This window comes from Acinetobacter sp. RF14B (assembly GCF_006864105.1).
In the GTDB taxonomy this organism is placed as follows: Bacteria; Pseudomonadota; Gammaproteobacteria; order Pseudomonadales; family Moraxellaceae; genus Acinetobacter; species Acinetobacter lwoffii_C.
In genome coordinates this window covers 1-57671 of the sequence record NZ_SMTB01000001.1, presented here as the reverse complement: position 1 = coordinate 57671, position 57671 = coordinate 1, and the positions used below count along the sequence as shown (strand labels likewise).

The 57671-nt window shown below is 42.6% G+C and carries 47 protein-coding genes, 3 tRNA genes and 1 pseudogene (1 of these 51 running past the window's edge); 30 read left to right on the top strand and 21 right to left on the bottom strand.

The features are described from left to right. Together E2K52_RS00255 and map are read right to left on the bottom strand one after the other, a co-directional pair. Nucleotides 1–803, bottom strand: partial view of a pyridoxal phosphate-dependent aminotransferase gene (locus E2K52_RS00255; RefSeq protein WP_151203003.1) — the 5' portion only. 433 nt of this gene lie to the left of the window's left edge; the window shows 803 of its 1236 coding nt (coding positions 1–803); its start codon is at nt 801–803; its stop codon lies beyond the left edge, outside the window. A gap of 253 nt (nt 804–1056) precedes the next feature. Continuing rightward, entirely contained in the window at nt 1057–1884 is an 828-nt protein-coding gene (gene map / locus E2K52_RS00250) for a type I methionyl aminopeptidase (RefSeq protein ID WP_151203002.1), read from the bottom strand. Between the two features lie 206 nt (nt 1885–2090). On the opposite strand from map, the gene rpsB reads away from it, so the two are divergent. Both rpsB and tsf read left to right on the top strand, forming a co-directional pair. Beyond that, on the top strand, nt 2091–2837 hold the full coding sequence (gene rpsB, locus E2K52_RS00245; protein WP_151203001.1) for a 30S ribosomal protein S2: 747 nt from the start codon (nt 2091–2093) through the stop codon (nt 2835–2837). Between the two features lie 140 nt (nt 2838–2977). Continuing rightward, nucleotides 2978–3853, top strand: coding sequence for a translation elongation factor Ts (tsf, locus tag E2K52_RS00240; RefSeq protein WP_151203000.1), 876 nt, complete (start codon nt 2978–2980; stop codon nt 3851–3853). A gap of 234 nt (nt 3854–4087) precedes the next feature. Here tsf and E2K52_RS00235 read toward each other — a convergent pair whose 3' ends face one another. From E2K52_RS00235 to E2K52_RS00205, 7 genes are all read right to left on the bottom strand, one after another. Beyond that, entirely contained in the window at nt 4088–4543 is a 456-nt protein-coding gene (locus E2K52_RS00235) for a DUF962 domain-containing protein (RefSeq protein WP_151202999.1), read from the bottom strand. Between the two features lie 196 nt (nt 4544–4739). After that, complete coding sequence (locus E2K52_RS00230; RefSeq protein WP_151202998.1) at nt 4740–5354, bottom strand: septal ring lytic transglycosylase RlpA family protein; 615 nt, start codon at nt 5352–5354, stop codon at nt 4740–4742. Nucleotides 5355–5643: 289 nt separating this feature from the next. Then, complete coding sequence (gene mltB, locus E2K52_RS00225) at nt 5644–6648, bottom strand: lytic murein transglycosylase B (RefSeq protein ID WP_151202997.1); 1005 nt, start codon at nt 6646–6648, stop codon at nt 5644–5646. 287 nt (nt 6649–6935) lie between these two features. After that, nucleotides 6936–7589, bottom strand: a complete 654-nt coding sequence (locus tag E2K52_RS00220; protein WP_151202996.1) for a hypothetical protein — start codon at nt 7587–7589, stop codon at nt 6936–6938. A 19-nt stretch (nt 7590–7608) separates the two neighbouring features. Beyond that, a complete protein-coding gene (gene queF, locus E2K52_RS00215) occupies nt 7609–8424 on the bottom strand; it encodes an NADPH-dependent 7-cyano-7-deazaguanine reductase QueF (RefSeq protein ID WP_151202995.1) in 816 nt (271 codons plus the stop codon). Continuing rightward, the gene (locus E2K52_RS00210; RefSeq protein WP_151202994.1) at nt 8424–9197 is read right to left on the bottom strand and encodes an ABC transporter permease; all 774 of its coding nucleotides are present in this window, start codon (nt 9195–9197) and stop codon (nt 8424–8426) included. The genes queF and E2K52_RS00210 overlap by 1 nt, the downstream gene beginning before the upstream one ends. Beyond that, entirely contained in the window at nt 9194–10129 is a 936-nt protein-coding gene (locus tag E2K52_RS00205) for an ABC transporter ATP-binding protein (RefSeq protein WP_151202991.1), read from the bottom strand. The genes E2K52_RS00210 and E2K52_RS00205 overlap by 4 nt, the downstream gene beginning before the upstream one ends. A 179-nt stretch (nt 10130–10308) precedes the next feature. Between E2K52_RS00205 and E2K52_RS00200 the strand changes: the two genes are divergently transcribed. After that, nucleotides 10309–10384, top strand: a tRNA-Arg gene (locus E2K52_RS00200). Between the two features lie 380 nt (nt 10385–10764). Here the strand turns inward: E2K52_RS00200 and E2K52_RS00195 are convergent. The 3 genes from E2K52_RS00195 to E2K52_RS00185 form a co-directional block, all read right to left on the bottom strand. Further along, nucleotides 10765–12123 carry an NAD(P)-binding domain-containing protein gene (locus tag E2K52_RS00195; protein ID WP_151202990.1) on the bottom strand — a complete coding sequence of 453 codons (1359 nt, stop codon included), beginning with the start codon at nt 12121–12123 and terminating at the stop codon, nt 10765–10767. 777 nt (nt 12124–12900) lie between these two features. Then, nucleotides 12901–15300 (bottom strand): glycerophosphodiester phosphodiesterase family protein, encoded by a 2400-nt coding sequence (locus tag E2K52_RS00190; protein ID WP_151202988.1) that lies wholly within the window; start codon nt 15298–15300, stop codon nt 12901–12903. A 259-nt stretch (nt 15301–15559) separates the two neighbouring features. Further along, complete coding sequence (locus tag E2K52_RS00185) at nt 15560–15901, bottom strand: thioredoxin family protein (RefSeq protein WP_151202986.1); 342 nt, start codon at nt 15899–15901, stop codon at nt 15560–15562. 132 nt (nt 15902–16033) lie between these two features. Here E2K52_RS00185 and E2K52_RS00180 point away from each other — a divergent pair, with 132 nt between their 5' ends. The 3 genes from E2K52_RS00180 to E2K52_RS00170 all read left to right on the top strand — a co-directional run bounded on the left by E2K52_RS00180 (nt 16034) and on the right by E2K52_RS00170 (nt 18558). Continuing rightward, entirely contained in the window at nt 16034–17026 is a 993-nt protein-coding gene (locus E2K52_RS00180; RefSeq protein ID WP_151202984.1) for an NAD(P)H-quinone oxidoreductase, read from the top strand. A gap of 298 nt (nt 17027–17324) precedes the next feature. Next, nucleotides 17325–17507, top strand: coding sequence for a hypothetical protein (locus tag E2K52_RS00175; RefSeq protein WP_151202982.1), 183 nt, complete (start codon nt 17325–17327; stop codon nt 17505–17507). A 139-nt stretch (nt 17508–17646) separates the two neighbouring features. Beyond that, nucleotides 17647–18558, top strand: coding sequence for a helix-turn-helix transcriptional regulator (locus tag E2K52_RS00170; RefSeq protein WP_151202980.1), 912 nt, complete (start codon nt 17647–17649; stop codon nt 18556–18558). Nucleotides 18559–18659: 101 nt separating this feature from the next. Here the strand turns inward: E2K52_RS00170 and E2K52_RS00165 are convergent. After that, nucleotides 18660–18745: transfer RNA gene (locus E2K52_RS00165), tRNA-Leu, on the bottom strand. A gap of 10 nt (nt 18746–18755) precedes the next feature. Beyond that, a tRNA-Cys gene (locus E2K52_RS00160) sits at nt 18756–18829 on the bottom strand. Between the two features lie 153 nt (nt 18830–18982). Between E2K52_RS00160 and folD the strand changes: the two genes are divergently transcribed. Beyond that, nucleotides 18983–19831, top strand: a complete 849-nt coding sequence (folD, locus tag E2K52_RS00155) for a bifunctional methylenetetrahydrofolate dehydrogenase/methenyltetrahydrofolate cyclohydrolase FolD (protein ID WP_151202978.1) — start codon at nt 18983–18985, stop codon at nt 19829–19831. Nucleotides 19832–19984: 153 nt separating this feature from the next. Further along, nucleotides 19985–20653, top strand: coding sequence for a class I SAM-dependent methyltransferase (locus E2K52_RS00150; RefSeq protein WP_151202976.1), 669 nt, complete (start codon nt 19985–19987; stop codon nt 20651–20653). Nucleotides 20654–20712: 59 nt separating this feature from the next. On the opposite strand, the gene E2K52_RS00145 is transcribed toward E2K52_RS00150, so the two are convergent. Further along, a complete protein-coding gene (locus tag E2K52_RS00145; protein ID WP_151202974.1) occupies nt 20713–21135 on the bottom strand; it encodes a hypothetical protein in 423 nt (140 codons plus the stop codon). An 858-nt stretch (nt 21136–21993) separates the two neighbouring features. Further along, nucleotides 21994–23268 carry a citrate synthase gene (gltA, locus tag E2K52_RS00140; RefSeq protein ID WP_151202972.1) on the bottom strand — a complete coding sequence of 425 codons (1275 nt, stop codon included), beginning with the start codon at nt 23266–23268 and terminating at the stop codon, nt 21994–21996. Between the two features lie 1007 nt (nt 23269–24275). Here gltA and sdhC point away from each other — a divergent pair. The 13 genes from sdhC (at nt 24276) to pgaD (ending at nt 42616) form a co-directional block, all read left to right on the top strand. Then, nucleotides 24276–24674, top strand: coding sequence for a succinate dehydrogenase, cytochrome b556 subunit (gene sdhC, locus E2K52_RS00135; RefSeq protein ID WP_151202970.1), 399 nt, complete (start codon nt 24276–24278; stop codon nt 24672–24674). After that, complete coding sequence (gene sdhD, locus E2K52_RS00130; protein ID WP_151203043.1) at nt 24674–25039, top strand: succinate dehydrogenase, hydrophobic membrane anchor protein; 366 nt, start codon at nt 24674–24676, stop codon at nt 25037–25039. Before sdhC ends, sdhD begins: the two co-directional genes overlap by 1 nt. 12 nt (nt 25040–25051) lie before the next feature. Beyond that, nucleotides 25052–26950, top strand: a complete 1899-nt coding sequence (sdhA, locus tag E2K52_RS00125; protein ID WP_151202968.1) for a succinate dehydrogenase flavoprotein subunit — start codon at nt 25052–25054, stop codon at nt 26948–26950. A 14-nt stretch (nt 26951–26964) separates the two neighbouring features. Further along, the gene (locus E2K52_RS00120; RefSeq protein ID WP_151202966.1) at nt 26965–27675 is read left to right on the top strand and encodes a succinate dehydrogenase iron-sulfur subunit; all 711 of its coding nucleotides are present in this window, start codon (nt 26965–26967) and stop codon (nt 27673–27675) included. An 831-nt stretch (nt 27676–28506) separates the two neighbouring features. Continuing rightward, the gene (locus E2K52_RS00115) at nt 28507–31329 is read left to right on the top strand and encodes a 2-oxoglutarate dehydrogenase E1 component (protein ID WP_151202964.1); all 2823 of its coding nucleotides are present in this window, start codon (nt 28507–28509) and stop codon (nt 31327–31329) included. A 17-nt stretch (nt 31330–31346) separates the two neighbouring features. Next, nucleotides 31347–32561, top strand: coding sequence for a 2-oxoglutarate dehydrogenase complex dihydrolipoyllysine-residue succinyltransferase (gene odhB / locus E2K52_RS00110; RefSeq protein WP_151202963.1), 1215 nt, complete (start codon nt 31347–31349; stop codon nt 32559–32561). Between the two features lie 59 nt (nt 32562–32620). Then, the gene (lpdA, locus tag E2K52_RS00105) at nt 32621–34054 is read left to right on the top strand and encodes a dihydrolipoyl dehydrogenase (protein ID WP_151202961.1); all 1434 of its coding nucleotides are present in this window, start codon (nt 32621–32623) and stop codon (nt 34052–34054) included. A gap of 177 nt (nt 34055–34231) precedes the next feature. Continuing rightward, nucleotides 34232–35398, top strand: coding sequence for an ADP-forming succinate--CoA ligase subunit beta (gene sucC / locus E2K52_RS00100; RefSeq protein ID WP_151202960.1), 1167 nt, complete (start codon nt 34232–34234; stop codon nt 35396–35398). Nucleotides 35399–35410: 12 nt separating this feature from the next. Further along, nucleotides 35411–36301: a succinate--CoA ligase subunit alpha gene (sucD, locus tag E2K52_RS00095; RefSeq protein WP_151202958.1), complete on the top strand. Its 891-nt coding sequence runs from the start codon at nt 35411–35413 to the stop codon at nt 36299–36301. 205 nt (nt 36302–36506) lie between these two features. Next, nucleotides 36507–38960, top strand: coding sequence for a poly-beta-1,6 N-acetyl-D-glucosamine export porin PgaA (gene pgaA, locus E2K52_RS00090; protein WP_151202955.1), 2454 nt, complete (start codon nt 36507–36509; stop codon nt 38958–38960). Further along, complete coding sequence (gene pgaB / locus E2K52_RS00085) at nt 38960–40795, top strand: poly-beta-1,6-N-acetyl-D-glucosamine N-deacetylase PgaB (RefSeq protein WP_151202953.1); 1836 nt, start codon at nt 38960–38962, stop codon at nt 40793–40795. Before pgaA ends, pgaB (E2K52_RS00085) begins: the two co-directional genes overlap by 1 nt. Continuing rightward, nucleotides 40795–42078, top strand: coding sequence for a poly-beta-1,6-N-acetyl-D-glucosamine synthase (gene pgaC, locus E2K52_RS00080; protein WP_151202951.1), 1284 nt, complete (start codon nt 40795–40797; stop codon nt 42076–42078). The genes pgaB (E2K52_RS00085) and pgaC overlap by 1 nt, the downstream gene beginning before the upstream one ends. Continuing rightward, nucleotides 42056–42616: a poly-beta-1,6-N-acetyl-D-glucosamine biosynthesis protein PgaD gene (gene pgaD, locus E2K52_RS00075; RefSeq protein ID WP_151202948.1), complete on the top strand. Its 561-nt coding sequence runs from the start codon at nt 42056–42058 to the stop codon at nt 42614–42616. The genes pgaC and pgaD overlap by 23 nt, the downstream gene beginning before the upstream one ends. Here pgaD and pgaB (E2K52_RS00070) read toward each other — a convergent pair. From pgaB (E2K52_RS00070) to E2K52_RS00060, 3 genes are all read right to left on the bottom strand, one after another. Beyond that, nucleotides 42513–43883, bottom strand: coding sequence for a poly-beta-1,6-N-acetyl-D-glucosamine N-deacetylase PgaB (pgaB, locus tag E2K52_RS00070; RefSeq protein ID WP_227548195.1), 1371 nt, complete (start codon nt 43881–43883; stop codon nt 42513–42515). The genes pgaD and pgaB (E2K52_RS00070) overlap by 104 nt on opposite strands. A 205-nt stretch (nt 43884–44088) precedes the next feature. Then, nucleotides 44089–44724 (bottom strand): YqiJ family protein, encoded by a 636-nt coding sequence (locus E2K52_RS00065; protein WP_151202946.1) that lies wholly within the window; start codon nt 44722–44724, stop codon nt 44089–44091. Nucleotides 44725–45062: 338 nt separating this feature from the next. Continuing rightward, a complete protein-coding gene (locus E2K52_RS00060) occupies nt 45063–45605 on the bottom strand; it encodes a hypothetical protein (protein WP_151202944.1) in 543 nt (180 codons plus the stop codon). A 324-nt stretch (nt 45606–45929) separates the two neighbouring features. Here E2K52_RS00060 and cysD point away from each other — a divergent pair, with 324 nt between their 5' ends. The 3 genes from cysD to E2K52_RS00045 all read left to right on the top strand — a co-directional run bounded on the left by cysD (nt 45930) and on the right by E2K52_RS00045 (nt 49003). Further along, nucleotides 45930–46844: a sulfate adenylyltransferase subunit CysD gene (cysD, locus tag E2K52_RS00055; RefSeq protein ID WP_151202942.1), complete on the top strand. Its 915-nt coding sequence runs from the start codon at nt 45930–45932 to the stop codon at nt 46842–46844. A 122-nt stretch (nt 46845–46966) separates the two neighbouring features. Then, a complete protein-coding gene (gene cysN / locus E2K52_RS00050; protein ID WP_151202940.1) occupies nt 46967–48580 on the top strand; it encodes a sulfate adenylyltransferase subunit CysN in 1614 nt (537 codons plus the stop codon). Between the two features lie 150 nt (nt 48581–48730). Continuing rightward, nucleotides 48731–49003, top strand: coding sequence for a hypothetical protein (locus tag E2K52_RS00045; RefSeq protein WP_151202938.1), 273 nt, complete (start codon nt 48731–48733; stop codon nt 49001–49003). A gap of 569 nt (nt 49004–49572) precedes the next feature. Here E2K52_RS00045 and E2K52_RS00040 read toward each other — a convergent pair. Together E2K52_RS00040 and E2K52_RS00035 are read right to left on the bottom strand one after the other, a co-directional pair. Continuing rightward, a complete protein-coding gene (locus E2K52_RS00040) occupies nt 49573–50931 on the bottom strand; it encodes an ATP-binding protein (protein WP_151202936.1) in 1359 nt (452 codons plus the stop codon). Continuing rightward, nucleotides 50931–51599 carry a response regulator transcription factor gene (locus E2K52_RS00035; RefSeq protein ID WP_151202934.1) on the bottom strand — a complete coding sequence of 223 codons (669 nt, stop codon included), beginning with the start codon at nt 51597–51599 and terminating at the stop codon, nt 50931–50933. The genes E2K52_RS00040 and E2K52_RS00035 overlap by 1 nt, the downstream gene beginning before the upstream one ends. A gap of 141 nt (nt 51600–51740) precedes the next feature. Between E2K52_RS00035 and dsbD the strand changes: the two genes are divergently transcribed. From dsbD to E2K52_RS00005, 6 genes and pseudogenes are all read left to right on the top strand, one after another. Next, the gene (dsbD, locus tag E2K52_RS00030) at nt 51741–53669 is read left to right on the top strand and encodes a protein-disulfide reductase DsbD (protein ID WP_151203041.1); all 1929 of its coding nucleotides are present in this window, start codon (nt 51741–51743) and stop codon (nt 53667–53669) included. After that, complete coding sequence (locus tag E2K52_RS00025) at nt 53666–54511, top strand: TlpA disulfide reductase family protein (protein WP_151202932.1); 846 nt, start codon at nt 53666–53668, stop codon at nt 54509–54511. The genes dsbD and E2K52_RS00025 overlap by 4 nt, the downstream gene beginning before the upstream one ends. Nucleotides 54512–54532: 21 nt before the next feature. Next, nucleotides 54533–55279 (top strand): thiol:disulfide interchange protein DsbG, encoded by a 747-nt coding sequence (gene dsbG, locus E2K52_RS00020; RefSeq protein ID WP_151203040.1) that lies wholly within the window; start codon nt 54533–54535, stop codon nt 55277–55279. Nucleotides 55280–55612: 333 nt separating this feature from the next. After that, nucleotides 55613–56020, top strand: coding sequence for a cation efflux protein, CzcI-like (locus E2K52_RS00015; protein ID WP_201798506.1), 408 nt, complete (start codon nt 55613–55615; stop codon nt 56018–56020). A 47-nt stretch (nt 56021–56067) separates the two neighbouring features. After that, nucleotides 56068–57390 (top strand): TolC family protein, encoded by a 1323-nt coding sequence (locus E2K52_RS00010; protein ID WP_151202929.1) that lies wholly within the window; start codon nt 56068–56070, stop codon nt 57388–57390. Between the two features lies 1 nt (nt 57391). After that, nucleotides 57392–57671: pseudogene (locus E2K52_RS00005) on the top strand (efflux transporter periplasmic adaptor subunit); the annotation flags it as partial.

Genomic DNA, 57671 nt, shown 5'->3' with positions numbered 1-57671 from the left:
GATTGAGACTGGATTTTTTTCATCGCGCCGATAAGTTTTGCAGGACCCGCTGCGTAGCCGATACGCCAGCCAGTCATTGCATAGGCTTTAGACACACCGTTTAATACGATGGTGCGCTCATAAAGATCTGGTGCAACTGTTGCGATGTTATAGAACTCGTCAGTCCAGCGGATTGGCTCGTACATGTCATCCGAGGCAATAAAGACGTCTGGATGTTTGCGTAATACCTCAGCCAAAGCTTCAAGCTCAGCTTTGGTATAAATCATGCCTGTCGGGTTAGATGGACTGTTTAATACCACCAGACGGGTTTTTTCAGTGATGGCCGCTTCTAATTGTGCAGGGGTAATTTTGAAACGTTGTTCTTCACCACATTTCACAATTACTGGTACACCTTCAGCGATAATGACCATATCTGGATAGCTAACCCAGAATGGCGCAGGGATAATCACTTCATCACCTTTATTTAACAGGGCAAGCGCCAGGTTAAAGAAAGATTGTTTACCGCCACAAGATACCAGAATCTGGTTCGCTGCATAGTCAAGGTTATTGTCACGTTTTAATTTAGCAATGATTGCTTTTTTAAGACCTGGCGTGCCGTCAACAGCGGTGTATTTGGTGAAACCGTTGTTAATCGCTGCAATTGCTGCATCTTTGATGTGTTGCGGTGTATCAAAATCTGGCTCACCTGCGCCCAGACCAATGACATTATGACCGGCAGCTTTTAATTCAGCAGCCTTATTCGTCACAGCAAGGGTTGGGGACGGTTTGATGGCATTTACACGATCAGAGAGACGTACGTCCACGGCAGTATTCCTTCTTATGGGGATTAAAAAATAAAAAGCACATTATCTTAGCTCAAAATACTCAACATAGGGCAAAAGAATTTGAAAAACTTGATGAAAAAAATAGAGGCGTTGTCAAAGTTTATCCTGAGTTAAAAATGCGCAGGCAAAGCCCGATGTGCTTTATTTATAAGTTTAATATTTGATTAATAGATGAAATATAAAATAAAAATGGCCACTTTAAAGTGGCCATTGCTCTGTTTAAGACTTGCAGTTATGCGGTAAAACGTGACAAATCTTCTTCGGGACGAGCGGTGAGGACTTCAACGCCATCTTTTGTTACTAAAAGAGTGTGTTCATATTGTGCTGATAATTTATGGTCTTTGGTGACCACGGTCCACTTATCTCCCAGTAGTTTGGTTTGCCAAACGCCGGCATTTACCATCGGTTCAATCGTAAAAGTCATGCCTTCTTCAAGGATCATGCCGGTATTCGGTTGACCATAATGCAGTACCTGCGGTTCATCGTGGAAAGTCGTGCCGATACCATGACCACAATATTCACGCACTACACTAAAGCGTTCAGATTCAACATATTGTTGAATCACATGGCCAATATCACCGATGGTTGCACCCGGCTTAACTACAGCGATACCCCGGTACATGGCTTCCTGTGCCACTTTGCAGAGACGGTTGGCCAAAATTGAGGTTTCGCCACCGACGATATACATCATGTTGGTATCACCATGGAAACCATCCTTGATGACAGTTACATCAATATTCAGGATGTCACCTTTTTTCAAGGTTTTGTTTTCCGAAGGAATCCCATGACAAACCACATGGTTCACCGAAGTACAGATGGTGTGCTGGAAAGCAGGACGACCAGGAGCCGCACCATAGCCCAGACAGGCCGGAATTGCGTCTTGCACATTGACAATATAGTCATGACAAATCGTATCCAGTTCCAGGGTGGTGACGCCGGGTTTGATATGCGGTTTGATCATATCCAAAACTTCTGCTGCCAGTCGTCCAGCCACGCGCATCTTCTCGATATCTTCTGCGGATTTGATTAAACGAGGGGGAGCTTGATAAGTCGTGTTCATGATCTCTAAAAACTTTTGGAAATTTGTGTGTAGCTATGGTATAAATAGCCGCCCATTTTATCAAATGCTTTTTCGTGAATATATTTGCGAGGCTAGATGAATGGTGTATTAAAATCCGCACATATATCGACACATTACTCTGGGTGCCCTACGGGGTGGAGAATGCGGATATATGGAGGCCTAACCCAAACTTTAAGGTAAAGAAAATGGCAGATTACAACGTAAGCATGCGCGACCTTCTTCAAGCAGGCGCACACTTTGGTCACCAAACACGTTTTTGGAACCCAAAAATGCGCGAATACATCTTCGGCGCGCGCAACAAAATTCACATCATTAACCTTGAGCACACTGTTCCTGCGTTAAATGATGCTTTGAACTTTGCTAACAACTTGGCTAGCAAAAAGAACAAAGTTTTGTTCGTTGGTACTAAACGTGCAGCTTCTGCAATCATCCGTGAACAAGCGCAACGTGCTGGTCAGCCATATGTAGACCACCGTTGGTTAGGTGGTATGTTGACGAACTGGAAAACACTTCGCCAATCTATCAACCGTTTAAAAGACCTTCAAACTCAATCTCAAGACGGTACTTTCGCTAAGCTGACTAAACGTGAAGCTTTAGAGCGTAGCCGTGAGATGGAAAAACTTGAGCGTGCTTTAGGCGGCGTGAAAAACATGGGTGGTTTACCTGACGCATTATTCGTAATTGACGTTGACCACGAAGCGATTGCAATTAAAGAAGCCAAAAACCTTGGTATTCCTGTAATTGGTATCGTTGATACAAACTCTAACCCAGACAACGTAGACTACGTTATTCCGGGTAACGACGATGCGATCCGTGCAGTAACTCTTTATGCTTCTGCTATGGCTGATGCGATTATTGCTGGTAAAGAATACGCTCAATCACAAGCAAATGCACAAGCTAAAGCAGAAGAAGCTCCAGCTTCTGAGGCTTAATGCGTTTGACGCTAGCTTGTCATTTTTGCGACATGTGACAGTGGTAAAGTAAGCGTTAAGTATGCAGGCGGCCCATGAGAATCCTCTGGGCCGTTTCTGTTCTAAAAGATTTCATTTTCTACCGTATTTAGGAGATAAACATGACTGCAGTTACAGCAAGCATGGTTAAAGAGTTGCGTGATCGTACAGGTCTTGCAATGATGGAATGTAAAAAAGCATTGACAGAAGCGGGCGGTGATATCGAACTGGCGATTGACAACCTTCGTAAATCTGGTCAGGCAAAAGCTGCTAAAAAAGCAGGTAATATTGCTGCTGATGGCGCGATTACCATTGTTCAGGAAGGTAACAAAGCAATCCTTCTAGAAGTAAACTGCCAAACTGACTTCGTTGCTAAAGACGCAAACTTTGCTGATTTCTCTAACAAAGTTGCAGCAGCTGCACTTGCTGCCAATGAAACTGACGCTGCTAAAATTGCTGAACTTAAACTTGAAGATGGTGCGACTGTTGAAGAAGCACGTATCGCTCTTGTTCAAAAAATCGGTGAAAACATCCAGGTACGTCGTGCTTCAATCCTTGAAGGCGAAAAACTGGCTGTTTATAAACACGGTCTGCGTATCGGTGTTGTTGTATCTTACACAGGTGATGCGGATACTGGTAAAGGCTTGGCAATGCACATTGCTGCATTCAATCCGGTTGCCGTAAATGCTGAACAGGTTCCAGCTGATCTGATCGCGAAAGAGAAAGAAATTGCTGAAGCGAAAGCGCTTGAATCTGGCAAACCAGCAAACATCGTTGAAAAGATGGTGGTAGGTTCTGTTGAGAAATACCTGAACGAAGTTGTGCTTGAGCGTCAAATGTACGTAATTGACAACGACAAAAAAGTTGCTGACGTTCTTAAAGCAACAGCTACTACTGTAGCTCAATTCGTTCGTTTCGAAGTGGGTGAGGGTATCGAGAAGAAAGCTGAGCTTTCTTTCGCTGAAGAAGTTGCTGCTGCTCAGGCTGCTGCACAATAATTCGGTTAAGAATTTAAAAAAGCCCCATTTGATGGGGCTTTTTTTGGCCTGAACAAAAATTTAGCGGTTGACTCGATGATTCACTGCCTTTAAGCCTGGCGTACAAAATAATTCGCTTTAAAGGATTTTGATGTCACGCAATAAAATATGAGGGAAGGGCCTAAATTTACCGGGAAAACTGATTGTGGAATAGCACTTTTCCGGATTTATAAGTGTAATGATATTACATACGCTTCAAGTGGGCTGTAAGGCCTCAGATTGACGAGATCTCCAGGATGGTAGGACTTTACCTAAATATGCATCCATGCACCAGATTGGGCCAATGAGAAGGAATTGCAGGTCTTTAAAGAAAGAAGGCTTTTTACCTTCAATTCTATGACCATAAAACTGACCAATCCAGGCAAAAACGAAGAGGGTAATAAAGAATCCGCTGCCCATCGGTAAAATCCAGATCAGCCAAGCCATGACCAGCGTCAGTGCTGCCATCGCGACAGCCAGTACAATATCAAGGCGAGCATAGAAGATAAACGCTAAAGCCAAGAGCACAGCCGTTAGTAGAGCGCTAAAATGCGCCAGAATACCGATAATCGAAAAATAAATAGTCGGGACACACACCCAGTGAATCAGTTTATTGGTTTTATTCTGGTGGCTTTCGCTATATTCAGCAAACCATTCCGATACTGTTTTCATTTTTCGCTCCATCCTTGAACATATCCTGATTGAATCTGAATATAGAACAGAAGCAAGCATTGGTCAAAATGAAATCGATAGCAGGCAAGTTGATCAAGTCGAAGTTTCGGAAAAAAACCAAGGTCTAGGGTTTGGGTATCAATAAAAAAAGCCGCATATTATTGCGGCTTTTGTTAAATGTATTGCAAGTTAAATTTTAAGAATTTGGACCGGCAACACGTTCAATATTTACGTTTGCAGTTCCGGCACTGGTGATTCCCAACTGCTTTGCTGCACCGTAAGAAAGGTCAAGAACACGGTTGCCATGGAATGGACCACGATCGTTTACTTTCACAACGACACTTTTACCATTGTTCTTGTTCGTGACACGGATATAACAGTTCAACGGCAAGCTACGATGAGCGGCTGTTAAAGCATTCATGTCGAATGTTTCACCGCTTGCTGTTTTGCGGCCATGGAATTGACGGCCATACCAGGATGCTGTACCTGTTTGGCTAAACTTGCGTACTGTCTTGGAAGCAACAGTATTCAGCTTTTCAATCACTGAAGGCTCTTCTGCAGGTATTTCAATTTTTGCTGCAATGGTTTCACGACGAACTTTATCGCCTGAACGTTCAGTGATTGAAAGACTGTTCAAATTGGTGAAATTTGAATTGAAGCTTTGAGCTTCTTTATTTAACACTCGTGCAGCTAGACGAGAATTGTCATTTTCATGATTGAATGAAGATGACGGAACCATATCTGCCTGTGACTGGGCCAGTGTGACCGTCGCGGCAATAGCCATAAAATACTTCAAAAAAGAAGAATGCATCGAATCAACTCCTAACAGCATATTTAGATTGATTTGTCTAAGTTATTGAAAAATCAACCAAACCTGCCTGACATTTAACTTATGCAACTACATTTAACGAAAAGGATGATATTCATGCTGACAATAAGCTGTCTAGTATTTAATTAAAATATTGAAAAAAAGAACGTAAAATACACAGTGATTGATTAAAAAATAATCAATATTGTAACGTTGTATTAAAAACGCCTATTTCTTGCTCATATTTCCTTATAAAAAACTTGACTTTAATAATTTGTAGCAAAAATTACTGTTATCGGCTCGTAATTTCTGTACCTAAAAGCCATAAAGCGGTCGCATACATGCGACTGCGGTTATAGGTCGTAATTACTTGAAAATTAGGATAAGTAATATAGTAAATTGGCCCAGAGCTTTCTTGTAATTGAATCAGGTTCACCATGTCCAGATCGTCAATTTTTACGATCGGATTCATCGGGCTGACTCCTTGGCTTTTTAGTACTCCATAAGGTACAGGCTGGGTTAAATCCTTGGCAATCACTGCCTCAGGATTGGAGCCACTATAACGCGCCGGAAAGGCCACTGGCTGGTTGCGCTGCCAGCCATATTGGGCCAGATAGTTGGCAATGGAACCAATTGCATCCACAGCAGAATTACGCAGGTCAATATGACCATTGCCATCATAGTCCACACCAAATTTTGGAATATTGCTTGGCATGAATTGTGGGTAGCCAATCGCACCGGCATAGGAACCGACCACTGATGAAGTTGGAATGCCATCTGTATAGGACCAGGCGATTAAAGCCGCCAGCTCATCCTGGAAATACTGTGCACGACGCTCATAGCCAAAACCTAAAGTGGCTAGGGCATCACGGGTAATAAATGAGCCTTTGTTGCTCCCAAAACCGGTTTCTACTCCCAAAATGCCTAAAATGATCGCCTGAGGTACTCCAAATTGCTGCTCAGCACGGTTAAGGGTATCTGCATACTGCTGTTTAAAACGTACGCCACGCTGAATGGTAGACTCAGCCAGAAAATTGGTTTTATAGGCATACCATGGCTTACTTTCGCCCGGACGATTCATGATATTGATAATATTCGGAAGATTTTTTGTCCCGGCCATCGCGGAATCGATTTGCCCTGCGGTCAGGCCGTATTTTTGCATGGTACTTTGTTTAAAGCTGGCATAGGAAGGATGATGTTGAAAGTCATTGGCAGAAACAATGCTGCTGCTCAGGCCCAAGGTGGCAAATAGAATTGAATATTGTTTCAATTTTTTATATAAATCAAATTTCAACATCTTGCTATGATTTCCAAATTTCTGGTGAGTTTGTGGCTATATTATTTGAATCATGCCGCAAAAATAGAAGAATTTGTTTTTCTCAATTTTCCGGCTTAAAGCTGTGAATAAAGATAACATTGCCGCGAATATGAGTCATATAAAGTGTGGTAAAAATAAAGAAAGGTTGGCTATTTTTAAAGCACATTTCATTTTTATGGCCTTTAACTGTAACAAGCTGTTTCATTGAGACTAAAAAGCCTGACCGGAGTCAGGCTTTTTAAAGGGAGTATGTTCAGGCTGAGACATTACTCGGTATAGAACAGGGTGTCATGATATTCCGCCATAATCTGCAATTCTTCTTTGGTTAAATTCAGAATGATTTTATCAGCGGCAATATTAACGGCTTTAATTACGGCAGCAGCGCCAATATCTGCTGCTTTGCGTTTGATCATCCCCAAATCAAGGGTTTTATTAAAGTCGACCATAAAGTGACGTACAGTGGCTTCAGCAAACTGTTTATACAGGTTACTCAGCGTTTGCTTGTCTACCGTATTGCCAGCTTTGAGTTCGGCAAACTGATGCTTCAGATTAGTGACCAGACTGGCGTCGAGCGTTTCACCGATACGCATATGGCCAGCCGGGTCTTTGAACAGACTACGCTCAGAGAAGGCAATCGACTCTTTCACCACCTCATTCGATGCTTTACCCAGCAACTGCTTGAGTAAAACTGCAACAGTCGACTTGATATAACCCGCCAGTTTTTCTGCCGTATCACGCTTGTCGCTGGCAGGAAAACGGCGTACCAGTTCCGTGAGAATCGCGTCGAGGATTTCATCATTAATCATCAATGCGGTTTTGTCACGTAAAGGATAAAGCGGTTCACTTGAGTTTTTATTTTTCTGTGCAGTCTGAATAGTATTTAATAGTTCTGCAGAAGGAATAAAACCAAAAAATGGCATTGTTAAACCTCAATGTTTTTTATTGTCGCGCTAAACGTATAGGGCGAGGCATCCATGTTAAATCCGATACACGACAAGGATTGATGTCCAATCCACCACGACGTGTATAGGTGGCGTAAACCATCAGCTTTTCTGGTTTCAGCTGTTGCCAGATGTCGGCAAACATCTGTTCCACACACTGTTCATGAAAACCATTGTGCTGACGATAAGAGATAATATAGGCCAATATACTCTTATAACAAGGTTTTTTGCCCTGATAACGTATAAAAACTGTTCCCCAGTCTGGCTGGCCAGTCACCGGGCAATTACTTCTGAGCAAATGAGAGTAAAGCTGGATTTCGCCTTCTTGTGAATTTTCCAGATCCAAAGCCAGCAGGTTGGCATTCGGATGATTTTCCAGACGTTCTGGCACCAGATCATCAATAGAAATACCTTCCGGCTTGGAAACTTCAAGCTCATCTACCTGAAACAGTTCTAGCGTCACTTCCGCTTCAGCCACGCGGGATAAATCTTGTTCTACCGTCTGGATAAAGGCATCTTTTGAGTTGAACGTCGTAAAGTTCAGGCTATTAAAGTAGAGTTTTAAAGATTTAGATTCGATCAGGTTGGGTGAAGATGCCGGCAGGGCAATCCGGCCAATGGCTACTTGCGGGATGCCGACTGCATTTAACCAGGAAATTTCAAAGACATGCCACCAGTCTTTGCCTTGCTGAATGGCATCTACATGGGCATAGTTTTCACGGGCAGGTGCGCGTGAAATAGGGAACAGAACATCGGGTTGATATTCTGTCGGGTAGTTGGTGTCTTTACCAAGAAGAGATTGTTCTACACTCATTATTCACGCATTCCTGAACCACGGGAGAGTAAATGATAGGCAAGCATATACAGTGCTGCACAACATAAGCTGATTACTGTCAGTGAAACGGCAACATTGACATCGCTATGACCTAAAATGCCATAGCGAAAGGCATTGACCATATACACCACAGGATTAATCAAAGATAAATTTTGCCAAAATGGACCGAGGGCTGAAATTGCATAAAACACTCCGCCTAAATAGGTCAGCGGCGTCAATACAAATGTCGGGATGATTGAAATATCATCAAAAGATTTGGCATAGACTGCATTGATAAAACCGCCCAGAGAAAAGAGCAGGGAGGTAATCAGTACAGTATAAATGGTGACGAACCAGTTGGTAATAGATAAATCTGCAAAAAACAGACTCATTACACTGACAATTATGGCGACGAGTACACCGCGGGTGACACCGCCCAGCACATGACCCCATAACACGATGTGCAGAGGTACGGGGCTCATGATCAGCTCTTCAATACTTTTCTGGAATTTTGAGCTAAAAAAACTGGAAGAGACGTTGGCATAACTGTTGGTAATCACGGCCATCATAATCAAGCCGGGCACAATGAACTCCATATAGCTGTGGCCACCCATTTCCCCAATTCTTGAACCGACCAGATTGCCGAAGATGACAAAGTACAGGCTCATGGTAATGGCTGGGGGTAATAAAGTCTGTGGCCAGATCCGCATAAAGCGGCGGATTTCCTTATGCAGAATGGTATATAAGGCGATACCTAGCTGATTCATATTCATTCTGCCGCTCCATCCAGATTTTTTTCAACCATTTTTACGAATAGCTCTTCCAGACGATTGGATTTATTACGCATACTGCGAACCTGGATATTTTGTGATTCGAGTAACTGGAACAGATCATTCATGGTATGGGCCTTATCCAGGGTGATTTCCAGAGTCAACGGGTCAATCAGATTAAAACGGACGCCAATAATATCCAGACTGAGGGGCTCAATTGGGGCGGCCAGATCGAAAATAAAGGATTCTTCATTGAGCTGGTTGAGGAAGTTTTTCATGCTGGTATCTTCTTTAATGACCCCGCGATCAATGATGGCTATACGACGACACAACATTTCTGCTTCTTCCAGATAATGAGTGGTCAGAATAATAGAAGTGCCATTTTCATTCATTTCATTCAGGAAATCCCACATAGAACGGCGTAGTTCGATATCAACACCCGCAGTAGGTTCATCCAGAATCAGTAATTTGGGTTCATGCATCATCGCACGGGCAATCATTAAACGGCGTTTCATTCCCCCTGAAAGCATACGTGCCTGGGTCGAACGCTTATCCCATAAGCCGAGTTTGTTTAAATATTCTTCTGCTCTGGCTTGCGCGATTTTTTTAGGGATACCGTAATATCCGGCTTGAGTCACCAGAATATCAAAGGTTTTTTCAAACTGAGCGAAGTTAAATTCCTGTGGAACTACCCCTAGACACTGTTTGGCTTTAGAGGGCTGGGTGTCGAGGTCATAACCAAAAATCTCAACCGTGCCAGAGCTTTTTCTTGTTAATGAGCTGATGATGCCAATCGTGGTTGATTTTCCTGCACCATTGGGACCCAACAGCGCATAAAACTCACCTTCCGGTACATTTAAGTTAATTCCTTTCAGTGCCTGAAAACCATTTCTATAGGTTTTCGATAAATCCCTCAATGTCAGTGCATCAGTCATGGATATCTCAAATGGTGAAAAGTTAAGATATTGTGAGTGATCTTGCAAAATAAGCCAAGTCATCCACTTGGGATTCTATGTTGCGTTTTTGGAATATTGTATAAAGCATAAGCATAAAGTTAAATAACTTAGAGATAGGTGCTTTACCTTACTGATTTTTTTGTTATGATGTGCGTCGCGCGCTCATAGCTCAACTGGATAGAGTACAGGTCTCCGAAGCCTGTGGCGTGGGTTCGAGTCCCGCTGAGCGCACCATTATTATTTATAAAATCAATACCTTATCTATATTTTGGCGTGATCTGTATTTTCTCAAAAAAAAACCGCTATTTTTTTGCTGTGACTGCCTACTATTTTCTGTATCAAATCCCAATCAAAAACTTTAAAAATTATGAAGTAGATTTAATGGATAAATAAAAGGTCTATTAAAATCCAGCTTATGAAGTGTCCTGTTTGCCTTTAGTCACGCTTGGTACAAAAGCTGCTCAAAAGAAGATGCCTTTTGAGTTATGAGAGAAATTTAATATAAAGTCATTTTTTATTTTTTTTAAATATTTTTAGAATAAAAGCTTTAATACACACCAGCCAATAAAAGCCACCTGCGTATTTATACAGATGGCTTTTGATATGCTCTGGCCCTACATGGCTTCTTGCTGTTTAGGGTCTTCTAAATAACTTTCCAATGAGTCATCAAGCGCATATAACCAAGGGGTATGGTGCGGTTGAGCCATTTTTCCTGTCATCACCGAGCGATATACTTTATCTCTGAAGCCCATAATATTTTCTTTTTTATGCTTTTTCCACTGCATGAAAATATTATGTACTGCATCAATATCAAAAGATGGATAATCGGTTTGTGCAATTAACTGTTTGATATAGTCGCCTTGAAACTTCGCAGACTGTTCCTCGGTTATTAATTGCTTCTCTTTCTGATGCAGGGCTTGGGTATGCTGTTGCATTTCTGCAACCTCAGGTAAGGCGATCTTGCCTAAAATAATATCGCGTACATACCAGGCTTGGGCATCAAACATATTAAAGGTATACCACTGATCCTGCATGCCTAGATAAAATAAGCGCGGATTTTTCTCCCATACCACCCCTTGATATAAGCCCAGAGGGTACAAGCAGTTATGGGTTCTTAAACGCAACTTGTCTTCAATGAAGGGAAAATGGTGCAGATAGCCAGTACATAAAATAATGGCATCAACCTTTGCTGAGCTGTTATCTCCGAAATAGGCTGTATCTTCATCTACGCGAACAAGCTGCTTTTTTTCTGACCAGTTTCTAGGCCATTTAAAGCCCATAGGCTTGGTGCGATAACATGTGTAAATCTGTTTAGCACCATACTTATAACATTGAGAACCAATATCTTCAGCTGAATAACTGCTGCCCACAAGTAAAACAGATTTTCCTTTAAATTCACGAGCATCACGGAAATCGTGAGCATGTAAAACTCGCCCATGGAAGCGGTCGAATCCTTCATATACAGGAACATGTGGGGTAGAGAAATGTCCAGAGGCAACGATGACATAATCAAACTGCTCTGAGTAATGACATTGGTTCTGATAGTCTTCTACAGAAACTGTAAATTGCTGGCTATGTTCATCATAGCTAATCTGTTGTACTGCGGTATTAAACCTCACCTGATCTTTAATATTGGCTTTTTCTGCACGCCCTTTAATGTAATCCCAGAGAACTTCACGGGGGGGATAAGACGCGATTGGTTTTTTGAAATGTTCATCAAAAGTATAATCGGCGAATTCTAAAGCTTCTTTAGGGCCGTTCGACCATAAATAACGGTACATACTGCTGTGGACAGGTTCGCCATGCTCATCTATACCTGTGCGCCAGGTATAATTCCATTGCCCACCCCAATCACTTTGTTTTTCAAAACATACAATTTCTGGAATTTCTAGACCTTTGGCCTTTGCTGATTGAAATGCTCTTAATTGGGCCATACCACTGGGACCAGCACCTATAATTGCAATTCGGTTCATCGCTATCTCCATTAGTTTTAACTTATGCATTCACCTCCAATTTTGAGTTTGGTCATTCAGGATCATAGATAAAAATAGATACAATCCTAACTGTATAGATGAATAAAAAATCTACTCAAAATAGGACATGAATTAAAAGATGAAGATATGTGCTAAATCACATTGAAAAGTTGAATTTAAGTTGGATTTATAAGAAACACACATCAAAGAAACTGCATATTATCATAATTCCTTATGAACTTTAAGGGTCTCATTAGAATTGTGATTAGGCCTTAGCAGTTAAAATGATTAATAAATGAGGTAAGATATTAGAGAGAGTATTAAAACACACGCTTTAAATCAAAAAATTTTAATTATTTTTCAATGGGTTATATTTTTTTATTCCTAGAATAGGAAGCTATTAATATTTGACACTAATGCAGAAATAAACCCCGATTTTTCTGCCAGATTTACTGCTCATTTAGCCCCATCATCATATTAAATTATGCAGATAAATCAAAAAATATAAAAAATCTGATTAAATATATTAAGAGCCTGTTGTCAGGACAAAGAAGTATTAACAGATGATTATCATGAAGCAAGTATTTTAAATTATATGCAAACACTGGCTGAAATAAGAAGGTATCAAATAGTTTATAAACACGAGAAATTACAGCCGAGGTTTAATACCTGAATAATTCCATTGAACTCAGTTAAAAAACCCACTGCAATAGAGTGGGTTTTTTAGAGGTGGATGAGTGATGTTCTCAATAAAAGGTCATCTCAAGATGTCGGAATTTATTGAATAGTCACTTTTACAGGTGCTGCATATAGCGTATAGCTATAATTCGGTGCCATGGTGTAATTGTAGCGAGGCATTACATAGGCGGTGCCTTTTTCACTAAATGTCACGGCTTGACCCGCTTGAGTGTATTTAGCGGATTGAGGTAAAACCAGCATTTCTTTAAATATATAGGTGGTTTTTTCTCCCACTTGAGTCGTGGTTTGACCAGAGATCTCTACAGGTTTGCCCACTGTGGCAGTAACTTCTGCGGGAGTCTTTAGCTTGACAATTAAATTAGAGGAATCATGTGCATAGTCAGTGGTTAGGCCATGAGTGCCTTGAACATACATACGATTGAAATCTTCTTTATTCAACCGGAATGTCCATGGCCAGAAGGTCACACCACGTTGACTGGCAAGCGTCATGAGCTCTTTACTTAATCCTCCGAAAGATGGGTTAAATGTCGAGGAGTACTGTTGGGTGGCATCCAGAATACGACGGGTATTCACAATGTCGCTCTGGGCGGTTGGAGTATTGGTTAAGAAACCGGTGGATACGCCGGGTAACACATTCTTCATATGAAGGATTTGGGCACCACTGAAGCTAATGACGATAGATTGGTCATAGGCATCATGTTGATCTAGTAGTGCTTTAATGGCAGGCACAATTTCAGGTTTTGGACTCTTAATTTCAATAAAGTTCACAACATGTGGATATTTCTTCACCTCTGTAAGTACTTCATCCATTGTTGGAATTTGACGCTGTTTGCCTAAAGTGCGTAATTCCCGGACTTCTGCCAAAGTCATTTCTTCAATCTTGCGCGCAACACCGGTGGTGCGTGTAGTGGTGTCATCATGCATTAAGACTACATGACCATCTTTGGTGATATAGACATCGTATTCAACGGCATCTGCACCGACCTCAATTGCTTTTAACATACTTTCTAGCGTGTTTTCGTCATCCAGTGCAGGGATACCACGATGCCCGGTAATCAGCGGCTTACGCAATAAGGTATTGGGTGCCATGCTCTTCATAAGATTCTGGAAAGTATCGGGCTGAGTGGTCAAAATCCCATTCACACCAGTCGTTAAAATTTGTGCGGCTGAAACTGGAGTAGTCGTGCTTGTGCTTGCCCAAGGGGTAATCAGTAAACGCTGTAAATGACTCACCACCTCTTGTTTCACTAAATGCGGCGGTAAAATTACAATTTTAGAAAGTGAAGAGTTGGTATTGTGTGCAATTTGTACAATATCTTTACGGCTATGGGTTAATCCAGTGTGACGTGAATAATCCAGTGCAGTACGAGAGCTTGGAAGAGCAAGACGAACTTTACGTAATAAATCTGCTTGATCAGACACAAAAGTGAAATCTGTCAAATCATAGTTTGTAGACAGTGCTTTTAATTGCGTGATGGTATTTTCATTTTTGACGGTTAAAAGAGGTAAGGTACGGCGGTTGCTATCATTCAAATAATCACGTAAATGCATGACTTTTTGATTATTTGCATTCAATAAATTGAGTTGCTCATCTAGCTGATATGCAATATGGGTGGCATTGACCGAGGCATTTCCGGTGAGAGGAGCCGGTTGAGCCAGCGTAGGAGCCATTGAAACAGGGAGGCGATGATCGATGATATCGGTCACTTTATTTGATTCAGGTAGCGCATCAAGCTGCTCGGTAATTTTTAGACGCTCTACTCGCATCAGCAGACCTGCTGTAGATAATCCAATGCCGCCTTGATCGAGACTATACGGTAGCGAAGTATCCAGTACCAGATCATCATTGATATAGTGGCGTACACGTTTACCATGCACAATCACCGTGGCTTTATAGGTCTTGGTCGGATCTATATTTTCTTTATACGCGGATTTGTGTAGGACATTCCAGGCATTGGTCGGTTGACGTAAAGCAAGTTCTAGACCGCTTGCACCTGTGGCATCGCCACGAATCGCAAATTGGTAATAAGGTGAAAATGCAGGTTCAGCATAGTGATCTGCAGCACGGTAAATAATACTTCCCCAGCGTCCGCCATTATTACGTTCCACATAGGCAAACTCCATATCGATACGATAATTACGCAACTTTTGATATTCTTGTGGCAGCATCACCGAGGTCATTTGCGTGTCGTTGGCACGACCATCTAAAAATAAACTACCTTCGCTTAAATAGACTGTTCCAGCATTTGATCTTGGCATTGACCAGGTTGCAGGAATCTCCGTCATTTGGTCGAAGTTTTCATCCAGGTAAACTTCAGGAACTGGCACAGGTTGTTCTGGTGTTTCAGGCTCAGGATCTGGAACGGTAGGCTCTTCTGGGTTGACTGGCGGTTGCGTTGATGTATTTTCATCGTCACTTGAACAAGCGCTTAAAGTTAAAGCTAATAAAATAGCTGTTGTTAAGTGTGTAATTTTCATAAAGTGCTTTCTCTATATAGAGGCTTCAAAAACGTTTCTCACCTTAAAACAGCTTGGTTACATTTCTGTTGATTTGTCATAAACTAAAAATTTAATTACATATTAAATATTTATGAAATTTATATGATGGTCATAGCGACATGATGAAATGAAAGATTTTATTTTTATCCATTTTTAAATGGCGGGATAATTCGACTTGAATTGATCAGGCTCTTTTGGACACGTCACTCTTGAAAGAGCCGTTATATAGTCTGGAGGGTCAAGAGATGAGTATTTTGGCTTGCTCTAAATAGCTCTGCATTTGCGTCATGCTCTTAACCCCGGCAATACGCTGGATAATGTTGCCTTGATAAAAAATTAAAGTCGAAGGTAAGCCATATACTTGATAGCGCAAAGTCAGAATAGGCGATTGATCAATATTGACCTTACCAAACTTGATGTTTGGCTCGGCGTGCATTTGAGTCTTCACCCACTGTTCAAAGACAGGAGCGTTTTGCACACAGGGCGCACACCAGTCGGCATAAAACCGGATAATCGCAAAGCCGTCATACCACTCAAAGTCAGTATAGTTGTTTTCAGTGTATTCAATGATGTCTGCCATAGTAGGTCTATTATCCTGCGCCTAAATATGGACATGATTATACATAAGTCCATTGCTGTTCAATCTGCTGCATTTATATGTTCAAATAGTTTTAGAGGCTTGAATAGTCAATCATTGAAAAAGGAAGAACATATGACACCCACCACCATGCAGCAGGTCATTATTACCGAGCCGGGCGGTATCGATAAATTGGCTTATGAAACGGTTGCGATCCCCGAAGCCAAAGCAGATGAAGTTCTGGTGAAAGTTCATGCTTTTGGTATTAACCGTCCAGATATCTTGCAGCGTCAAGGTCTGTATCCAATGCCGAAAGGCGTAACACCCGTCCCGGGCCTTGAAGTCGCGGGTGAAGTGATTGCAGTCGGTGGTGAGGTAAGCCAGTTTAAAGTTGGTGATAAAGTCTGTGGTCTGACCAATGGTGGTGGTTATGCGGAGTATTGTGTCGTACCAGAAAGCCAGACCTTGACCATCCCGGAAGGTGTAAGCTTTACACAGGCAGCAGCCATTCCAGAAACCTTTTTCACCGTGTGGGCCAATGTCTTTCAAATGGCACATGCCAAAGCAGGTGAGACGGTACTGGTGCATGGGGGTGCCAGCGGTATAGGTACCACGGCATTGATGCTGTGCAAATCATTGGGCTTGGAATCGTTTGCCACAGTCGGTTCGGATGAAAAAGTTCAGGCGATTTCCCACCTCACTACAGCCATTAACTACAAAACTCAGGACTTTGAACAAGTCATTAATGAGGCGACTGACAATGGTGGTGTAGATGTGGTGCTGGATATAGTGGGTGCGCCGTATCTAGAAAAAAATCTGAACTTGCTGCGCCGTGATGGCCGTTTGGTCTATATTGCATTTCTGGGGGGTGCCAAAGCCAAAGAAGTGAAGCTGGGCCAAATTATGATGAAACGCCTGACCATTACTGGTTCAACCATGCGTGCCCGTAATACTGCAGAAAAAGCTGAAATTGCCAAAGGCTTACGGGATTATGTGGCGCCACTCTGGGCAAAAGGTGAATGTCTGCCGATGATCTACAAAACCTTTAAATTTGACCAGATTCAGGATGCGCATGCAGCTATGGATACCGGAGAGCATGTCGGGAAAGTTGTGGTGAAAATCATTTAAATTTTCTCCCTTTTTAAAGGGAGAAGTTCATCTGTTGTACAGGACTGTTATTGAGGTAGATATATCATTTATCAACAGCCTCTCATAGGAAGCCGGAACGTCTCCGGCTTTTCTTTGAAATAAAATAAGATAAATTACTCAAATTAATTGAAAAAATATAAATAAATTTGCCAGAAAGTAAAAAAACGTTAACTGTCCGACACAACCTGTCAGAAGTGAGGGTTACATTAACTTTAAATTTAACTTGACTAAATTTGTCTAGTTTATGTGAAACATCCTGTAATAAAGGAGATATATAATGAAGATTGTATCGGTGCCATTCACGCATGTGCATAGTTTTCGCGCTTTAAGGCGTCTTCATAAAGCGATTATCCGTAATCAGATATTATATTCGGATGTGCCTAAAATTTATCCTGCAATGCTTCATTTAGAACGTTATGTTGAGCGTCTTAATCATAAAGGTAAAAAAGCTGTGTTGTAGCTTCTGTTAAGTCAGCATATTAAGTGGATATTAGCCTTAAGTTGAAACAAGTATTTGAAAATAAGTTTATATTTAGCTGTATAATTTAATAATTTTACGCATTTTATGCGCTATATTGCTGATTGCAAAGAGGGTATTTATGAAGGGCAATCCTTCGACACATGAGCGTCTTGCAGAGCGTTTAGCTAGAATTTTAACTAAATTAAATCTTGGTCACCAACTAAATGTACAAGAGCTGGCGCACGAGTTTCAGGTAAGTACACGAACAATTGAACGTGATTTTGACCGGCTCAATTCCTATTTACCCTTAATTCAGGATACACAAAGCAAGCGTTACTATCTTGAACCCTCTTATTTAGGGCGTTTTAAATTACAGGATATTCAAAACTTTGCTCAGTTATCTGGAATCAGTGAATTATATCCTTCTCTGGACATTTCATTTTTAAAGGAGCTATTTGATAATCGTGCCAGCCTGGTTTTTTCAGCTAAAGGTTATCATTTTGAAGATGTAAGCCAATATGCTGAACACTTTAAATTAATAACAGCCCACATTCAAAAATGTGTACAAGTGGCTTTTATTTATAAAAGTAAAGTGAGGGTGGTAAAGCCTTACCGGCTAATTCATCATCATGGTAATTGGTATGTAGCAGCGGTACGCAAGCAAAAGTTGCGAGTTTATCGTTTAAGCCGGATTGAACGTATAATTACCAGCCATCAACTGGCTCAGTTTGAACTTGAACCTGATATTTTACAGCAATTGGATAATGAAGACAGTATTTGGTTTGGGTGCGATAAGCAGGAAGTTACCCTATCTGTACATCCAGATGTTGCGCTGTATTTTAAGCAACGTAAGCTTTTTCCCGAGCAAGTTATTTTAACAGAGTCTGCAGCGGGGGAGTTGTTAATCTCTTGCCAGATTCGGCATCAAAAACAACTGCATCCTTTGGTTCGTTACTGGATACCCTATCTAAAGATTATTGAACCTGTTCATTTACAGCAAGAGTTGGATGCTGGTTTGCAAGGATATTTAGCATCTTCTCAGTGCAAATGAAGGAGAATAAATTAAAATAACAGCCCATTTGAAATTTCAGGCATAAAAAAACCAGCTTAATGCTGGATTCTTTATATACACCATCTTAGAAGACTTAAGAATGGTGCCCGAGGCCAGACTCGAACTGGCACGCTTTGTGGGCGGGGGATTTTAAATCCCCTGTGTCTACCGATTTCACCACTCGGGCTTTAACAAGATGGAGGCGGAGGTCGGAATCGAACCGGCGTCCACGGAGTTGCAGTCCGCTGCATGACCACTCTGCCACCCCGCCGCGTCTTGTTGATGCGTATATTATCAAGCTCTGAAAAAAAAACAATAGTGCATTCATTTGTATGCGCAGAAAAACAGCATATAGCGGAAAATATTTAAAATATTCATGTAGAATGTGCGAAATTGATTCATATCAACATTTGGGAGAAGTACCGTGGCATTAGTTCTAGACGGTCGTGCATTGGCAAAGCAAATTGAAGCTGACTTGTTAACTCGCGTGGAAGCGCTGAAAGCAAAAACAGGTCGTACTCCAATTCTTGCAACTATTTTGGTGGGTGACGATGGTGCATCTGCAACTTATGTGCGTATGAAAGGCAACGCTTGCCGTCGTGTCGGTATGGATTCACTCAAAGTTGAGCTGCCTAAAGAAACTACAACTGAAGAGTTACTGGCTGAAATTGAAAAACTCAATGCAAATCCAGATGTTCACGGTATTTTGTTACAGCATCCAGTACCGGCGCAAATTGATGAGCGTGCTTGTTTTGATGCAATTTCACTTGCCAAAGATGTAGATGGTGTAACTTGCCTGGGCTTTGGCCGTATGGCAATGGGTGAAGCCGCTTATGGTTCAGCAACACCTGCTGGCATTATGACAATTTTACAAGAAAACAAGATTGAGATCGCAGGCAAACATGCGGTGGTCGTGGGTCGTTCTGCGATTCTGGGTAAACCAATGGCAATGATGTTGCTTCAAGCCAATGCAACCGTCACTATCTGTCATTCACGCACTCAAAACCTGGCTGACTTTGTGAAGCAAGCCGATATTGTCGTGGGTGCAGTGGGTAAAGCGGAGTTGATTCAAAAAGACTGGATCAAACCGGGTGCTGTAGTGGTAGATGCCGGTTTCCATCCACGTGAGGGTGGCGGTGTTGGTGACATTCAATTGGTAGGTATTGAAGAAGTGGCATCTGCTTATACACCAGTTCCAGGTGGTGTGGGTCCAATGACGATTACCACTTTAATTCGTCAAACTGTAGAGGCTGCTGAGAAGGCGCTAGGTTAATAAACAGACCTCTCCCTGACCCTCTCCTGAAAGGAGAGGGAGAAGTTCATTGTGAAAATAATGCATGCTCCTTCCCCCTGTGGGAGAGGGCTGGGATGAGGGTAGTACCTAAAATATAAGAGTTCTTCGACACATATAAAGAATAAAAAACCAATGAGCTGTACTTTTCAACTGCCCAAAGCCCCTGCGCATCTTCTTCATGCTTTGCAGGACATCATTCCGTACTGTGAGCTGCAGGCACAGCAATTGCCTGAAACACCGATTTCCCTCTGGTTGATTCCACCCGTATTTCCAACCGATAAACTGGATGATGAAGTGATTCGTCGGATTTGGAATGAGACACCATATTGGATCTTTTGCTGGGCATCAGGCTTGGCAATGGCGCAATGGCTTTTAGTCGAACCACATCATGTTAAAGACAAGGTCGTGCTGGATTTTGGTGCAGGTTCAGGTGTGGTGGCAATCGCGGCGAAAATGGCAGGGGCAAAACGGGTAATCTGTTGTGATATTGATCAGGTGAGTTTAGGTGCCTGTCGTGCCAATGCTGAGCTCAATAATGTAGAGCTGGAATATCTTGATGATCTGTATAAAGCTGAGCAGGTGGATATTCTATTGGCTGCTGATGTGCTCTATGATCAGTGCAACCGCTTTTTTCTGGATGAGTTTTTAAAATTTGCTCCAGAAGTCTGTGTGGCAGACAGTCGGGTGAAAAACTTCAGCCATCCACAATATGTGAAACTGGATGAACGAAGTGCAACGACCTGGCCGGATCTGGATGAGTCACCAGAATTTCGTAATGTCAGTTTTTATCGAACCAGATAAATAACTGGTCAGTTATTTAATAAAAAGGGCCTGTAGCCCTTTTTATTTAAAGAATTTTTTTAGGAGCAGCTAAAGCGTATCACTCTCACGGTGCTCGGATGAGCTTCAAGGGCTTGGCGGGTGCCATAATCTTCACTGTTATATAAGCCAGGAGTATTACTTAAACTGATTTGGGCACGGCTGCTGCCAATTTGACGGCCAAAGTCAACTTGTTTGTTTGCTGGATTAACAACTTCATTGGTGCTTAAAACTTGAATATTATAATTTTTATTGGCGCCTAAAACTTGTTTGCAGGCCGCTTGTAATCTATTTTCGTCCTGACTAGGTCGTCCCGAAAGGATATAGCTCAAAGTTGCTGTATTGTCCGAACGCTCCAGAACCTTATAACCATTTTGTCCATTGAACTCATGCGGTGTGGTCTGACAGGCGCTCATTACTAAAGCGCTTGCAGCCAAAGCTAAAATTACTGTTGTTCTTCTCATATTTATATTTCCTGAAGTCTTGTGCTAAGTATGCCATAGATTACTCAAACTGTTGCCTTGAGTAATTATTATCAATTGTTTGGATATCTAATAAGAAGCTGTTTATAAACTGCATCCAGAAATTAGATATTTTTAGTTTAATATAGTTTGCAATGGAGTAGGTACTACCTTCAGCGGGGTGAGATTATGATTATCCTGCCTAGTAAAGAAAATAAATCTATACAGCAACAGGATGTTCCCATGGGGGTAACTCAAACAGTAGCTTAAGTTGATTGCACTATGATAATCCTGAGGCAGGGATAAGAAATGAAGTTAAACAAGATGGCTGGACTCATAGATAAGTTACAACGCAAACTTAAAACCGACTATCTTGTGTTCGAGTTTACGCAACAACTCTGCAGCATTAATGGTGTTTTGAAGGTGAAGTGCTTTATTGACAATATCTAAAATAAAAAGCTTGAATGAAAGGCGATGATCAAGTGGCCTATGTCGGTCTGAAATTGCATTTATTGCAGTGTGCTATAAAAAATCACAACTCCATAACTTCATTTTTTTTATAGCAGGATCGGGCACTTCTATCATGCGCTAGTTAAAGCTTTTCCATCTTATCTATGTATGGTTGACTGGATCAATCAACATCAATCGCTTTTACAAGCATTACATTGTGGTTTGCACTCGCCGACTAAAAATCATGGCGCTTGGGTCGACTCTACAATATTACCCATATACAAAGCGGCATATTCAGCCTCATAAATTTTTAAAACAAGTCACCACACGCAACAAAAGTCATATTGGTGTTTATCAAGCATAAAAAAACCACCCGAAAGGGTGGTTTCTTGTCGTTTAACGCTGTCCGAATTAACGGTTAATGTCGCGTTGAACTTCGCCAGTGTAAAGCTGACGAGGACGACCGATTTTGTAAGGTCCGCTGTGCATTTCTAACCAGTGGCTGATCCAGCCTACAGTACGTGCAAGCGCGAAGATTACAGTAAACATTTCAGTCGGGATACCGATCGCTTTAAGGATGATACCTGAGTAGAAGTCTACGTTAGGGTATAAGTTACGCTTGATGAAGTATTCGTCAGACAACGCAATACGTTCAAGTTCCATCGCAAGAGCTAGCTGTGGATCGTTGATACCAAGCGCACCAAGAACTTCGTCACAAGTTTCTTTCATAACTTTGGCACGAGGGTCGAAGTTTTTGTACACACGGTGACCGAAGCCCATGAGTTTAACTTCTTTAGTCTTCACTTTTTCCATGAAGCTAGCAACGTTCTCTACCGTGCCGATTTCGTCAAGCATCTTAAGAACGGCTTCGTTTGCACCACCGTGAGCAGGACCCCAAAGTGCAGAGATACCAGCAGCGATACATGCATACGGATTAGCGCCAGTAGAACCCGCTAAACGTACAGTAGACGTAGAAGCATTTTGTTCATGGTCAGCATGAAGCGTGAAGATACGGTCCATTGCTTTTGCAAGAATCGGATTAACCTTGTAGTCACGGTCTGCTGGTGTAGCAAACATCATGTACAGGAAGTTTTCAGCGTAGTTCAAGTCATTACGTGGATAAACGAATGGTTGACCAACGGTGTATTTGTAGCTCCACGCTGCTAAAGTAGGAACTTTGGCAATTAAGCGGATCGCTGTGATTTCACGATGGTTAACATCTTCGATGTCCAGGTTGTTGTGATAGAACGCAGAAAGCGCACCCACCACACCTACCATGATCGCCATTGGGTGAGCATCGCGACGGAAACCGTTGAAGAAACGGCTAACTTGGTCGTGAACCATAGTATGGTTACGAACTTTAGCGTCAAACTCTTCTTTTTGCTCAGCTGTTGGAAGCTCACCATTTAAAAGCAGGTAGCACGTTTCAAGGTAATCAGCTTTAGTTGCTAACTGGTCGATTGGATAGCCACGGTGTAAAAGTACACCTTTGTTACCATCAATAAATGTAATCTTAGATTCGCAAGAAGCGGTCGCCATGAAACCAGGATCAAAAGTAAAGTGACCTGCAGCCAACACATCTTTAACGTCGATTACATCTGGGCCCAATGTGCCGCTGTAAATTGGTAATTCAATTTCTTTGCCATCAAGCTGTAAAACGGCTTTCTTGCCAGTTGCTTCAGACATTCAATAGATCTCCTGTCCTGGTGAATGTATATCCGATTTGCTATCAATCTTTTAATGTACAAAACGGACGGGTCAAAAATTTGCTATAAGATTAGTGGCTACTGAAATTTTGTCAATTATACTTATGGATGAAAAAATGACGCTTGCACAGCGGTTTAGTTAATTCACCAAGAGATAAAAAGTCCAATAGAATCACAGTACCAAGGCGCTATAATAAGTCAAATTCAAGAGAAGGTGCAGAAAAAAATCACCTGTAGCAGTTATTTATCAGCATTTTTTTAAAACTTAAAAAGAGCAATTAAAATTACTTGAATTTGCCAGCTTCTCCTGAAACCTATCTAAATCTCATAACTTAGATAATTTTTCAAAATTATTTAAAGGATCAAGAGATTATAAATAAAAGTTCCAGATTGAGACCTGACTCTCAGTTTAATTGGTTAAAAAGTAGCTGATATTTATTTGGAAGAGGTTGGAAACCTTATTTATAGAGATTGGGTAAGTGATTTTTTAAATCTAAAATGCTTAAAAGGGTTGAAAAAACTATCAATAAACCAAGTTGGCTAGGTCTTTCTTTCGATGAGGGTTTTTTGTATATCATTCATTTTGGTCATAATTGTTATTTGTTTTATAAATGCAGATATTTGATTTAACTCAAAAAACAAGTCCCTACTTTACAATTTAAGACAAGATTCTTCATCTTTAGTCTAAATTCAAACGGTATAAGAATAAATCAGGCAACAGGACAAATTTATCTACTTAATTATTTAAAAACAATTATATAAGTATAAAATACTAAGCTATGTTTTGGTGGGTTCATTGATGGGTTTTTGTTAATGATTCTTATTTAAAGGTTTTTTGCCTAAAAAGCCTGAGTGAGCTGTTTGTGTTTTAATAGTTGACGTTTTATAATTCAGTGTCGTTTTACGTTCGGCATGTATTTGCCTGACAATGCCAGCTTTCCTTCGAATTAATTCCAACAAACTCCGGATGGAGTTTTTAACTACAGGATGCCCGCTGTGAAAAGCAACAGACCTGTCAATTTGTCCATGGGTCAAGTTTTAGAAGTAAACTTAAAATCACCCGTGGCTATTGCATCAATTCTACACCGTCTTTCAGGTGTCATCGTATTTTTACTCGTACCGGTCCTTTTGTGGATTTTAGACAAATCATTGTCTTCACCAGAGGGTTTTGCACAAGTACAGGAAATCTTTAACGGTTTTATTGTGCGCTTCATCGTATGGGTATTTGTAGCCGGTTTAATTTTCCACTTTATCGCTGGTGTTAAGCATTTACTTGCTGACGTTGGTGTTGCAGAAGAACTGCAAAGTGGTCGCACAGCAGCTACTATCGCATTAATCTTGTCTGCAATCGGTATCGTTGCGTCATTTGTATGGATCGTACTCTAATGAAAAGTGCTACTGGTTTAACGGGTTCAGGTTCACGCGACTGGTTTATCCAGCGTATAAGTGCCGTTGTTCTTGCTGTTTATACTGTTGTTATTCTAGGTTGGATCCTGTGCAACAGCGGTTTTACTTTTGAACAGTGGTACGGCTTTATGATGACAACTCCAATGAAGGTTTTATCTTTATTGTCTGTCTTATCTCTTGTTGCGCATGCGTGGATTGGTATGTGGCAAGTATTTACTGACTATGTAACTACTCGTCAGATGGGTCCATCAGCTTCAGGTTTACGCCTTGTACTGACTTCAGCAATGATTATTGCTGTATTTGCATATGCGATCTGGGCGATCCAGATTTTTTGGGCGAATTGATAGGAAACAATCATGGGCGCTATAACCCCTAAAGACGATTACACAAATATTCCACATGAAACTTTCGATGCAGTTATCGTTGGTGGTGGTGGTTCTGGTATGCGTGCTTCTTACCAGCTTGCTCAAGCGGGTCTGAAAGTAGCAGTACTGACTAAAGTATTCCCGACGCGTTCACATACTGTGGCAGCACAGGGTGGTATTGGTGCATCTCTTGGTAATATGCAAGAAGATAACTGGCACTATCACTTCTATGACACGGTGAAAGGTTCTGACTGGTTAGGTGACCAGGACGCGATCGAGTTCATGACGCGTGAAGCACCTCAAGTGGTATACGAATTAGAACATTTAGGTATGCCATTTGACCGTAACGCGGACGGTACAATTTACCAACGTCCATTCGGTGGTCACTCTGCCAACTACGGTGAAAAAGCAGTTCCACGTGCATGTGCTGCAGCTGACCGTACGGGTCACGCGCTTCTTCACACGCTTTATCAAAGCAACGTGAAAATGGGCACTCAATTCTTCGTAGAATGGATCGCGCTTGACCTGATCCGTAATGAAGAAGGTGATGTACTGGGTGTAACAGCAATTGACCAGGAAACTGGTAAAATTGCAGTATTCCAAGCCAAAGCAACCTTGTTTGCAACTGGTGGTGCGGGTCGTGTTTACCGTGCATCTACTAACGCGTATATCAACACTGGTGACGGTCTTGGTATGGCGGCGCGTGCAGGTATTCCATTACAAGATATGGAATTCTGGCAGTTCCACCCAACAGGTGTTGCGGGCGCGGGCGTATTGTTAACAGAAGGTTGTCGTGGTGAAGGTGCAATCCTTCGTAACAAAGACGGCGAACCATTCATGGAACGTTATGCTCCCACCTTGAAAGACTTGGCGCCGCGTGACTTCGTATCACGCTCTATGGACCAGGAAATCAAGGAAGGCCGTGGTTGTGGTCCTAAAGGGGATTATATCCTTCTTGATATGACTCACTTGGGTGCTGATACGATCATGAAGCGTCTGCCATCTGTATTCGAGATTGGTAAGAAATTCGCGAACGTTGACATCACTAAAGAGCCAATTCCTGTAGTGCCAACAATCCATTACCAAATGGGTGGTATTCCAACGAATATTCATGGTCAGGTAGTTATTCCTGAAAGCCGTGAGACTCAAGAGCTGCAAGCGAACTACAACAAAGACACAGATGTTTACTCGACCAATGCGGGTGAGCGTAACTTTGTTAAACCGGTAAAAGGTTTCTATGCCATCGGTGAGTGTTCATGTGTGTCTGTACATGGTGCCAACCGCCTAGGTACTAACTCACTGCTTGACTTGGTTGTATTTGGTAAAGCTGCGGGCGAACATATCATTGATTATGTGACTAAACATCACGGTGATGAATATCAGCCACTTCCACCAAATGTGCTTGAGGAAACAGTTGCGCGTATTCGTAAACTGGACGAATCAACCAGTGGTGAAAATGCTCAAGAAGTTGCCGATGCAATTCGTGACATCGTTCAAGACCACGCGGGTGTGTTCCGTACCACTGCGCTTCTTGAAGAAGGTGTGAAACAGATTCTTGCGATCGAGCCACGTGTTCGCAACATTCACTTGAAAGACAAATCTAAAGTTTTCAACACTGCACGTATTGAAGCGTTAGAAGTGGAAAACTTGTATGAAGTTGCAAAAGCGACATTAATTTCAGCTGCTGCACGTAAAGAATGTCGTGGTGCCCACACCGTAGTGGACTTTGAAGAGTCGCCGGATCACCCAGAGTATCCATATGGCCGTCGTGACGATGAGTGGATGAAACACACTTTGTGGTTCTCTGCGGATAACCGTCTTGAGTATAAGCCAGTACGTTATAAGCCACTTTCGGTAGAGGCTATTCCACCGAAACCACGTACATTCTAATCAGGAGATTTAAGATGAGTAGAGGTACTCGTACATTTCATATCTACCGCTACGATCCTGATAAGGATAAAGCACCGTACATGCAAACTTTTAAGCTTGAATTGACTGATAAGCACCGTATGTTGCTTGATGCGCTTCTTGCATTAAAAGTTCAGGACGAATCTTTGACATTCCGTCGCTCATGTCGTGAAGGGATCTGTGGTTCTGATGGTGTGAATATTAATGGTAAAAACGGTTTGGCGTGTCTTTGGAACCTCAATGATCTGCCAAATGAAATTACTATTCGTCCACTTCCAGGTCTTCCTGTCGTAAAAGACCTGGTGGTAGACATGAATCAGTTCTACGATCAGTACAACAAGATTCATCCGTTCTTGATCAACAACCAGCCTGCGCCACCAAAAGAGCGTTTGCAGTCTCCGGAAGAGCGTGAGCATCTAGATGGTCTGTATGAATGTATTCTTTGTGCATGTTGTTCAACTTCATGCCCATCATTCTGGTGGAACCCGGACAAGTTCCTGGGTCCTTCAGCATTGTTGAATGCATACCGTTTCATTATTGATTCGCGTGATACAGGTACTCAGGAGCGTTTGGCTCGTCTTGACGACCCATTCTCATTGTTCCGTTGTAAAGGTATCATGAACTGTGTATCGGTATGTCCGAAAGGTCTGAACCCAACTAAAGCAATCGGTCACATCCGTAATATGCTTTTAGATATGGCAGGCTAATAGGCTAAGAAATCAGTTCCCAAAAAAAGCACACCTACTGGTGTGCTTTTTTTATATATTTGAGCTAGATGTAAAAATGATAAATAGAAAAACAGGGATGTAATGCTTAAAATACATCATGTGGGTTAGAGAAAAAAGGCGCAAAATATCAGGTGCTGATCTCAACTATTAACATGCATCTGATTATTTTATTCATTTATGGTTTTTAGATGTAAAAGTGACCTGAAAAATAAACAGAAGGATGTTATTATATAACTGCTGGTGTAAAGGGAGTGGATTGAAAGATTTGCTCTCTTTTTATTTATCTTGATTCGTTAGGAAAGTCTTGGACTTAAGTCTACGTTGAATCTGATTTTTAAATACAGCACCATATAGTAGAGTAAAACTTCTACACTGTATTTAGCCAATTTATAGGAGGTATGTGTCAAAAAAATCAATTGAAAACTGATAACATGTTAGCATTTAGCCTAAGTTTAAATCGAAAAAGTGTGCCGCTTGGGTACATTTTTTAAACACTGCAACTGAAAGAGAGTGTTATATAAGGTTATATAAAAGTCGCTTTAGCAAAAATATGCGTTAAAACCTTGTTTTTCCTAAGTCGATTTGCAAAAAAATTGCTCGGTCACGATCGGGTATTCAATGAGTGATGATGCCGCTGAGGGGCGTTATTATTCATTAAACATATCAAGGTTTACTTGGTGTGGTGATAACGCCTCATGGCTTATGCCTTATGGGGGACTAATGTCATATTACAAATTTGACATTAAAAATCCTGGGTTTTGCTTAAAAAGCATCCTGAAAATGTTTTTGCAATAGGAAATGGGTCCACAAATGCAAGAAGTTGCTGACGCTCTGCGTCTTGACACTGAACTTTCCGCTGATAGTGCAGCGTATATTGAAGAACTTTATGAGCAGTACCTCACTGCTCCAGACTCAGTAGGTGCTGACTGGAGAGCGTACTTCGATAAATTCCCAAAAGGTGATCAACCACACAGTAATGTACGTGAGCAATTCCTACTTTTAGGTCGCAATTCAAGCCGTATTCAGCCTGTTATCCAATCAGCAGTAAGCTCAGAGCATGAACGTCGTCAAATTGGCGTATTACAGCTGATTGCTGCTTACCGTAATCGTGGTCACCAGAAAGCAAAACTCGATCCATTAGGTTTGGCAAAGCGTGAAATTGTTCCAGATCTGGATCTTGCTGCGCATGGTTTAACCCAGTCTGATCTGGACACTGTGTTCAATACCGGCAATCTCGCTATCGGTAAAGAAGAAGCGACCCTGGGCGAAATGGTTCAGGCGATGGAAGCAATTTATTGCTCTTCAATCGGTGCTGAATACATGCACATCGTGGACACTAAAGAAAAACGCTGGATCCAGCAGCGTCTGGAGAGTGCGCGCGGTCAGTATGGTTTAAATGCAGAACAGAAAAAGCATGTTCTGGAGCGCTTGACTGCTGCAGAAGGCCTGGAAAAATATCTGGGTAATAAATTTGTTGGTGCGAAACGTTTCGGTGTTGAAGGTGGTGAATCTTTCATTCCAATGGTGAATGAGATTATTCAGCGTGCCGGCTCAGTAGGCTGTAAAGAAGTGGTTATTGGTATGCCACACCGTGGCCGTCTGAACCTTCTTGTCAATATCATGGGTAAAAACCCGGCTGACCTGTTTGGTGAGTTTGAAGGTAAATCAATCCACAAGAAAGGTTCTGGTGACGTTAAATATCACCAAGGTTTCTCTTCTAACGTCATGACTCCGGGTGGCGAAGTTCACTTGGCACTGGCATTTAACCCGTCGCATCTTGAGATTGTTGGACCAGTGGTTGAAGGTTCGGTACGTGCACGCCAAGTCCGTCGTAAAGACATTGGTGGTGATGATGTATTACCGCTTATCGTTCACGGTGATGCGGCATTTGCAGGTCAGGGCGTTAACCAGGAAACCTTCCAGATGTCACAAACGCGTGGCTATACAGTAGGTGGTACGGTTCATATCGTCATCAATAACCAGGTTGGTTTTACAACCTCTGACCCACGTGATGCGCGCTCTACAGAATACTGTACTGACATTGCAAAAATGATTCAGGCACCGATCTTCCATGTCAATGGTGATGATCCTGAAGCGGTGATTTTCGTTTCTCAACTGGCACATGATTTCCGTCATACTTTCCGTAAAGATGTCGTGATTGATATGTTCTGTTACCGTCGTCGTGGTCATAACGAAGCAGATGAGCCGGCTGCAACCCAGCCAATGATGTATCAAGTGATCAACAAGAAGCCGACAACTCGTACGCTTTATGCAGATCAGCTGGTACAACAAGGCGTGCTTGACCGTGCAGAAGCAGACCAGTTAATTGAAAGCTATCGCGCTGATCTGGAAGCGGGCAATCATGTTGCTAACGCTCTGGTTCTTGAGCCGAACAAAAAAATGTTTGTGGACTGGACACCTTATCTGGGTCATGACTACACAGACGAGTGGGACACGACCTGTTCACTTGAGCGCCTAAAAGAACTTGGCAAAAAAATGCGTGAGCTTCCAGAAGGTTTTGTCATGCAACGCCAAGTGTCTAAAGTCATTGATGACCGTCTGAAAATGCAGACTGGTGAAATACCATTGAACTGGGGTGCTGCTGAAACTTTAGCTTATGCCTCTCTTCTGGATGATGGTTATCTGGTGCGCTTAACTGGTGAAGATGTAGGTCGTGGTACTTTCTCACATCGTCATGCAAAACTGCACAATCAGGTGGATGGTTCAACTTATATTCCATTGTGCCATATCAAAGAGAACCAGCCGCGTGTTGCAATTTATGACTCATTATTGTCTGAAATGGCAGTACTGGCATTTGAATACGGCTATGCAACAACTCTTCCAAAGAGCTTGATTATCTGGGAAGCGCAGTTCGGTGACTTTGCAAACTGTGCACAAGTGGTGATTGACCAGTTTATCTCATCTGGTGAAACCAAGTGGGAGCGTGTGTGTGGCTTAACTATGCTACTTCCACACGGTTATGAAGGTCAGGGTCCTGAGCATTCCTCTGCACGTCTGGAACGTTTCTTGCAGTTATGTGCTGAAGAAAACATGCAAGTGATGACACCGACTACCCCTGCACAGATTTTCCATGCTTTACGTCGTCAGGCGATCCGCCCGATCCGTAAACCAATGATCATCATGTCACCGAAGTCATTGCTGCGTCATAAGCTGGCGGTTTCTACCCTGGATGAGCTGGCAACTGGCACATTCCAGACAGTGATTGACGAAATCGACAACATCAACAAGGCAGATGTGACTCGTCTCGTGTTATGTGGTGGTAAGGTTTACTACGACTTACTGGAAAAACGTCGTGAAAAAGAATTGAACAATACTGCGATTGTACGTATTGAACAATTGTATCCATATCCTGAAGCACGTCTGGCGGAAGTCCTTGCTGCTTATCCAAACATCAAAGAAATTGTTTGGGCACAAGAAGAGCCGAAAAACCAGGGCGCTTGGCTGTTCATCGCACCTCGTTTATACGATGATGTAATGAAATCAGGTAAACAAGTACGTATTAGCTACGCAGGCCGTGAAGCTTCTGCTGCACCGGCATGTGGTTCACCATATTTGCATGCAAAACAACAAGCTCAGCTCATCAACGACGCGCTTGCGATCGATGCTGAATAATCAGGAGATTCTAAAGAATGGCAACCGAAATTAAAGCACCGGTATTCCCAGAGTCAGTTGCGGACGGTACGATCGCAACTTGGCACAAACAACCAGGTGAAGCAGTATCACGTGATGAAGTGATTTGCGATATTGAAACAGATAAAGTTGTTTTAGAAGTTGTTGCTCCTGCAGACGGTACTATTGCATCACTCGTGAAAAACGAAGGTGATACAGTACTTTCAGCTGAAGTGATTGCACAGTTTGAAGAAGGCGCTGTTTCTGGTGCTGCTCAAACTCAGGCAGTTCAGTCTGAAGAGAAAGTTGAACAAGCTGCGGCGAATACTGAAGCAGGTAATTCACCAATTGTTGAGCGTCAGCAAGTACAAGATCAAGCGCCTGCAGTGCGTAAAGCCTTGACTGAAACTGGTATTGCTGCAAGCGATGTAGAAGGTACAGGCCGTGGTGGTCGTATCACTAAAGAAGACGTGGCAAATCACCAGGCGAAGCCAGCTGCTCCTGCTGCTGCACCATTAAGTGTGGCTGTTGGTGAACGTATTGAAAAACGTGTTCCAATGACACGTCTTCGTAAGCGTGTTGCTGAACGTCTACTTGCTGCAACTCAAGAAACAGCAATGTTGACGACGTTCAACGAAGTAAACATGAAACCAATCATGGACATGCGTGCTCAATATAAAGATGCATTCGAAAAACGCCACGGTGCGCGTCTGGGCTTCATGTCATTCTTTGTTAAGGCAGCAACTGAAGCACTTAAACGTTACCCTGCAGTAAACGCGTCTATTGATGGTGAAGACATCGTTTACCATGGTTACTACGACATCGGTGTAGCAGTATCTTCTGACCGTGGTCTAGTGGTTCCTGTACTTCGTGATACCGATCGCATGAACTATGCTGAAGTTGAAAGTGGTATCCGTGCATATGCTGCTAAGGCACGTGACGGTAAGCTGGGTATCGAAGATATGACTGGCGGTACATTCACCATTACTAATGGTGGTACTTTCGGTTCATTACTTTCTACGCCAATTTTGAACACACCACAAACAGCAATTCTGGGTATGCACAAAATCCAGGAGCGACCAATGGCGGTGAATGGTCAGGTTGAAATTCTACCAATGATGTACCTGGCACTTTCTTATGACCACCGTCTGATTGATGGTAAGGAAGCAGTAGGCTTCTTGGTAACAATCAAAGAATTGTTAGAAGAGCCAGCTAAACTGATCCTTGACCTTTAATTCTAAAAAATAAAGCATGGGCTTAGGGCGATCCTCTAAGCCCATTTTTGGAGATAAAAATGTCTCAACAATTTGATCTTGTTGTTATTGGCGGCGGCCCTGGTGGTTATGAAGCTGCAATCCGTGCAGCGCAACTTGGCTATAAAGTTGCCTGTATCGAAAAACGTATTCATAAAGGCAAGCCGTCTCTAGGTGGTACCTGCTTAAACGTGGGTTGTATCCCATCTAAAGCGTTACTTGATTCTTCTCACCGTTATGAAGATACAGTGCATCACTTAGATGATCACGGTATTACGACTGGTGAAGTGAAATTTGACCTTGCAAAACTTCTTGCTCGTAAAGACAAAATTGTTAACCAATTAACCATGGGTATCGACGGTCTTTTGAAAGGCAATGGTATCGAATGGTTAAAAGGTACGGGTAAATTGCTGGCAGGCAAAAAAGTTGAATTTGTGTCGCACGAAGGTGAAACTCAAATTTTAGAACCGAAGTATGTCATTTTGGCAACGGGTTCTGTGCCGGTCAATATTCCGGTAGCGCCTGTTGATCAAGACCTCATTGTTGACTCGACTGGCGCACTTGAGTTCCAGGAAGTACCTCAGCGTTTGGGCGTGATTGGTGCAGGTGTTATCGGTCTGGAGCTTGGCTCTGTCTGGCGTCGTCTGGGTGCTGAAGTTGTTGTATTTGAAGCAATGGATGCCTTTTTACCAATGGCGGATAAAGCCTTGGCAAAAGACTATCAAAAACTGTTAACTAAACAGGGTCTGGATATCCGTGTTGGCGCGAAAGTGTCTGGCACCGAAGTGAATGGCCGTGAAGTTACAGTTAAATACACACAAGGTGGCGAAGAAAAAACTCAAACTTTCGATAAGTTGATCGTGTGTGTAGGGCGTCGTGCTTATGCTGAAGGCCTGTTGGCTGATGACTGTGGGATCAAACTGACTGAACGTGGTTTAGTTGAAGTAAACGATTGGTGTGCAACTTCTATTGAAGGCGTATATGCAATTGGTGACTTGGTACGTGGTCCAATGCTTGCACATAAAGCCATGGAAGAAGGTGTTATGGCAGTTGAACGTATCCACGGTCATGCTGCACAAGTCAACTACGACACTATCATTTCAGTTATCTATACACACCCTGAAGCGGCGTGGGTAGGTTTAACTGAAGAGCAAGCGAAAGAAAAAGGCATCGAAGTGAAGACTGGCCAATTTGGCTTTGCTGCGAATGGTCGTGCCATGGCGGCAGGTGAAAATGCTGGTTTCGTGAAATTTGTTGCGGATGCCAAAACTGACCGTTTACTGGGTATGCATGTGATTGGGCCGGCTGCGTCTGATATTGTTCACCAAGGTATGATCGCACTTGAGTTTGTATCGAGTGTTGAAGATCTGCAATTGATGACTTTTGGTCACCCAACCTTCTCTGAAGTTGTACATGAAGCAGCTTTAGCAGTGGATGGACGAGCGATTCACGCGATTCAGCGTAAACGTAAGTAATACCAAAAAGAGCGGCTTAAGCCGCTCTTTTTGCATTTGGTGGTTGTTTTTATATGAATAATCATCTAAGAATAAAGATAAGAAACAACATTGAGTTCTAAAACACCAATCTTGATTGTGAATCAAGAAATATGGGTCGATGTATAACAAGTCAAATAAGTAGTAAAAGGTTAATCAATGAATTTACATGAATATCAAGCCAAAGCGTTATTAAAAAAATATGGTATGCCAGTACAGGAAGGCATACTTGCCACTAATGCTGATGAAACCGTACAGGCATTTGAGCAATTAGGTGGAAAGTTTGCAGTCCTCAAGGCCCAGGTTCATGCGGGTGGTCGTGGTAAGGCTGGTGGTGTTAAAGTGGTAAAGTCGGCAGAAGAAGCAGCCGAATATGCTAATCAGATTATTGGCTCAAGTCTGGTGACTTATCAGACGGATGCTAATGGACAGCCGGTAAACAGTATTCTGGTATCAGAAGATGTGTATCCCGTTGAGCGTGAGTTGTACTTAGGGGCTGTGGTGGACCGTTCAAGCCGCCGAGTCACTTTTATGGTATCCACTGAAGGCGGTGTTGATATTGAAAAAGTCGCAGAAGAAACCCCGGAAAAAATTATTAAAGTTGAGGTAGAACCGCTGGTTGGTCTATTGCCATTTCAGGCACGTGAAGCCGCTTTTGCACTAAAACTTAAAGATGGGCAAATCAATCAGTTTGTCAAAATTATGAGTGCAGCTTATGACGCATTCATAGAAAATGATTTTGCCCTGTTTGAAATTAACCCGCTATCTGTGCGTGAAAATGGCGATATTCTTTGTGTGGATGCTAAGATTGGTATTGATTCAAATGCTTTATACCGTCTGCCTGAGATTGCAGCACTACGTGATACCTCACAGGAAAATGAGCGTGAATTAAAAGCTTCTGAATTTGATTTGAACTATGTGGCACTAGAGGGCAATATTGGTTGTATGGTCAATGGGGCCGGTCTTGCGATGGCAACCATGGATATTATCAAGCTCTATGGTGGACAGCCGGCCAATTTCCTTGATGTCGGTGGCGGCGCAACCAAAGATCGCGTGATTGAAGCCTTTAAGATTATTTTGGCAGATAGCTCTGTACAAGGAGTATTGATCAATATTTTTGGTGGAATTGTACGTTGTGACATGATTGCTGAAGCAATTATTGCAGCAGTTCAGGAAGTGAATGTGACAGTGCCTGTGGTTGTTCGCCTGCAAGGGAATAATGCAGAATTAGGAGCACAATTACTGGATAAATCTGGTTTGAAATTAATTTCTGCAACAGGCCTTGCTGATGCTGCAGAAAAAATCGTTGCTGCTGTGAAAGCTTAAGGGGTATCTAACATGAGCGTATTAGTTAATAAAGACACGAAAGTATTGGTACAGGGCTTCACTGGCAAAAACGGCACATTCCATTCAGAACAAGCGATTGCTTATGGTACCCAAGTGGTGGGCGGGGTAACCCCAGGCAAGGGTGGTCAGACCCATCTGGATCTACCAGTATTTAATACCATGCGTGAGGCGGTTCGTGAAACCAATGCGGATGCTTCTGTCATTTATGTTCCTGCGCCTTTCGTACTGGATTCAATTGTAGAGGCGGTGGATTCTGGTATTGGTTTGATTGTGGTGATCACTGAAGGCGTACCAACACTCGATATGTTAAAGGCTAAGCGTTATCTTGAAACCAATGGCAATGGTACACGCCTGATTGGTCCAAACTGTCCAGGGATTATTACACCTGAAGAATGCAAGATCGGAATTATGCCAGGCCATATTCACCAGAAAGGTAAAATCGGAATTATCTCGCGTTCAGGTACCTTGACCTATGAGGCCGTTGCGCAAACCACGAAGCTAGGCTTGGGGCAGTCAACCTGTATCGGTATTGGAGGTGATCCAATTCCGGGCATGAACCAGATTGATTGCTTAAAACTGTTCCAGGAAGATCCTGAAACTGAAGCCATTATTATGATTGGTGAAATTGGCGGGACTGCTGAGGAAGAAGCAGCAGAATATATCCAGTCGAATGTCACTAAGCCGGTAGTCGGTTATATCGCGGGTGTAACAGCACCAAAAGGCAAGCGTATGGGGCATGCCGGTGCGATCATTTCAGGCGGAAAGGGCACTGCAGAAGAAAAATTTGCAGCTTTTGAACGTGCAGGAATGGCGTATACACGTAGTCCGGCTGAGCTCGGTTCTACTATGTTGGAAGTATTGAAAGAGAAAGGTTTAGCTTAAGTTAAAACTTCTTTAAAAAAATCCCCTAACTGGGGATTTTTTTATCTTCATATAGAAGTATTGTGGTTCTAGGTGAAAAAAATCTTAAATCCGAACCATAATCACTGTAAATATTGTATATTTTGTTTACTTTATGAAATATAGTGTGACATAGTTAACATAATTTTGTTGTGTATTGATACTTACTAAAATAGTGTGAAAGGATATGAATTATAAAAAGTCAATCTGGGTGACTTGTATTATAGCAAGTACTTCTTCGATTACATGTGTAAAGGCAGCAGATAGTATTGATCAACTGAGGGAAGCAAGTGTCATTTTGATTCGGGGAGGTCAGGTTGAAGAGGGACTAAGTCAATTAAGTGCTTTATTGGTTGAACAGCCAAAAAATCAAAACCTTCTCGCAGACTATATAGTAAGTGCACATGCACATCAAAAATTAACATTGGCTGATCTGCATCATTTATCGAACATCCATGTTCAAAGTTTTCCTGAATATGCATGGCTGAGTGTTATTAAAGGGCAACGCGATTTAAAACAATTCCAGTCGGCTGAAAAGTGGGCAGACACCTTTTATCAAAGAAGCCAACAGCAACAATGGTTAGTATGGCAGGGTGTGTTAAATGCAGAATCGGGTCAAACTGTTCAGGCAAAGCAACTGCTGGCGCAAGTCAAACAGGATCAACTGAGTCCTGACTATTTAGCGCAAATGTCATATGCATACCGGCTGCTCGACATGCCGATCGAGGCACTTGCAACGGCGAAGGCTGCGCTAAACAAGCAGGTCGATGGCGATATACAAGAGCAATATATTTTGGCCTTGATGGCGAATAGCGATTATGCAGAAGCTGAACAATATATTCAAAATCATCACTTAAGTGCATTACGTCCAAACCTGCAGCATAGTTTGAAGCTTCATGAGTTTTCTCAGCGCATTCAAAATGCAATTCAGTCGCAGCGTATGCTGACTTATCGTGATCAGGGCATGTTGGCTTACAGCAAGTTAGATCACGTCATTGCAGACATGCAGCATTATGAAGCTGCGCTTCCCGAAGATCAGGCGATTAGGCGCAAATTTTATTATGACTATAGCTATGCCTTAAATGCTCGACAGGCATCAAAACAAGTTTTGGCTGAATTGCAAAAAGTGAATCTGCCGATTTTGGATATGCCAGCCTATGTGCGCCATGCTGCGGCAGACAGTTATTTGAAATTACGTCAGCCCAAACAGGCTGAAGTCTACTATCGCAGTCTGTTATCAGAAAAAAACTATCCTGATTATGATGTGTATGCGGGCTTGTATTACTCCCTTATTGAGCAAGAAAAATTTAAACAAGCAGATCAGCTGATTGTTCAAATGGATCATTTATTGCCAACCTTTAATTATAGTGCGGCAAAAGGTGTAAATCGAACCACACATGATGATCGTTTAGAGTACCTGGGCTTAAAAGGGTTGAACTACGCTTATCGTAATGAACATGCCATGGCTGAACGATATTTTGAACAGTTGGTCGCGCAGGCGCCGAATAATGTGAGCTATCGAAATAACCTGGCGTTAATTCAGCGTTGGCGAGAAAAACCGGAGCTGTCCGAGAGTAATTTAGCTCAATTGCGAGGAGTAGAGCCGGTTGATCAGGCTACACGTATTAACCATATGCAAAATAGCCAGGCCTTAGGCAATATTCAGTGGTGGCGTGCGCAAAATGCAGATTTGATGCAACGCTCACCTTTGGATACCGGTGTACAGCTGAGTCAAAAGGAATTAAATGATCGTAACCGTCCCACTATTCAGCACCAAAGTACCCTTTCAAAAAGTAAATCGGACAGCCGGGATTTACTGGTGCAGTTAAAGGGTGCTCGTGAGCGTGATCATCAGACACGTCTCAACAGCCCGTGGTTGTATGACAACTATCGAGCCTACGCCACCCATGACTATCGCTGGTCTGATTTTGATGATGGTGAAGTGGATGATAGCCGTATTGGACTTGGGGTGGAATGGGCTTCAAATCGAAAACACGCCAGCATTGCCCTATCACAGACCACAGATGGCGACCGGTTCGGAGCTGAGCTTGAGTGGTCGCAGTGGCTTAATGATCACTGGAATTATCATATGGCGTATAACAGTCAGGCAGATATTCCTTTGCAAGCTGTTCGACGTGGTTTTGATGGTCAATCTTATAACGTTGGTTTTAACTGGCAACAAAACGAATCTCGCAAGGCTGGAGCAACCTATCAGCTAACGGATATTGATGATGGCAACACACGGCAAGAAGCGGCTGCATACTTTATGCAGCAAGTTTATCAGGCACCCCATCATATTACCCAGGCAAGTCTGCGTGGTTATTATGGGAAAAATGATGATATTGCTGCAGACTATTTTAATCCTGAATCCAATTACAGCTTAGAACTGGGTTTAGCCCATGACTGGATGACATGGCGGAATTATGATCGTCACTTTAGTCAGCACTTTGAAGCAAGTGCAGGAACCTATAAACAGAAAGATTATTCGGCAGACGCAATTTATAACGTCTATTACCAACATGAATGGCAACTGTCGAGAACATGGAAGCTTCATTACGGCATTGGTTGGGGAGTACATCCATATGATGGTGACTCAGAGGAAAGAACTTATGGTGTGATTGGCTTTGAGGGGCGTTTCTAATGAAAACATTATCCAATATTTTGATAGCCTTGAGTTTAACCAGTACAGTTGTAGTACCAATAAATGCTCATGCAGAATTACAAAAGCCAAAACAAATCAAGTTGCAAGATAATCAGTTTGTGACCCTAACTTTCCATGATGTTCGGGATGATGTAGCAAAGCGCGGTGACCGTGATGTTTATGCCATTAGTACGAAAAATTTAGCGCAATATTTGGAATGGATTAAACGTGAAGGCTGGCAACCGATTCGTTTAGAAGATATTTGGTTGGCGCGGCAAGGCAAAAAAACCTTACCCAATAAAGCGCTACTTTTAACTTTTGATGATGGTGCATTAAGTAGCTATAGCCGTGTTTTTCCACTTTTAAAACAATATAAAATGCCAGCGGTATTTGCGATACCGACCAGCTGGATTAATGGAAATACCAAGGATGCCTATGAAGCCTATGGGACAGGCAACTTAATGACCTGGTCACAGATGCGCGAAATGGTTGCATCGGGCTATGCTGAATTCGTATCGCACTCAGATAATATGCATCACGGTATTTTGGCCAATCCCCAGAAAAATATGCAACCTGCGGCAATTACGCGTGAATATTTGGAAAAGCAAAAGCGTTATGAAACAGATAATGAATATCGCAGTCGTGTTATTGCAGACTTAAAGAAATCAAAACAGGTGTTAGATCGTGAATTAGGTATAAATACCCGCGCGATTTTTTGGCCTTATGGCGCCGTGACGGCAGAAAGTGAAGAGCTGGCAGCTAAAGCTGGTTTCCCAATGTCATTTAGCTTGGGAAGTGTCGCGCCACTCGCTGACTCGGTGAAAACCTACCAACGTGCTTTGATCATGGATAATCCGATGCCTGAAATGATTAGTCAGGAAATGTTGGAGTTTTTGAATTATGTGCGTGCACCCTATAAGCAGCGCAAGAGCTTTCTGCGTTTTGACTTGGCTGAAATGCACTCTGGCAATAATGAACAGTTCAATCAGAAACTCGGACAGTTACTGGATAGCATTGATGCTCTAAAAACCAATACGCTTATTCTTAAAGCGGTATCTGATCGCAATGGTGATGGAAAAATCGATGTTGCCTATTTTCCAAACCGCCAATTACACATGCAGCAAGATATGCTTAACCGTGTAGTGTGGCAGTCGCGGACACGGATTGGGAATCGTGTCTATGCCGAATTTCCAGTGAGCTTGGAAACTGAACAGAACTTAGACCTGGCTGCGATGACGGCTGACTTGGTGAAGAACAATACCTCGATAGAAGGCTTAATGCTGGATACCGGTTCTATGCTGGCCTGTGCGCTGCGTCAGAAAAATTGGGAGGCAGAATGCGAGGCGCAGGTGGAACAGGTGTTTCAAATCAAAGAACGCACCAAAGCTCAAGCAAAATACTATGCCAATATTAGTAATAACTATCAGACTGCCTTGAAATTTAAGTTAGATCAAACGCAGCTTGAAGGTTTAAAAGCTCTCCTTGACTACAGCTTGGATTATGCCGATTTTATTTATATTGAATTAGATCCTATTCAGCAACCTGAAGTGTTTAACGCGCTCTTAAAGCAGGTTAAGACTTTTAATGATAAAGAACAGCAGCATTTAATTGCCAGTTTTAACATCCCCGATCAACTGACAAAACAACAAGTGAAACAACTCAAAAAATCTTATCAGCAACTTAGAAGTTTAGCGATCCAAAAAGTCGGTGTGAATAATTACAGTTTTAATCATACCCGGGTAATTCATCAAAACCTTTATCCTGAGCTGAGTTTAAATGACAGCCCATTGAATTACCGTGATCCATTTACTCAAAAAGTTTTGGAGAAAAAGTAATGCAATGGTTATCGAATTTGAGTTTTAATGACTATTATTTTGGTTTTGCATTTTTATATCCACTTTTTATGGCTTGGCTATGGATTGCAGGCGGACTATGGTTTTTTCTAAAACGTGAATATAAACAACAGGAGATTCCTGAACCGAGTGAACATGCCTGTAGTATTTTAATCCCTTGTTTTAATGAAGAAGAACAAGTCCGTGAAACCATTAAATATGCAATGCAAACCCAATATCCCAACTTTGAAGTGATTGCTATCAATGATGGGAGCAGTGATAAAACGGCTGAAATTCTAGATGAATTGCAGCAGACCTATCCACGGTTACGCGTTGTCCATCTGGCTGAGAATCAAGGCAAGGCTTATGCATTAAAGGCCGGTGCCATGGTGAGTCAATATGAATATTTGGTGTGTATCGATGGAGATGCGTTGCTGCATCCACATGCAGTGCTATGGATGATGCATCATTTAACCCATTATCCGCGTGTAGGTGCGGTGACGGGAAATCCAAGAATTATTAATCGTTCAAGTATTTTGGGTAAAATCCAGGTGGGTGAATTCTCATCTATTATTGGTCTCATTAAGCGTGCACAACGTACATATGGTCGTATTTTTACTGTATCCGGAGTGTTGGTTGCATTTCGTAAAACGGCTTTAGACCGTATTGGATATTGGCGTGATGACATGATTACGGAAGATATCGATGTGTCATGGCGTTTGCAGTTTGATCATTGGGATCTGCAGTATGTGCCGAATGCACTCGGCTATATTTATATGCCTGAAACCTTTAAGGGCTTATGGAAACAACGCCTGCGCTGGGCTCAAGGTGGAATTGAAGTGCTATTGGCATATACTCCAAAAATGTTTAACTGGCGTTTACGCCGTATGTGGCCGGTTGTGATCGAGTCCATGATCAGTATCGTTTGGGCCTATGTCATGTTTGGTATTATATTGCTTTACCTGTATGGGCTATTTTTTCCTTTGCCAGGTGAGTGGGCCATCCAGTCACTGGTTCCACAGTGGTATGGAGTAATTCTAGGGGTCACCTGTCTTATTCAGTTTTTTGTCAGTCTGATGATTGATAACCGCTATGACCGTGGCCGTATTTTAAGAAACTATTTTTGGGTCATCTGGTATCCTTTATTCTTCTGGGTTTTGACTATGATGACCACAGTGGTTGCGGTGCCTAAAACATTATTAAAAACTCAAAAACGTGCACGATGGGTGAGTCCAGATCGTGGCTTTAGAAGGGAGGCTGGAGATGCAAAAAAAGGAAGTATTTAAAGTCGTTACCGACAAAGCATTACTCGATATTCCTGCTTATATTGATCAACCTGAATATGTTCGTAATAAGGCGGTAGGTTATAGCTTATTGGCATTCGGCTGGGTGGTATGGATGTGGTTGTTTATGCCGTTGCTGACCTTGTTCTTTTGGTGGGTGGAAGGCGGTTTGGTCTATGACCAGCTGGTTGTGGCCGAAATGCCCAAAGAATCCTTAAATTTATTTCAGTTGATGGGGCTTATCGCGACGTTCATTTCATGTCTGTTTCTTTGGGCAGGTTATAACTGGTATCGTTTTCATAATAAGGAAAAGCGATTATCTCCGAAGAACGTCACAACCACGGATCTGGCTCAAAGTTTTAGTGTAAATACTTATGATATCAGGCGTTTACAGCAAGCAAAAAATATTACCTTACACTACAGTGAAGAAGGTGAACTTAGGGCTTATGATCTGAGTGATCAGCTGGAAATACCGACTGCAAAGTGGACGCATGTGGATGTTGCTGCACAAAATCGTCAGGATAATAGCCAAAGTGTTTAACACCATGTTGTTTTAGTAACTCCATGGTTTTAGCGAGTTCTTGAGTGGAGATTTTTTGATTATTTCTCCAGTTGACTGCTTGAAGCTCGAAAATCGTACGATCCAAAGTTGGGTCGTATTTTTTTGCCTGAGCAATAAGGTCTAAATAAAATTGCTGGTGATTCGTGCTTTCTTCCATATAGGGCATGGCCATAATTGCATTATAGTCATAATGCACCAGTGTACTGGCTTGAGATTGACTAAACCATTGTTCACTTTTCGGATTGAGTACAACGGGGGCATACATATTGCGTGCGGTCAGCAGGTGAGGTTGTTGTTTTTTTAAAATCTGGCTAATGCCTGCTGCAAACTGGTCAAGATAAGCGGTCTTGTATTGTGCAAATTTAAACTGTTCAGGATGTTGTGGTTGACCTAAAATAGATAAATCTTTAAATCCCCAAGAGCCATAGGTTTTTTTAGCGATTTGAGAGTTATCTTCATAATCACTGAGGGTAATATCGTCATGATATAAAATGCCGTCGACTGGATTATTCTGAATAAAATCAATAAAAATCTCTGCCACTAAGTTCATATTTTTTTGGTCAAAAGGGCTGATACGAATATAGCCTGAGCTAGCTCCCTGGCTATGAGTCACATACTGAAGAGACTCAGTTTCCGGAGACTCCCAAGCAATCAGCGGAAGCCATGCATAGATCTGTTTAACCTGAGTGTACTGTCTAATTTCGCTAAGAACTGTAGGGAATAAATTATTTCGTGTTGGAATATGCCTGTTTTTAAAATAAACCTGATCTGCCGACCCATTGGCATCCGGATCGGCAAATGCTTGTAAAAATATCGTATTAGGTTGAATTTGCTGGATACGTGCAATCAAAGCTTTAATATTGCGTTGTTGCTGTTCTTTATCAGTATCGAAAACATAGTCGAGATCAATATGCATAATACGCATTTGATCAATTTTCATCATTTTAGAAGGTGGAAGGTTTTCTGCTTGGTATTTCGCAACAAGCACATTAATTGGATGGTTTTTAATGAAGACCGGTGCCTTGGAGTGAGATAAGGGGTTGCATGCAAATAAAGGCAGAGTTGTTATACACATCAGTAGGGTATTCAATTTTTTTTTATCTAAAAAATAAGACATGAGGCTTACTATAAAAAACAAAATCAGGATAAATACTGTAATAGAAAAAACCTGGCTCCGGGAGAATTTATGTAGTGTTCTGTATTCTTTACTGTTAGAGATGCAGAGAAAAATAAAAATAGCTTGCATAAAGCAAGGGATTAAATAAAAACCGCAAATGAGGATGCAGAAGGAAACGAGCTACTGCCTTTCGGAACGAGCATATTCTTGCCGCTATCTGGTGATGAATCATGTATTTAGAAGACTGGATTTCCTGCCTCACGCCCTATATCAGCTAAAAAGCTTGCGAAATATATCTTTCTGGTTGCAAACATAGATGAATTGCCAACAGACCCTAATACTCTATAGCTTGGAAGCCATTTTTAGTTTTTTGGGTTAGCACAACTATCTGACCTTGCTGAAGAATATGATTCTGTTCTGGTTCAACCAGTACATAATGCGTATGACCATATGGATCACGCACCTTGGCCTGTGCAGGAGAATTTAGCTTCGCTTCACCTAAAATAATAATGGCTTTGCATCCAAGCAGCTCGTCACTATAGAGGGCTGTGGTTTCCTCCTGAGGAATAACTTTAGTGGCCAGCATTGCCCACCAGCGTACAACAGGCATGCACAGCAACAGACAGGCAGGGGTGATAATCCAAACGTTGAACAACTGATTGCTAAAATATTCAAAAATGCCTTGAATCAAGAAGCCGCTCAAACCAAAACAGGTCAGAAAAATAATCAGCCAGATAAAAAAAGGTAACTGGCGAATATAAAGCCAGTCCAATACTTTAAACAATATTCCCGAATTCTGTTCAACTGCAATATCGGCCTGTACGGCGTCATGGGGCCAGAACTGCTCCAGAATATTCTGCGAGCCACCTCCTAGAATCAATAGTACGCACTCCAAAGCTGCAAACATCAGCATCAGGCTTAAGCTGATACTGAATACGATATTTGAAGGATGAGTGAACAGTTCCCACATTGCTGTTGTCTCAAATATTTATGGTTATGGTCAAATATATAATGGATAAAAGATAACAGTTATCATTCAAATTGTATCCAATGGATTACATAAAATACTAGAATGAAAATTGAAAAAGTCTAGTATTTAATGTTATGCACTTAAGGAGAGTTAAGCATAGAAAAAGATCAAGCGCAAAGTTTTTAATCATAAATTCATTTTTATAATATTTATTAGATGAATGGACATATAAAAGTAAAAACAAGAAAATTCAAGCATGAGGGGGTGTATAAAAGAGAGAGTAGGGAAAGTGAGTATGATGATCCTACTCTGGAGGGGAGAAGCGTTTGTAGAAGCACTTAAAGTAGGGCTGTTTGGATGCGAACTTTCATGTCCAGCGCCTGCTGTAAAAGATAAGATTTCATCCATTTCACCTGCTCACCCATCGGGTTGGTTTTGACTGCGCTTTCCAAAAACTGAAGTTCAGGCTGATTAAATAACTGTTGCTGTAAAGCCTGTTCCAGTGTCTGGGTATTTGCAGAGAGCGGTAAAGCCACCAGATAAAAGGCTTTAGGGTAATTATAAAAAGCATAAAGCAGGTTAAAGGCCTTTTGATCACCTTTTAGATTACCGGCACCAATTTCATAAGCAGCATTCTGGTTACTGTAGGTAATACCGAGCAGATACTCCCAATGTCCTTCCTGTTGGCGCAAACCAAACTGGATGCCGATCTGGTCTGCCGTCAGTTCATGCTGCAGATAAATATTTAAAGGGCTGCCATCTTCAGTCAATGGTTCCTGTAATACCAAAATAGAGGATTGATGCTGATAGAGATAGCCAGCAAGCCGTGCTTTTTCTAGGGAGGCTTTTAAGGTTGCAAGATCGAAAGTGTTATAGGGCATATAAAAGAATAAAATTTAGAGGGTAAATTCCTGCAACTCTAGTTTTTTTCTATCGCTTGTGAACCCCACTTTAGTTGATTTTTCTATTATATTTTTTTAAAAAAACTATAAAAAATATACTAAGGAGGAGGCTGATGGAATGGTGCTAGTTTAGCTTGAAATTTGGATTCACTAAAATTGATAGTTGATATTAGTGAAGTTTTATATGAGCTTTTGAGATATGAATATCATAAAACAAGCAATCGTTATAAAAAGTTACTCTCTATAATAATTATAAATTTCTATAAAGTGTCATTAAGTACACGTGTAATCCGCAGGTTGTCCATGTCATTAAATGAGGAAAGACTTACTCATCTTAAACAGCTTGAAGCTGAGAGTATTCACATCATTCGCGAAGTTGCTGCCGAGTTTGAAAATCCGGTTATGCTTTACTCAATCGGTAAAGATTCAGCTGTTATGCTGCATTTAGCCCTAAAAGCGTTTTACCCTGCAAAACTTCCATTTCCTCTACTGCATGTAGATACGGGCTGGAAATTTAAAGACATGATCACCTTTCGTGACAACATGGCAAAAACCCATGGTTTTGATTTGATCGTTCATCAAAATAAAGAAGGTCGCGACGCAGGCATCAATCCATTCGATCACGGCAGTTCCAAATATACTGACATCATGAAAACTCAGGGTTTGAAACAGGCACTAGATCAGTATGGCTTTGATGCAGCCTTTGGGGGCGCGCGTCGTGATGAAGAAAAATCACGTGCAAAAGAACGGGTATATTCATTCCGTGACAGCAAACACCGTTGGGACCCGAAAAACCAGCGTCCAGAACTGTGGAATCTGTATAACGGTAAAGTCAACAAGGGCGAAAGTATTCGTGTATTCCCATTGTCGAACTGGACAGAGCTCGACATCTGGCAATATATCTATCTGGAGCAGATTCCAATTGTTCCATTGTACTATGCAGCGAAACGCCCGGTAGTTGAACGTGGCGGCACCTGGATCATGGTAGATGATGAACGCATGCCACTGAAACAAGGCGAAGTTCCAGAAATGAAATCGGTACGTTTCCGTACACTGGGCTGTTATCCATTAACCGGGGCAGTCGAGTCAGAAGCCGATAGCTTGCCTGAGATTATCCAGGAGATGTTGCTTGCAACCAGCTCTGAACGTCAGGGACGTATGATTGACCATGATGAAGCGGGCTCGATGGAAAAGAAAAAACAGGAAGGCTACTTCTAATTAATCTCCCACCTAACCCTCTTTTGGTGCAAGAGGGGGAATAACCATTCTTTTTATGAAAGAAAGATGGAGGTGCGTGAAAGATTAAAACTGATTTCTAAAGCATTTGTGGAGTTTGAGCCATGTCTCATCAATCAGAACTGATCAGCCAGGATATTCTGGCTTACTTAAAGCAACATGAAAATAAAGACCTGCTGCGTTTCCTGACTTGCGGTAATGTAGATGATGGCAAGTCGACCCTGATCGGTCGTCTGTTATATGATTCAAAGCTGATCTATGAAGACCATCTGCAAGCGGTAACCCGGGATTCAAAAAAAGTTGGTACGACTGGCGATGCACCTGATCTGGCTTTGCTGGTTGATGGCCTGCAAGCTGAGCGTGAGCAGGGCATTACCATTGATGTGGCCTACCGTTATTTCTCGACTGAAAAGCGTAAGTTCATCATCGCGGATACGCCGGGACATGAGCAATATACCCGTAACATGGCGACTGGTGCGTCGACTGCGGATCTGGCGATTATCCTGATTGATGCCCGTTATGGCGTACAGACCCAGACGCGCCGTCATACCTTTATTGCCAGCCTGCTTGGTATTAAGAACATTATTGTTGCCATTAACAAAATGGATCTGGTGGAGTTTTCTGAAGCACGTTTCAACGAGATTCAGGCCGAATACACCAGCTTTGTGAATCAGTTAGGGGATCGCAAACCGGCGAATATCGTATTTACCCCAATTTCGGCCTTGAATGGCGATAACGTGGTGAACAAGTCTGAACACACACCGTGGTATACCGGGCAGACCTTAATGGGGACGCTTGAGTCGGTGGAGGTTTCTCATCAGGCAGACAAACAGGAATTCCGTTTACCTGTACAGTATGTCAATCGTCCAAATCTGGATTTTCGCGGGTTCTGCGGTACAATCGCGCTCGGTGAAATCGCAGTAGGGGAGGAGATTGTGGCCTTGCCGTCGGGTAAAAAGTCGACGGTAAAAGAAATTGTGACTTTTGATGGTAACTTGCCACGTGCCTTTGCAGGTCAAGCCATTACTTTGACGCTGAATGACGAGATTGATATTTCTCGTGGCAACATGCTGGTCAAAGCAGGGGATACACCTTTGGCATCACGTTCAGTTCGTGCTTCTGTGGTATGGATGAATGATCAGCCTTTGGTAAAGGGCAAGCTTTATAATGTGAAGCTAGGTACACAAATCGTTCCTGCCAAAGTGGAACAGATTAATTACCGTGTGGACGTAAATACACTGGAAAAAACTCAGGTAGAGCAGCTTAATCTGAATACGATTGCTGATGTCGTCATCGAGTTTGATGCGCCTGTGGTCTTTGACCGTTATCAGGACAGTCGCCATACCGGTTCGTTTATCTTTATTGACCGCTTAAGTAACGTAACTGTCGGTGCCGGCATGGTTGAGGAAGCGGTTGAATGGTTAGTTCATACCAATCCTGTTACTGCTGAAGATCGTGCTGCACGTCTAGGGCAGAAGCCTGCGATAGTATCTGTATCTGCCCAAGCTCTGGAAAGTGCCCAAGCCCTAGAAAGCCTGTTAATTCAACAAGGTGTGGTTGCTCTTGCCAAATCAGGTTTAACCGCAGAGCAGGTTGCGCTGCTTCGTGAAACGGGTGTGGTGGTTATCACTGAAGTGAGCGAAGGCGCTGATGTGACTTATGTTCAAGAAGCGGTTGAAGAACTGACTGAAAAAATTGTGGAATTGGTTCGTCTATAAGACAGGACTGTTTTGAGAAACAACCCGCTAATATATGGCGGGTTTTTTTATGGTTTCAAAGATGACTGGAATGAATTAAAGAAATACTTAAAAGTCAATAATTCACATAAGTATTCACTCTGTATAGAATCTGTCTAAGAGGTGAATATAATGAAAAAAATTCTAGTTTTATTAGGACTATGTTTGGCTTTTGGGGCGGAAGCGAAACAAAATGGACAAAGTACTGAAGCGATTAAGCAAAAAATGATTCAGCAATCGATTGAAAGTTATCCGGGAAATTGTCCTTGTCCATACAATACTGCAAAAAATGGGAGTCGATGCGGTAAGCGTAGTGCTTATAACCGGGCGGGTGGGTATAAGCCGCTTTGTTATCCAGAGGATATCAGCGATCAGATGGTGAGAGCATATAAAGGCCGTGCTTAGAGCCCATAAAAATAGCAATCACAGATTAGGTGGGGTGTTGGAGGGGGGATTGAACCGATTCTAAAAGCCATTTTATCTATGCTTAAACTCTTAGTGCCTTGACCATACCTATAATTAAAACCGGCTTTAGTGAGTTGAAAAGGCTACACCCAGAATATCATCGTGTTAGTTTGTCATATACAGGCATTCTATTCGCGCCGTGTTGTGATGTCAGGCATGGATTTTGGATGGTGCTAAGTGTTTTTTTTAAGTCAGAACACGCCAGGCACTTCTGATGCAGATTATGATAAGAAAAATAAACAGATATAGAAGAAACTCACTGGTTATCGAGGTCGTCTGGTGAAGTCTGTAGTAATGGATAAGAAAGAGCAGAAGTATGATGCTAAGAAGATAAAGCATTAGGTTTTTTAATATTAATTGTTATAAGCGGCATATTAAGTACGGGCGTGGAAAAATGCAAAAATAGTCTTGCTGATCAGTTTCTCGCTGCTCATCTTCAGGATGAATGTGTACTTCATTATGTCTGCAATTGATCAGGCCTAAATCCTGAGTTTTTTCTGATCATGTATTTAGTCAGACAATGGACTTAATTTAACCATTAAACCATGTGGCTGAGCAGCCTGAAATTCCAGATGGTAATGATATTTTCTTAAGAGCGTTTTAACCAAAGACAGACCTAAGCCATGACCGGGTTGCTGGGAAGATTTACGCCAAAAGCGCTGTCCCAGATTCTCCATTTCAGTTTGATCCAATATACTGCCGTTATCTTGAAAAATCATAGATTTATCTTGCATAGATATAGAAATAACATCGGCATGTGCATGCAAAGCCGCATTCTCCATCAGGTTTTTTAAAACCGTATATAAGGCAAAGTCTGGCAGCTGAATGCTGGTCAGGCTTTCCCAGTCGATATTCAGGCTTGACTGGAGCGCAGGATAAGCTGGTTGCAGGTCTTGAATAACTTGTCTTAATACGCTTGCTACTTCTGTTGAGCCTAATTCTTCTATTTTATTGTGTTCCAGAGAAGAAAGCGTTAAAAGCTGCTCCAGAAGCTCGGCATATCTGCGGATACTGGTATCGGCCTGCTGTAAATTTTGCTGTAACTTGGGCGATGCCTCGTGCTGTGCCATCAACTGGGCCAGCTGGACATGGGTTTTAATGGCAGTTAAAGGACTGCGTAATTCATGGGCGGCATAGGCCGTAAAGACTTTTTCATTTTCCAGACTATGATGCAGCTTTTGAATCAGTTGTGTTGAATTGTCGACGAAAGGCTGTACTTCATGCGGAATATGTCTAGGGTCAAGATCGGTTAAATATTGGGTTGCCGCCGTCAGGGTTAAATTCTTTTGACTTAAATGCTGGGCGATGTCATCCAGGCTTTTAAATTCCCTGCGAATAATCAGTACAATCAGGATGGTACAGATCAATAAGGAAAGCATCAGGGGAATAAGTACGGATCGTAAAATCTGCTGTAACAAGGATTCACGCAGGAACATGCGCTCAGCGGCGACAATCTGTATATCACCTTTACGCAGTACATAGCTGCGCCATTCAATGCCGCCAGATTGCCAGGTGCTGAATCCAGACGGCTGTTGGCTCAGGTTGGCAGGCGCTCCCCGGGTTTTGGCCAAAACCTGCTGGCCCACTGAAATATCCGAGCTGAACAGAGACACTTCACAGGCAATCAGGTTTTCAGCATCTGCCGATTTATTGGGTTGCTGTATCAGTTCATGATGAATGGCTTGCACGGGAAGTTGTTGAATCAGGCGCGCCACCATATGCGCCGATGCAGAAAGGCGTTGATCCAGCGTCTCTTGCAGGCGTTTTTGCAGGTCAATGTACAGCCAGGCAAAAACGATACTCCATAAACACAAAAAGACCAGTAATAAGCTGATGACCAGACGCCATTTCAAACTGTAGCTACGCATCAGCTTTCCCCGGGAGCTTTAAACATATAACCCACACCACGGATGGTCTGGATAAAATCAGCATTTAATTTTTGACGCAGATGGTAAATATGCACATTTAAGGCATTGCTCTCAATACTGTCCTGATAACCATAGAGTTTATCCAGTAGCTGCTCATTTTTCAGAATCTGGTTGGGATGACTCATCAGGGTCTCCAGTAAACTGTATTCACGTCTGGACAGCTGAATGGCCTGCTGCTGATAGAACACTTCCTGGGTATCGCGATTCAAGCTGAGGTCTGCAAACTGCAAGATATTCGATGAAAAGCCCCGATGGCGCCGGCTAAGGGCATGGATACGGGCAATCAGTTCATCCAGCTCAAAAGGCTTGGTCAGATAGTCATCAGCGCCCAGGTTTAAGGCTTCTACACATTGCTGAGTATGTAAACGTGCTGTCAGCACGAGTACAGGTAGATGAATCTGGTCCTGGCGCCACTGTTTTAGTAACTCCAGGCCATCCTGATCCGGCAGTCCCAAGTCGAGCAGACACAGATCTACGGCGCTATGGCGGACAAAATAATCCGCTGTACGTGCTGTACTGACATGCTCTACAGAAATATTTAAAAAATCCAGAGCTGCACAAATACTCTGCGCAATATAGGGATCATCTTCTACCAGGACGACGAACATACTCTTTCCTTCCGATACTGTGTCTATTTTATAAATGATTCTGCCTGTTAATGCTCCCTTAATTTTAGATTCCTGATAATGGCCGTGATGAAATGAAACGAGATAGGGATGATGGCTTGGATTTGCAGAGTATTTTGGATCATGGTGTGCATAGGACTAAATAATGCCTATGCTGACTATCTGCCGCCTGATCAAGCTTTTCAGTTCCAGGCGGTATCGACCAGCCAGGATAAAGCCGAACTCACCTGGAAGATTGCGGATGGTTATTATCTTTATCATGATCAGTTGAAAGTCAGTCAGGGGCAAACACCGCTCAAGCTGAATTTGCCGGCACCTCAAGATAAGGATGATCCCAATTTTGGTCTGACTCCAGTACATTATGGGCAAGTCAAAACGCAGATTAAAGTACAGCCCCAGCAAACGCTGAGTATTCAGTGGCAAGGTTGTGCAGAAAGCGGCTTATGTTATCCGGTACAACGCAGCACGATTCAAACTGATGCTGAAGGGTTGTTGCCTGCCCAGAGAATCACTGAAACCAAAAAGCTGTTAAATCTGGACTCTACTGCTAATGCTGTGTTGCAACCTGAACCAGTCGCTGAACCGGGACTGGTTCAGGAAAAAAAACCAGCGCCAGCAGCAGAAAATTTAAGTAATAAAGATATCGAAGAAATATCTGAAATTCCGGTCTTGCTGCCGCAGACTGAACCAGTCGCTGATAAAACGCTGACACCGGCCGCAAGTGAAGTCAGTCCTCAGACAGAACTTCAGACACCGGCTGATCAGGCCACAAGCCCTATGCAATCTCAATGGAATAATGACCAGTTCTTTTTTAGCCTGCTTTCGAGCCAGAATCTATTGATTAATTTACTGGTGTTTTTAGGACTCGGCATCCTGTTGGCTTTTCTACCCTGTTCCTTGCCTCTGATTCCTATTCTTTCGGGAATTCTGGTTCAGCGTAAAACCGGTTACCGGGCTGCATTGATTGCAGGTGCTTTTGTTGTAGGTATGGCGATTGTCTATGCGTTGATGGGACTGGCAGTGGCGCAATTAGGTTATAGCTTCCAGCGGTGGTTCCAAAGTCCGGCATTCATTGGCTTTTTTGCTCTTCTCTTTGTTCTGTTTGCTTTTAACCTGTTCGGGGCGTTTCAACTGTCCTTGCCACAGGGGCTGTTACAGCGTCTGGACCAGTGGCAGCAGCGTCAAAAGGGCGGCACATTGTTCGGTGCCTTCTTGATGGGTGTGATCGCGGCCTTGATTGTAGGCCCTTGTATGAGTGCGCCGTTGGCCGGAGCCCTGTTATTTGTTTCTCAGTTGAATCAGCCTGTGATGGGCGCCAGCTATTTATTTGTACTTGGCTTGGGTCTTGGCTTGCCGATATTTATTGCTTCAGTATTTGGGGCAAAATATTTACCTAAACCCGGTGTATGGATGGATCGTCTTAAATTCAGCTTTGGTTTTGTGATGCTGGCTCTGGCGATTTATTTTATACGTCCCTTCATTCCGGGAGTAGTATATTTTAGCCTGTTGGGCTTGACCCTGTTATTACTTGCAGGCTATTGCCTGCTGAAAATGCTGCCTCATTTATCACGGGTAATTCCGAAAACCATAGTGGCGGTGTTAAGTCTTCTGTTTGCTGCCGGAGGTATTTGGCAGCTTAACCAGGCTGTTGCCCAGCTTAATATCACTCAGGCAGAACGCGTACTGGAATGGCAGAAGGTAAGCACGGCAGAGGAGCTGAGCCGCGTACTTGTCCAGTCTCAAGGACAAGCTGTCATCATTGATGTCTATGCCGACTGGTGCGTAGCCTGTCAGCCTATTGAGCATGAAGTGTTACCACGTGAAGATGTACAGAGGGCGCTGCAGGATATTGTGAGGATTAAGTTGGATCTCACTCATTACCATCCAAGTCAGGATGAAATATTAAAACAGTGGCAGATTCTGGGGCCGCCGACCATGATCATGCTGGATGCTTCGCAGCAGGAGCAGCGCAGACTTCGACTGACCGGCACATTTAGTGCAGAGCAGCTACTGACACGATTAAAACAGCTTCAGGCAGGAGGACAGCCATGATTTCTTCTGAAGCCTTACATCTTGGTCCGTTGATGTTGCCTTGGACACTGATCATTCTTTTAGTCGCCCTACTTGGAGTGTCGATTGTCGCTCATCTGGTTAGCCGGAAACTGAATTGGGACCCAGCGATCTTTCAGGTGTTTCAGGACTCCCTATGGACCAGTGTGTTGATCGGGCTGATCGGAGCACGAATGGTTTTTATCATGCTGCATTGGGATGCGTATTCCACTTCCATGATCGACATCTTTAAAATTCAGGACAAGGGATTTCATTTAATTGGCGGTGCTCTCTTCGGATTGGGCTGGTTTTTCTGGAAAAATAAAGGTTTGGCTTATACCTCGAGGCTTAGCTTTGTCTTTATTTTTACGCTGCTTTTAGGTACAGGTATAGCGCTGCAAGCCAGTGTGAAACAGGAAACACACTTCCCGGATTTAAGCTTTTCTTCTTTGAATCAAACCGGGGAAACAGCAGAGCAGATCGCACTCCAGCAGTTCGCCGGACAGCCTACGGTGATTAATATGTGGGCCAGCTGGTGTCCGCCGTGTCATCGAGAAATGCCGGTTTTACAGCGGGCCCATGATCAATATCCTGACATTTATTTTATCATGCTGAATCAGGGTGAAGATGGCGTCACAGTCCGTGATTATTTAAAACGTTATCAGCTTGATTTTAAGCATGTATTACTTGATCCATATGGGGAGCTGCCTCAACAGCTGAATATGTTCGGCTTGCCTAGTACCTTGTTCTTTAATGCACAGGGCCAGCTGGTAGAACGGCATATGGGGGAGTTAAGTCCTGCAATGTTGCAGCACTATTTAAGCAAAATTTCTCTACAACCTTAACTTGACCGGGTGAATTTTATGATGAGACTGACACAACGCACGTTTATTTTTATGTTGCTCGCAGGCAGTACAGCCTTTGCTTCAGCCGCGACAGACCTTAAAACACAGATTACGCAGGAAGGCTTTCAGTTTGTGAAGCAAATTCCTGCACCCAGCGGTATGACTGGTTGGGTTGGGCATAGCAATCAGCATCCTGGAACGGTATTTATTTCTAATGACCAGAAGTATTACATCCAGGGTGACTTATATAATGCCAAAGGAGAAAACCTGTCGATTGAAGCCATGAATCAACATGCCAAACAGGCGGTTCTGGATGATGTATGGAAGACTCTGGAAAAAGCCACCTGGATTCAGGATGGGCAAAAAACAGCGCCACGTATTGTCTATGTATTTTCAGATCCTAATTGTCCTTATTGTTATCAACTTTGGCGAGAGGCACGTCCATGGGTTCAATCTGGCAAAGTCCAGTTACGTCATATTCAGGTCGGGGTAATCCGTGAAGAAAGTCGGGCTCAGATTGCCACCTTGTTGAAGTCCAAAGATCCGGTCGCCGTGTTTGCCAAGATGAATGCGGATAAAGCCAAGAATCGCTTGAAACCGGCGAGCAGCATTCCTAAAGAGATTGCAGAAAAAATTGACTTTAATGAAGGCTTGATGGAGAAATATGGGTTTTTCTCAACGCCGTCTATGGTCTGGCGCGATAGTAAAGGAGAGTTTAAATCTGCCCAAGGCATGCCGCGTGATTTAAAAGAAATCTTTGAGAAATAAAGTCCTCAATCGAAACTGTCGGTAGCGAGGTGCTGGATCAGCATGAGCAAGATAAGGGCTATTTCGGTTTGAGATTTCAGAGCAGGTAAACTACAAAAATCCAGGATTGAGCCTGATCAACCTGGATGATTGACAGGTCTGATGGAGCTTTGAACAGGCAGTATCAGTCCGCTCCAGGGCTGGCTTATTTATAATCTAGCAGGTATAAAAATATTCAGCCAATCTGAGCATCTAGGTGAATTAAGCTACTTATTCTGGATGAATTGAATAAAGTCTTGATAGACAGAGGATAGGCTCTATAATGGCAGATGAATCGCTTTATCTGGCTTTCTTATGCGTCTTGCAACATGGATTACAGTCTTGGTTGGATTGTTCATGTTCCAAAGTCTTTGGAATGTGGCAGCAGCCTTTTGTGCCCATGAAGAGCAGGCATCGCTACAGCGCTATCATTTCGGTCACCATCAAAATACTTTGTGTACCAGTGATAACCGACAACATTTGTATCATTCGCAGCTAGATCATTTAAAGCAAATCGGGAACGATTTTGAACTGGGTGAAGATCATCAGGATCATTTACCGTCGATGACACATTTATTGGTGCAAGATGCAAAAGTTATGATCGTTTTGCCCGTGTTCGAGACTCAGGTAATTCCAGAGTTTTATTGGAAAAACAGCTATCAGGCACCGGATCTTTTTCAGCAAAGCCCGCCTCCCGAATTATCCCCGCTAAAGGTGGGGTAGCCTAAAATATTCCCACCACTGTTATTATTTCAATAAGTGGGAAAATTATGTCTTTACAAAAAATGGCATTCTTGAGCCGTTATCTGGTGGTCGCTGTCTGTGCAGTCTGCGTGCAATATAGTTCTGCTGAAACGGTCAGCAGTTTTGAATCGGCTTTAGCAAAAGTACAAAACTATCAGGCTCAGGATCAGTTGTGGCAACAAGGCCAGCAAGTTTCTAAACTGAATATTCAGCAAAGCCGGTTATGGCAAAATCCAAGTTTAAGCCTCGAAAAGTCCGGATTTGGTTCAGATCAGGAGCAGGAATTCAGTATTGGCATCAGCCAGCCGCTAGACCTTTTTGGCGAGCGTAAGCTGAAGCAGCGTATGGCACAGACCTCAAATCAGCAAATCCAGTTACAGCAGCAATTATGGCAAGCACAAAGCCAGCTGATTGTGAAATTTGCCTGGTCACAATTGCTGCTTGCTCAGGTTGAACAGTCTGTCTATGCCTCACAATTAACCGTAAGTAAAGCTAATCTGGACAGTGCCCAGAAACGTTATCAGGCGGGCAGTATTGCACTGGTCGATTTTGAACGTGCCCAGATTGAAGCGCTAGATGTAAAACGGCTGTATCAGCAAGCGCTTTTGAATCAGCAGGTGGCTGAGCGTCAGCTCTCTAATTTATGGGGAGAAACGGCCGCAGCTATTCAGCCGAATAAAAAGGGGGTGCCTTGGCCGGAGCACAGTGAGCAAGTGGTACAGCGTTATATTGCACAAGGCTGGCTGGAAAAGCTGTATGCCTTGAATCTCCAGCAGTCGAATAATCAGATTGAAAACTTAAAAGTGCAGGCGCGTCCGAACCCGACCTTGAATGTGGGAATGAATCGTAGCAAGTCGCCGGATGAAAATAATGAAACGGTTTTAGTACTGGGCGTTGATGTGCCGCTGAATATTTTTAATCGTCAGCAATATACGATTCCTATGGCCCAGCAGCAACAGATCTTGCTCAATCAACAGCAACAACAGGAGCTGAAGCAGCAAATCTTGGATATTGCCAATGGCATGCATCAGCTGAAAGGCTTGCGCAGTCAGTTTGATGCAACGACTGAACAGATTGCCTTGGCAAGTAAAGTTCACAGCCGTACTTTGCAAGGTTTTCGGGCAGGAAAACTATCTACTACAGATGTCCAGCAGGCGACTACTCAGCTGCAAAACCTCCGTTTAGGACAATTACAGATTCTGCGTCAGGCCTGGCAAAGTGCCCTGACTGCTGAGGCGCTCAGTATCGGCACCAGCTATGAGGAGATCAGCCGTTCAGATGCCCATACCCAGCTGAATAAAAATGCCATTGCCGTATCACAAAATTTAATCAATGCAGGGGCGCGATAAAATGAACATGAAGCAAAATGGAAAATTATCCCAGCCTCTCATGATTGCGATTTTGATTGGGGTGACGATTCTGGTCGGCATCGCGATCTGGTTTAACAGCAAAAATACTCCCTCTGATCCACATGCGCATGAGGAAGATCATGGTCAACATGCGCATGCAGAGGGTTCTGATGAAGCGCATGCAGAGCAAGGCGAACATGGGGCAATACAGCTGACCGCCCAGCAAATGGCCGAACAAGGCCTGAAAATTGCGGTGGTATCTACCGGGATGGTTGAAAAGC

Excerpts from the sequence above, each read along its gene's own strand:
- map (WP_151203002.1), bottom strand. The coding sequence starts at position 1,884 with ATGAACACGACTTATCAAGCTCCCCCTCGTTTAATCAAATCCGCAGAA.
- rpsB (WP_151203001.1), top strand. The coding sequence starts at position 2,091 with ATGGCAGATTACAACGTAAGCATGCGCGACCTTCTTCAAGCAGGCGCA.
- tsf (WP_151203000.1), top strand. The coding sequence starts at position 2,978 with ATGACTGCAGTTACAGCAAGCATGGTTAAAGAGTTGCGTGATCGTACA.
- E2K52_RS00235 (WP_151202999.1), bottom strand. The coding sequence starts at position 4,543 with ATGAAAACAGTATCGGAATGGTTTGCTGAATATAGCGAAAGCCACCAG.
- E2K52_RS00230 (WP_151202998.1), bottom strand. The coding sequence starts at position 5,354 with ATGCATTCTTCTTTTTTGAAGTATTTTATGGCTATTGCCGCGACGGTC.
- mltB (WP_151202997.1), bottom strand. The coding sequence starts at position 6,648 with ATGTTGAAATTTGATTTATATAAAAAATTGAAACAATATTCAATTCTA.
- E2K52_RS00220 (WP_151202996.1), bottom strand. The coding sequence starts at position 7,589 with ATGCCATTTTTTGGTTTTATTCCTTCTGCAGAACTATTAAATACTATT.
- queF (WP_151202995.1), bottom strand. The coding sequence starts at position 8,424 with ATGAGTGTAGAACAATCTCTTCTTGGTAAAGACACCAACTACCCGACA.
- E2K52_RS00210 (WP_151202994.1), bottom strand. The coding sequence starts at position 9,197 with ATGAATATGAATCAGCTAGGTATCGCCTTATATACCATTCTGCATAAG.
- E2K52_RS00205 (WP_151202991.1), bottom strand. The coding sequence starts at position 10,129 with ATGACTGATGCACTGACATTGAGGGATTTATCGAAAACCTATAGAAAT.
- E2K52_RS00195 (WP_151202990.1), bottom strand. The coding sequence starts at position 12,123 with ATGAACCGAATTGCAATTATAGGTGCTGGTCCCAGTGGTATGGCCCAA.
- E2K52_RS00190 (WP_151202988.1), bottom strand. The coding sequence starts at position 15,300 with ATGAAAATTACACACTTAACAACAGCTATTTTATTAGCTTTAACTTTA.
- E2K52_RS00185 (WP_151202986.1), bottom strand. The coding sequence starts at position 15,901 with ATGGCAGACATCATTGAATACACTGAAAACAACTATACTGACTTTGAG.
- E2K52_RS00180 (WP_151202984.1), top strand. The coding sequence starts at position 16,034 with ATGACACCCACCACCATGCAGCAGGTCATTATTACCGAGCCGGGCGGT.
- E2K52_RS00175 (WP_151202982.1), top strand. The coding sequence starts at position 17,325 with ATGAAGATTGTATCGGTGCCATTCACGCATGTGCATAGTTTTCGCGCT.
- E2K52_RS00170 (WP_151202980.1), top strand. The coding sequence starts at position 17,647 with ATGAAGGGCAATCCTTCGACACATGAGCGTCTTGCAGAGCGTTTAGCT.
- E2K52_RS00150 (WP_151202976.1), top strand. The coding sequence starts at position 19,985 with ATGAGCTGTACTTTTCAACTGCCCAAAGCCCCTGCGCATCTTCTTCAT.
- E2K52_RS00145 (WP_151202974.1), bottom strand. The coding sequence starts at position 21,135 with ATGAGAAGAACAACAGTAATTTTAGCTTTGGCTGCAAGCGCTTTAGTA.
- gltA (WP_151202972.1), bottom strand. The coding sequence starts at position 23,268 with ATGTCTGAAGCAACTGGCAAGAAAGCCGTTTTACAGCTTGATGGCAAA.
- sdhC (WP_151202970.1), top strand. The coding sequence starts at position 24,276 with ATGCCCGCTGTGAAAAGCAACAGACCTGTCAATTTGTCCATGGGTCAA.
- sdhD (WP_151203043.1), top strand. The coding sequence starts at position 24,674 with ATGAAAAGTGCTACTGGTTTAACGGGTTCAGGTTCACGCGACTGGTTT.
- sdhA (WP_151202968.1), top strand. The coding sequence starts at position 25,052 with ATGGGCGCTATAACCCCTAAAGACGATTACACAAATATTCCACATGAA.
- E2K52_RS00120 (WP_151202966.1), top strand. The coding sequence starts at position 26,965 with ATGAGTAGAGGTACTCGTACATTTCATATCTACCGCTACGATCCTGAT.
- E2K52_RS00115 (WP_151202964.1), top strand. The coding sequence starts at position 28,507 with ATGCAAGAAGTTGCTGACGCTCTGCGTCTTGACACTGAACTTTCCGCT.
- odhB (WP_151202963.1), top strand. The coding sequence starts at position 31,347 with ATGGCAACCGAAATTAAAGCACCGGTATTCCCAGAGTCAGTTGCGGAC.
- lpdA (WP_151202961.1), top strand. The coding sequence starts at position 32,621 with ATGTCTCAACAATTTGATCTTGTTGTTATTGGCGGCGGCCCTGGTGGT.
- sucC (WP_151202960.1), top strand. The coding sequence starts at position 34,232 with ATGAATTTACATGAATATCAAGCCAAAGCGTTATTAAAAAAATATGGT.
- sucD (WP_151202958.1), top strand. The coding sequence starts at position 35,411 with ATGAGCGTATTAGTTAATAAAGACACGAAAGTATTGGTACAGGGCTTC.
- pgaA (WP_151202955.1), top strand. The coding sequence starts at position 36,507 with ATGAATTATAAAAAGTCAATCTGGGTGACTTGTATTATAGCAAGTACT.
- pgaB (WP_151202953.1), top strand. The coding sequence starts at position 38,960 with ATGAAAACATTATCCAATATTTTGATAGCCTTGAGTTTAACCAGTACA.
- pgaC (WP_151202951.1), top strand. The coding sequence starts at position 40,795 with ATGCAATGGTTATCGAATTTGAGTTTTAATGACTATTATTTTGGTTTT.
- pgaD (WP_151202948.1), top strand. The coding sequence starts at position 42,056 with ATGCAAAAAAAGGAAGTATTTAAAGTCGTTACCGACAAAGCATTACTC.
- pgaB (WP_227548195.1), bottom strand. The coding sequence starts at position 43,883 with ATGCAAGCTATTTTTATTTTTCTCTGCATCTCTAACAGTAAAGAATAC.
- E2K52_RS00065 (WP_151202946.1), bottom strand. The coding sequence starts at position 44,724 with ATGTGGGAACTGTTCACTCATCCTTCAAATATCGTATTCAGTATCAGC.
- E2K52_RS00060 (WP_151202944.1), bottom strand. The coding sequence starts at position 45,605 with ATGCCCTATAACACTTTCGATCTTGCAACCTTAAAAGCCTCCCTAGAA.
- cysD (WP_151202942.1), top strand. The coding sequence starts at position 45,930 with ATGTCATTAAATGAGGAAAGACTTACTCATCTTAAACAGCTTGAAGCT.
- cysN (WP_151202940.1), top strand. The coding sequence starts at position 46,967 with ATGTCTCATCAATCAGAACTGATCAGCCAGGATATTCTGGCTTACTTA.
- E2K52_RS00045 (WP_151202938.1), top strand. The coding sequence starts at position 48,731 with ATGAAAAAAATTCTAGTTTTATTAGGACTATGTTTGGCTTTTGGGGCG.
- E2K52_RS00040 (WP_151202936.1), bottom strand. The coding sequence starts at position 50,931 with ATGCGTAGCTACAGTTTGAAATGGCGTCTGGTCATCAGCTTATTACTG.
- E2K52_RS00035 (WP_151202934.1), bottom strand. The coding sequence starts at position 51,599 with ATGTTCGTCGTCCTGGTAGAAGATGATCCCTATATTGCGCAGAGTATT.
- dsbD (WP_151203041.1), top strand. The coding sequence starts at position 51,741 with ATGGTGTGCATAGGACTAAATAATGCCTATGCTGACTATCTGCCGCCT.
- E2K52_RS00025 (WP_151202932.1), top strand. The coding sequence starts at position 53,666 with ATGATTTCTTCTGAAGCCTTACATCTTGGTCCGTTGATGTTGCCTTGG.
- dsbG (WP_151203040.1), top strand. The coding sequence starts at position 54,533 with ATGAGACTGACACAACGCACGTTTATTTTTATGTTGCTCGCAGGCAGT.
- E2K52_RS00015 (WP_201798506.1), top strand. The coding sequence starts at position 55,613 with ATGCGTCTTGCAACATGGATTACAGTCTTGGTTGGATTGTTCATGTTC.
- E2K52_RS00010 (WP_151202929.1), top strand. The coding sequence starts at position 56,068 with ATGTCTTTACAAAAAATGGCATTCTTGAGCCGTTATCTGGTGGTCGCT.